This window comes from Blastococcus sp. SYSU D00868 (assembly GCF_054050575.1).
The window spans coordinates 224755-281393 of record NZ_JBJGZO010000002.1 but is presented as its reverse complement, the minus strand read 5'-3'; the positions used below and the strand labels follow the sequence as shown (position 1 = coordinate 281393).

Annotated in this window: 53 protein-coding genes (2 of these 53 only partly in view); 22 read left to right on the top strand and 31 right to left on the bottom strand. The window is 77.2% G+C overall.

What is annotated here, in order from left to right; all coding sequences use genetic code 11:
• On the bottom strand, nt 1-1505 hold the 5' portion of the coding sequence (locus ACI79F_RS03095; protein ID WP_456543350.1) for a helicase-related protein. It extends 292 nt beyond the left edge of the window; the window shows 1505 of its 1797 coding nt (coding positions 1-1505); it begins with the start codon at nt 1503-1505; its stop codon lies beyond the left edge, outside the window.
• A 218-nt stretch (nt 1506-1723) separates the two neighbouring features.
• Between ACI79F_RS03095 and ACI79F_RS03090 the strand changes: the two genes are divergently transcribed.
• The 5 genes from ACI79F_RS03090 (at nt 1724) to ACI79F_RS03070 (ending at nt 6764) form a co-directional block, all read left to right on the top strand.
• Entirely contained in the window at nt 1724-3169 is a 1446-nt protein-coding gene (locus ACI79F_RS03090; protein ID WP_456543351.1) for a lipase maturation factor family protein, read from the top strand.
• Between the two features lie 131 nt (nt 3170-3300).
• On the top strand, nt 3301-3645 hold the full coding sequence (locus ACI79F_RS03085; RefSeq protein WP_456543352.1) for a YciI family protein: 345 nt from the start codon (nt 3301-3303) through the stop codon (nt 3643-3645).
• A gap of 13 nt (nt 3646-3658) precedes the next feature.
• The gene (locus ACI79F_RS03080; RefSeq protein WP_456543353.1) at nt 3659-4921 is read left to right on the top strand and encodes an RNA polymerase sigma factor; all 1263 of its coding nucleotides are present in this window, start codon (nt 3659-3661) and stop codon (nt 4919-4921) included.
• Between the two features lie 169 nt (nt 4922-5090).
• Nucleotides 5091-5915 carry a sulfite exporter TauE/SafE family protein gene (locus ACI79F_RS03075; RefSeq protein WP_456543354.1) on the top strand — a complete coding sequence of 275 codons (825 nt, stop codon included), beginning with the start codon at nt 5091-5093 and terminating at the stop codon, nt 5913-5915.
• 66 nt (nt 5916-5981) lie between these two features.
• Nucleotides 5982-6764 carry a crotonase/enoyl-CoA hydratase family protein gene (locus tag ACI79F_RS03070; protein ID WP_456543355.1) on the top strand — a complete coding sequence of 261 codons (783 nt, stop codon included), beginning with the start codon at nt 5982-5984 and terminating at the stop codon, nt 6762-6764.
• Nucleotides 6765-6770: 6 nt separating this feature from the next.
• On the opposite strand, the gene ACI79F_RS03065 is transcribed toward ACI79F_RS03070, so the two are convergent.
• Nucleotides 6771-7568, bottom strand: coding sequence for an MBL fold metallo-hydrolase (locus tag ACI79F_RS03065; protein ID WP_456543356.1), 798 nt, complete (start codon nt 7566-7568; stop codon nt 6771-6773).
• A gap of 57 nt (nt 7569-7625) precedes the next feature.
• Between ACI79F_RS03065 and ACI79F_RS03060 the strand changes: the two genes are divergently transcribed.
• The gene (locus ACI79F_RS03060) at nt 7626-8567 is read left to right on the top strand and encodes an NAD(P)-dependent oxidoreductase (RefSeq protein WP_456543357.1); all 942 of its coding nucleotides are present in this window, start codon (nt 7626-7628) and stop codon (nt 8565-8567) included.
• A gap of 24 nt (nt 8568-8591) precedes the next feature.
• Here the strand turns inward: ACI79F_RS03060 and ACI79F_RS03055 are convergent, their stop codons facing one another.
• Complete coding sequence (locus tag ACI79F_RS03055) at nt 8592-8999, bottom strand: WhiB family transcriptional regulator (protein ID WP_456543358.1); 408 nt, start codon at nt 8997-8999, stop codon at nt 8592-8594.
• Nucleotides 9000-9158: 159 nt separating this feature from the next.
• Nucleotides 9159-10133, bottom strand: a complete 975-nt coding sequence (locus tag ACI79F_RS03050; protein WP_456543359.1) for a hypothetical protein — start codon at nt 10131-10133, stop codon at nt 9159-9161.
• Between the two features lie 217 nt (nt 10134-10350).
• Here ACI79F_RS03050 and ACI79F_RS03045 point away from each other — a divergent pair, with 217 nt between their 5' ends.
• Both ACI79F_RS03045 and ACI79F_RS03040 read left to right on the top strand, forming a co-directional pair.
• The gene (locus ACI79F_RS03045) at nt 10351-10593 is read left to right on the top strand and encodes a hypothetical protein (RefSeq protein WP_456543360.1); all 243 of its coding nucleotides are present in this window, start codon (nt 10351-10353) and stop codon (nt 10591-10593) included.
• Between the two features lie 59 nt (nt 10594-10652).
• On the top strand, nt 10653-13205 hold the full coding sequence (locus ACI79F_RS03040) for an ATP-binding protein (protein ID WP_456543361.1): 2553 nt from the start codon (nt 10653-10655) through the stop codon (nt 13203-13205).
• Between the two features lie 25 nt (nt 13206-13230).
• Here the strand turns inward: ACI79F_RS03040 and ACI79F_RS03035 are convergent, their stop codons facing one another.
• From ACI79F_RS03035 to ACI79F_RS03025, 3 genes are all read right to left on the bottom strand, one after another.
• On the bottom strand, nt 13231-14097 hold the full coding sequence (locus tag ACI79F_RS03035; protein ID WP_456543362.1) for a class I SAM-dependent methyltransferase: 867 nt from the start codon (nt 14095-14097) through the stop codon (nt 13231-13233).
• A gap of 123 nt (nt 14098-14220) precedes the next feature.
• Nucleotides 14221-15273, bottom strand: a complete 1053-nt coding sequence (locus ACI79F_RS03030; protein ID WP_456543363.1) for a porin PorA family protein — start codon at nt 15271-15273, stop codon at nt 14221-14223.
• Nucleotides 15274-15408: 135 nt separating this feature from the next.
• Nucleotides 15409-15765, bottom strand: a complete 357-nt coding sequence (locus tag ACI79F_RS03025) for a nuclear transport factor 2 family protein (protein WP_456543364.1) — start codon at nt 15763-15765, stop codon at nt 15409-15411.
• Nucleotides 15766-15906: 141 nt separating this feature from the next.
• Between ACI79F_RS03025 and serA the strand changes: the two genes are divergently transcribed.
• Complete coding sequence (gene serA, locus ACI79F_RS03020; RefSeq protein WP_456543365.1) at nt 15907-17115, top strand: phosphoglycerate dehydrogenase; 1209 nt, start codon at nt 15907-15909, stop codon at nt 17113-17115.
• Between the two features lie 22 nt (nt 17116-17137).
• Here serA and ACI79F_RS03015 read toward each other — a convergent pair whose 3' ends face one another.
• Entirely contained in the window at nt 17138-18136 is a 999-nt protein-coding gene (locus ACI79F_RS03015; protein WP_456543366.1) for an MsnO8 family LLM class oxidoreductase, read from the bottom strand.
• 187 nt (nt 18137-18323) lie between these two features.
• Between ACI79F_RS03015 and ACI79F_RS03010 the strand changes: the two genes are divergently transcribed.
• Together ACI79F_RS03010 and ACI79F_RS03005 are read left to right on the top strand one after the other, a co-directional pair.
• Nucleotides 18324-19322 (top strand): ATP-binding cassette domain-containing protein, encoded by a 999-nt coding sequence (locus ACI79F_RS03010; RefSeq protein ID WP_456543367.1) that lies wholly within the window; start codon nt 18324-18326, stop codon nt 19320-19322.
• Complete coding sequence (locus tag ACI79F_RS03005) at nt 19319-20155, top strand: ABC transporter permease (protein WP_456543368.1); 837 nt, start codon at nt 19319-19321, stop codon at nt 20153-20155. The genes ACI79F_RS03010 and ACI79F_RS03005 overlap by 4 nt, the downstream gene beginning before the upstream one ends.
• A gap of 26 nt (nt 20156-20181) precedes the next feature.
• Here ACI79F_RS03005 and ACI79F_RS03000 read toward each other — a convergent pair whose 3' ends face one another.
• On the bottom strand, nt 20182-20340 hold the full coding sequence (locus tag ACI79F_RS03000; RefSeq protein ID WP_456543369.1) for a hypothetical protein: 159 nt from the start codon (nt 20338-20340) through the stop codon (nt 20182-20184).
• Nucleotides 20341-20357: 17 nt separating this feature from the next.
• On the bottom strand, nt 20358-20870 hold the full coding sequence (locus ACI79F_RS02995; RefSeq protein WP_456543370.1) for an N-acetyltransferase family protein: 513 nt from the start codon (nt 20868-20870) through the stop codon (nt 20358-20360).
• Nucleotides 20871-20954: 84 nt separating this feature from the next.
• On the opposite strand from ACI79F_RS02995, the gene ACI79F_RS02990 reads away from it, so the two are divergent.
• From ACI79F_RS02990 to ACI79F_RS02980, 3 genes are all read left to right on the top strand, one after another.
• Nucleotides 20955-21401: a winged helix-turn-helix transcriptional regulator gene (locus tag ACI79F_RS02990; RefSeq protein WP_456543371.1), complete on the top strand. Its 447-nt coding sequence runs from the start codon at nt 20955-20957 to the stop codon at nt 21399-21401.
• 46 nt (nt 21402-21447) lie between these two features.
• Nucleotides 21448-22422, top strand: coding sequence for a patatin-like phospholipase family protein (locus tag ACI79F_RS02985; protein WP_456543372.1), 975 nt, complete (start codon nt 21448-21450; stop codon nt 22420-22422).
• A 130-nt stretch (nt 22423-22552) separates the two neighbouring features.
• Entirely contained in the window at nt 22553-22750 is a 198-nt protein-coding gene (locus tag ACI79F_RS02980) for a hypothetical protein (protein ID WP_456543373.1), read from the top strand.
• Here the strand turns inward: ACI79F_RS02980 and ACI79F_RS02975 are convergent.
• Together ACI79F_RS02975 and ACI79F_RS02970 are read right to left on the bottom strand one after the other, a co-directional pair.
• Entirely contained in the window at nt 22747-23022 is a 276-nt protein-coding gene (locus tag ACI79F_RS02975) for a hypothetical protein (protein ID WP_456543374.1), read from the bottom strand. The genes ACI79F_RS02980 and ACI79F_RS02975 overlap by 4 nt on opposite strands.
• Before the next feature lie 87 nt (nt 23023-23109).
• Complete coding sequence (locus ACI79F_RS02970) at nt 23110-24183, bottom strand: LacI family DNA-binding transcriptional regulator (protein WP_456543375.1); 1074 nt, start codon at nt 24181-24183, stop codon at nt 23110-23112.
• A 78-nt stretch (nt 24184-24261) separates the two neighbouring features.
• Between ACI79F_RS02970 and ACI79F_RS02965 the strand changes: the two genes are divergently transcribed.
• The gene (locus ACI79F_RS02965) at nt 24262-25527 is read left to right on the top strand and encodes an MFS transporter (RefSeq protein ID WP_456543376.1); all 1266 of its coding nucleotides are present in this window, start codon (nt 24262-24264) and stop codon (nt 25525-25527) included.
• Between the two features lie 63 nt (nt 25528-25590).
• On the opposite strand, the gene ACI79F_RS02960 is transcribed toward ACI79F_RS02965, so the two are convergent.
• Together ACI79F_RS02960 and ACI79F_RS02955 are read right to left on the bottom strand one after the other, a co-directional pair.
• Nucleotides 25591-26346 carry a hypothetical protein gene (locus ACI79F_RS02960; RefSeq protein WP_456543377.1) on the bottom strand — a complete coding sequence of 252 codons (756 nt, stop codon included), beginning with the start codon at nt 26344-26346 and terminating at the stop codon, nt 25591-25593.
• Nucleotides 26343-27560 carry a cation:proton antiporter gene (locus tag ACI79F_RS02955; RefSeq protein ID WP_456543378.1) on the bottom strand — a complete coding sequence of 406 codons (1218 nt, stop codon included), beginning with the start codon at nt 27558-27560 and terminating at the stop codon, nt 26343-26345. The genes ACI79F_RS02960 and ACI79F_RS02955 overlap by 4 nt, the downstream gene beginning before the upstream one ends.
• A 138-nt stretch (nt 27561-27698) precedes the next feature.
• Between ACI79F_RS02955 and ACI79F_RS02950 the strand changes: the two genes are divergently transcribed.
• Nucleotides 27699-29126, top strand: coding sequence for an NAD(P)/FAD-dependent oxidoreductase (locus tag ACI79F_RS02950; protein WP_456543379.1), 1428 nt, complete (start codon nt 27699-27701; stop codon nt 29124-29126).
• A 13-nt stretch (nt 29127-29139) separates the two neighbouring features.
• On the opposite strand, the gene ACI79F_RS02945 is transcribed toward ACI79F_RS02950, so the two are convergent.
• The 9 genes from ACI79F_RS02945 to ACI79F_RS02905 form a co-directional block, all read right to left on the bottom strand.
• The gene (locus ACI79F_RS02945; protein WP_456543615.1) at nt 29140-29772 is read right to left on the bottom strand and encodes a GTP cyclohydrolase II; all 633 of its coding nucleotides are present in this window, start codon (nt 29770-29772) and stop codon (nt 29140-29142) included.
• Nucleotides 29772-30488 (bottom strand): RibD family protein, encoded by a 717-nt coding sequence (locus tag ACI79F_RS02940; RefSeq protein WP_456543380.1) that lies wholly within the window; start codon nt 30486-30488, stop codon nt 29772-29774. The genes ACI79F_RS02945 and ACI79F_RS02940 overlap by 1 nt, the downstream gene beginning before the upstream one ends.
• Complete coding sequence (locus ACI79F_RS02935; protein ID WP_456543381.1) at nt 30481-31473, bottom strand: lysylphosphatidylglycerol synthase domain-containing protein; 993 nt, start codon at nt 31471-31473, stop codon at nt 30481-30483. The genes ACI79F_RS02940 and ACI79F_RS02935 overlap by 8 nt, the downstream gene beginning before the upstream one ends.
• Before the next feature lie 52 nt (nt 31474-31525).
• Complete coding sequence (locus ACI79F_RS02930) at nt 31526-32602, bottom strand: glycosyltransferase family 4 protein (RefSeq protein WP_456543382.1); 1077 nt, start codon at nt 32600-32602, stop codon at nt 31526-31528.
• A 19-nt stretch (nt 32603-32621) separates the two neighbouring features.
• Nucleotides 32622-33020 carry a 6-pyruvoyl trahydropterin synthase family protein gene (locus ACI79F_RS02925; RefSeq protein ID WP_456543383.1) on the bottom strand — a complete coding sequence of 133 codons (399 nt, stop codon included), beginning with the start codon at nt 33018-33020 and terminating at the stop codon, nt 32622-32624.
• Between the two features lie 3 nt (nt 33021-33023).
• Complete coding sequence (locus ACI79F_RS02920; RefSeq protein ID WP_456543384.1) at nt 33024-34016, bottom strand: zinc-dependent alcohol dehydrogenase; 993 nt, start codon at nt 34014-34016, stop codon at nt 33024-33026.
• A gap of 8 nt (nt 34017-34024) precedes the next feature.
• A complete protein-coding gene (locus tag ACI79F_RS02915) occupies nt 34025-36358 on the bottom strand; it encodes a CDP-alcohol phosphatidyltransferase family protein (protein WP_456543385.1) in 2334 nt (777 codons plus the stop codon).
• 130 nt (nt 36359-36488) lie between these two features.
• On the bottom strand, nt 36489-37385 hold the full coding sequence (locus tag ACI79F_RS02910) for a hypothetical protein (RefSeq protein ID WP_456543386.1): 897 nt from the start codon (nt 37383-37385) through the stop codon (nt 36489-36491).
• Nucleotides 37382-38176 (bottom strand): class I SAM-dependent methyltransferase, encoded by a 795-nt coding sequence (locus ACI79F_RS02905; RefSeq protein ID WP_456543387.1) that lies wholly within the window; start codon nt 38174-38176, stop codon nt 37382-37384. The genes ACI79F_RS02910 and ACI79F_RS02905 overlap by 4 nt, the downstream gene beginning before the upstream one ends.
• A gap of 137 nt (nt 38177-38313) precedes the next feature.
• Between ACI79F_RS02905 and ACI79F_RS02900 the strand changes: the two genes are divergently transcribed.
• From ACI79F_RS02900 to ACI79F_RS02890, 3 genes are all read left to right on the top strand, one after another.
• Nucleotides 38314-38955 carry a hypothetical protein gene (locus ACI79F_RS02900; RefSeq protein WP_456543388.1) on the top strand — a complete coding sequence of 214 codons (642 nt, stop codon included), beginning with the start codon at nt 38314-38316 and terminating at the stop codon, nt 38953-38955.
• A gap of 114 nt (nt 38956-39069) precedes the next feature.
• A complete protein-coding gene (locus tag ACI79F_RS02895; protein ID WP_456543389.1) occupies nt 39070-40260 on the top strand; it encodes a hypothetical protein in 1191 nt (396 codons plus the stop codon).
• 33 nt (nt 40261-40293) lie between these two features.
• On the top strand, nt 40294-43296 hold the full coding sequence (locus tag ACI79F_RS02890) for an FtsW/RodA/SpoVE family cell cycle protein (protein WP_456543390.1): 3003 nt from the start codon (nt 40294-40296) through the stop codon (nt 43294-43296).
• Nucleotides 43297-43299: 3 nt separating this feature from the next.
• On the opposite strand, the gene ACI79F_RS02885 is transcribed toward ACI79F_RS02890, so the two are convergent.
• Entirely contained in the window at nt 43300-44286 is a 987-nt protein-coding gene (locus ACI79F_RS02885) for a rod shape-determining protein (protein WP_456543391.1), read from the bottom strand.
• Between the two features lie 170 nt (nt 44287-44456).
• Between ACI79F_RS02885 and ACI79F_RS02880 the strand changes: the two genes are divergently transcribed.
• Both ACI79F_RS02880 and ACI79F_RS02875 read left to right on the top strand, forming a co-directional pair.
• Nucleotides 44457-46034 (top strand): LuxR C-terminal-related transcriptional regulator, encoded by a 1578-nt coding sequence (locus ACI79F_RS02880; RefSeq protein WP_456543392.1) that lies wholly within the window; start codon nt 44457-44459, stop codon nt 46032-46034.
• A 44-nt stretch (nt 46035-46078) separates the two neighbouring features.
• Nucleotides 46079-46819 carry an oxygen-binding di-iron domain-containing protein gene (locus ACI79F_RS02875; RefSeq protein ID WP_456543393.1) on the top strand — a complete coding sequence of 247 codons (741 nt, stop codon included), beginning with the start codon at nt 46079-46081 and terminating at the stop codon, nt 46817-46819.
• Nucleotides 46820-46847: 28 nt separating this feature from the next.
• Here the strand turns inward: ACI79F_RS02875 and ACI79F_RS02870 are convergent, their stop codons facing one another.
• Nucleotides 46848-47870, bottom strand: a complete 1023-nt coding sequence (locus ACI79F_RS02870) for a nucleotidyltransferase family protein (protein ID WP_456578873.1) — start codon at nt 47868-47870, stop codon at nt 46848-46850.
• Between the two features lie 225 nt (nt 47871-48095).
• On the bottom strand, nt 48096-49151 hold the full coding sequence (locus ACI79F_RS02865) for a glycosyltransferase family 4 protein (RefSeq protein WP_456543394.1): 1056 nt from the start codon (nt 49149-49151) through the stop codon (nt 48096-48098).
• A 543-nt stretch (nt 49152-49694) separates the two neighbouring features.
• On the opposite strand from ACI79F_RS02865, the gene ACI79F_RS02860 reads away from it, so the two are divergent.
• Nucleotides 49695-50798 carry a GNAT family N-acetyltransferase gene (locus tag ACI79F_RS02860; RefSeq protein ID WP_456543395.1) on the top strand — a complete coding sequence of 368 codons (1104 nt, stop codon included), beginning with the start codon at nt 49695-49697 and terminating at the stop codon, nt 50796-50798.
• Here the strand turns inward: ACI79F_RS02860 and ACI79F_RS02855 are convergent.
• From ACI79F_RS02855 to ACI79F_RS02835, 5 genes are all read right to left on the bottom strand, one after another.
• Nucleotides 50749-51561 (bottom strand): class I SAM-dependent methyltransferase, encoded by an 813-nt coding sequence (locus tag ACI79F_RS02855; protein WP_456543396.1) that lies wholly within the window; start codon nt 51559-51561, stop codon nt 50749-50751. The two genes, ACI79F_RS02860 and ACI79F_RS02855, sit on opposite strands and share 50 nt — an antisense overlap.
• A complete protein-coding gene (locus ACI79F_RS02850) occupies nt 51554-52441 on the bottom strand; it encodes a polysaccharide deacetylase family protein (protein ID WP_456578870.1) in 888 nt (295 codons plus the stop codon). The genes ACI79F_RS02855 and ACI79F_RS02850 overlap by 8 nt, the downstream gene beginning before the upstream one ends.
• 59 nt (nt 52442-52500) lie before the next feature.
• Complete coding sequence (locus ACI79F_RS02845) at nt 52501-53640, bottom strand: glycosyltransferase family 4 protein (protein WP_456543398.1); 1140 nt, start codon at nt 53638-53640, stop codon at nt 52501-52503.
• 695 nt (nt 53641-54335) lie between these two features.
• Nucleotides 54336-56024, bottom strand: coding sequence for an ABC transporter ATP-binding protein (locus tag ACI79F_RS02840; protein ID WP_456543399.1), 1689 nt, complete (start codon nt 56022-56024; stop codon nt 54336-54338).
• Nucleotides 56025-56125: 101 nt separating this feature from the next.
• A protein-coding gene (locus ACI79F_RS02835) for a sugar transferase (protein WP_456543400.1) crosses the window boundary here: on the bottom strand, nt 56126-56639 show its 3' portion. Its footprint extends 155 nt past the window's final position; 514 of the gene's 669 nt are visible here — the last part of the coding sequence; its start codon lies off the right edge, out of view; its stop codon occupies nt 56126-56128.

The following is a 56639-nucleotide window of genomic DNA, read 5'->3' as shown; positions in this document are numbered from 1 at the left end:
GCCACGCCGGGGAAGCGGCGGAGCAGCGTCTGGGCGTCGCGGGCGGCCGCGGCGGCCTGCTCGTACTCCTCGACGGTGCCGCCGCGCGGGACGTCCGGCAGCAGCGTCTCCGGCGGGACCGGGAGTCCGGCGGCGTGCCGGAGGGCGGCGCGGGCCAGCGCGAGCCACCGGGTGCGGCGGGGCGGGTCGTAGTCGATCGCGAGGTCGACCAGCCGCCACACCGTGTCCAGGTCCCCGGCCGCGCCGAGCGGGCCGCGCAGGAGCGGCAGCAGCGCCTCGACCCGCAGCACCAGGCTGCTGACGTCGTCGGGCGCGACCGCCTCGTCGCGGGTGGCCGTCCGCGCCCACGCCATCCAACGGGTCAGCGCCTCCGGCAGGTCGACGGCCTCGATGGCGCCGAGGTCGGCCAGCTCCGGCCGCAGCCGGGGGGCCCGCTTCGGCAGGTCGCTGACGGCGTCGCCACGGGCCACCGCGGCGCCGGCGGCCAGCAGGCCCTGGTCCGGCCGCAGCCCGGGCACGCCGGTGAGCACCCCGACCTGCCCGTGCCCGGTGAGCCCGTAGCGGCCGGCCCGGCCGGCGATCTGCGCGGTCTCCCAGGAGCGGAGCGGGCGGACCCGCTCGCCGTCGAACTTCGTGGTCTCGGCGAAGAGCACGGTGGTGGCCGGCACGTTGATCCCGTGGCCGATCACGTCGGTGGTCACCAGGACGTCGAACTCGCCACTGGTGAACTGCTCGATCACCTCGCGGCGGGTGGCCGGCGGCAGGGCGCCGTACAGGACGCCGACCCTGCCCGGCCGGTGCGCGTGCAGCGCCGCGGCGACGGCGTAGACGTTCTTGCGGGAGAAGGCGACGACGAGGGTCTGCGGGCGGACCGTCTCCGGGCGCACCGGCGCACGCAGCACGTCCAGGCGGGACAGCCGCTTGTGGTTGACGACCGTGACGTGCTCGGCGTCGGACACCAGCGGCCGCAGCACCAGGTAGGCCTCGGCGGCGGAGATGAGGTGCATCTCCCGGTACTCGCCGGTGAGGAGCAGGCGCGCCCAGTGGTGGCCGCGCTCGGGGTCGGCCACCCAGTGCGACTCGTCCAGCACGAGGAGGTCGCCGCGCAGCGGCGCCTTCTCCACCGTGCAGCAGACGATCGGGGCGCCCGGGTCGATCTCCTCCTCGCCGGTGGAGAGGCCGACGGTGCCGGGCGGCAGGGTCGCCGACAGCTTCGCGTACGCCTCGTGGGCCAGCTGGCGCAGCGGCGCGGCGTAGACGCCGGACCCGCCGGCGGCCAGCGCCTGCAGGGACTCGTACGTCTTGCCCGAGTTGGTGGGGCCGAGGTGGAAGACGACCTCGGCCGGCCGGACGGCGCGGACGGGCAGCGAGGGTGCCGCTCCCGCCACCCAGCTCTGCTGGGCCAGCCGCTCCTCGCGCGCGGCCGTCCGCGCGGCGTCGCGCTCGGGCGACGGGCGGGCGGAACGGTCGCGGCGGCGCGCGGTGTCGGAACGGGGAGCGGTCACGGGCAGGCAGGGTCCTTCGGGTCCGGATGCGGGGGTGCACGGGTGCGGGGTCGACGCCCGGGATCGGGCGGACATCTCCGGGACAACACCGGAGGCATCGGGTCCATGCCCGCGCCGGCCCACCCTACGGACGGCGATGTCGCCACCGCCGTCCCCCCGGGGTAGAGCCGGGGGCGCGGGGAGCAGCCCCCGCGGTCGGTGCGGGCGCGGGAGGGGCCGTGGACTGGCTCTCGGACCCCGGCTCGTGGGCGAGCCGGCTGGTGTTCACCCGCGGCCTGGCGCTGGTCTACCTGGTCGCGTTCGTCGCGGCGCTGCGGCAGTTCCGGCCGCTGATCGGCACCCGCGGGATGCTGCCGGTGCCGCGCTTCGTCGAGCGGACGCCGTTCCGCCGCTCGCCCAGCCTGTTCCACCTGTACTGGTCCGACCGGTTCTTCGCCGCGGTGTGCTGGGCGGGGATCGCCGTCTCCGCCGCGGGCCTCGCCGGCCTGCTGGACCGGGCGCCGCTGGCGGGGTGGATGGCGGCGTGGGCGCTGCTGTGGGCGCTCTACCTGTCGATCGTCAACGTGGGCCGGACCTGGTGGGGCTTCGGCTGGGAGACGCTGCTGCTCGAGGCCGGGTTCCTGGCGATCTGGCTGGGGCCGGCCGACGTCGCCCCGCCGCTGCTCGTGCTGTGGCTGCTGCGCTGGCTGCTCTTCCGGCTGGAGTTCGGCGCCGGGCTGATCAAGCTGCGCGGCGACCCGTGCTGGCGGGACCTGACCTGCCTGCGCTACCACCACGAGACGCAGCCGATGCCCAACCCGGCCAGCTGGTGGTTCCACCACCTGCCGCCGCGGGTGCACGCGGTCGAGGCCCTGGCCAACCACGCGACCCAGCTGGTGGTGGTGTGGGGGCTGCTGCTGCCCCAGCCGGTGGCCACGTGGGCCGCGGGCGTCGTCCTGGTGACCCAGGGCTACCTCGTGCTGAGCGGCAACTTCTCCTGGCTGAACTGGCTGACCCTCGTGCTGGCCACCTCCGTCGTCGACGGGCGGGTGTGGGAGGCGGTGCTGCCGGTCGAGCCGCCGGCCGAGCTCGCCGCCCCGGCCTGGCACGGCGTGGTGGTCGCCGTCGTCGCCGGAGGCCTGCTGGTGCTGAGCTGGCGGCCGGCGCGCAACCTCGTCTCGCCCCGGCAGCGGATGAACGCCAGCTTCGACCCGCTGCACCTGGTGAACACCTACGGCGCCTTCGGCTCGGTGACCCGCGTCCGGTACGAGGTGGTCGTCGAGGGCACCGCCGACCCGGTCGCCGGGCCCGACGCCGTCTGGCGGGAGTACGAGTTCCGCGGCAAGCCCGGGGACGTGCACCGCCGGCCGCCGCAGGTGGCGCCCTACCACCTGCGGCTGGACTGGCTGATGTGGTTCGTCGCGATCGACCCCGGCTACGGCCGCGCCTGGCTGCCGGGGTTCCTGCGCCGGCTGCTGGAGGGCGACCGGGACACGCTGCGGCTGCTGCGCTCCTCGCCGTTCCCGCCCGGCGCGCCGCCGGCGTACGTCCGGGCGCTGCTCTACCGGTACCGGTTCAGCACCCGCCGGGAGCGGCGCGAGACCGGCGCCTGGTGGGTCCGCACCCCGGCCGGCGTCCTCGTGGACCCCGTGTCCCTCGACCGGCTGGGGACGGCGCGCGACTGACCCCGGCCGCCCGGGCCCGCCGGTACGGTCCCGGGCGCGGAACTCCTCCCCGCGGGCTGTCGATCCCGGGCGTGCTCGCGTGTCGAGGAGGTGGAGGCCCGAACGGCGGGCCCCGTGTCCGGGAGGTCCCGATGGCCCAGTACCTGATCCTGCTGTACGAGGACGAGGCGGCGTACGCGACCGCGTCCCCCGAGGTCTGGGCGGAGGTGCTGCAGGCCCACGGCGACTTCGCGGTCCGGGTCCCCGGGCTGGGGGCGACCATCCTCGGTGGGGGGGCGCTGCAGCCGACGTCGACAGCGACCAGCGTGCGCGGCGGCGGGGAGGTGACCGACGGCCCCTTCGTGGAGACCAAGGAGGCGCTGGCCGGCTACTACCTGGTCGAGGCGCCCGACCTGGACGTCGCCCTCAAGGTCGCGCAGCTGACCCCGGCGCGGTTCGGCGGCGTCGAGGTGCGCCCGCTGCGGACGTTCGACTGACCGACCGCTGCCCGTGACCGCCGACCCGTCCACCGTCGAGTCCGCGGTCGCCGACGCGCACCGTCGCGAGTGGGCCCTCGTGCTCGCCGCGACGGTGCGCGTCACCCGCGACCTGGACACCGCCGAGGAGTGCGCGCAGGAGGCGTTCGCCGCCGCGCTCACCGACTGGCGGACGCGCGGTGTGCCGGCCCGCCCCGGGGCCTGGCTGACGACGGCGGCGCGCCGGCGCGCGCTCAACGTGCTCCGCTCCCGCGCGGTCGAGCGCCGGCGCCTGCCGCTCCTCGTCGACGACGCCGCCGCTCCCGGCCCGGAGGACCTCGTGGCCGACGGCGACGGCGCGCCGATCCCCGACGACCGCCTGCGGCTGATCACCACCTGCTGCCACCCGGCGCTGGACCGCCCCGCCCAGGTGGCGCTCACCCTGCGGCTGGTCTGCGGCCTGTCGACCGCCCAGGTCGCCCGGGCCTTCCTCGTCGCCGAGCCGACCATGGCCGCCCGCATCACCCGCGCCAAGAAGAAGATCGCGCTGGCCCGCATCCCCTACCGGGTGCCGCCGGCGGCGGAGCTGCCCGAGCGGGTCGAGGCCGTCCTGGCGGTGGTGCATCTGCTGTTCACCACCGGCCACACCGTGCCCGCCGGGGACGAGCTGGTCCGGCGCGACCTCGTGGAGCGCTCGGTCGAGCTGGCCCGGATGCTGCGCCGGCTGCTGCCCCGGGACCCGGCCGTCGCGGGACTGCTGGCCCTGCTGCTGCTCACCGATGCCCGCCGGGAGACCCGCACCGGGCCGGACGGGGCGCTGGTGCTGCTGCAGGACCAGGACCGCACGCGGTGGGACCGGGCCGCGATCGCGGACGGCATCGCCCTCGTCCGGGAGGCGCTGCGGGGACGGCCGCCGTCCCGGTACGCGCTGCAGGCCGCGATCGCCGCCGTCCACGCCGGCGCGCCGTCGTGGGCCGACACCGACTGGCCGGAGATCGTCGGCCTGTACGGCGTCCTCGGGGAGCTGTGGCCCTCGCCCGTGGTCGCGCTCAACCGCGCCGTCGCCGTCGGCTTCGCCGACGGGCCCGCGGCCGGTCTGGCCGCGCTCGACCGGCTCGCCGCCGAGCCGCAGCTCGCCGGGTACGGCTACCTCCCGGCGGCCCGCGCCGACATGCTGCGCCGGCTGGGCCGCACCGCCGAGGCGCGGCAGGCGTACGGCGAGGCGCTGCTGCTCACCGGGAACGCGGTCGAGCGGGAGTTCCTCGCCGGACGGCTGCGGGAGCTGGGGCCCGGCTGAGGGGCCGGTGCGGACGGATCGGGAACCCGGCGCAGGATGTTCACATCCGGCCGGCAGGGGTAACCCCGCGCCCACCGGCCCCGGCGTGGCCGTGGAACCCCCGCGCCGGGGCCGTGACGTGTCCCCGGGCCGGCGAGCGCGGAGGACCGGACGAGCGGAGAAGGCTGCGATGACGGACGCGCTGTCGGCCGCCCTCGTCCCCGACGGCCTCACCGCCACCACGCTGCTCCTGCTGCTGCTCGCCGCGCTGGCGGCCGGGTGGATCGACGCCGTCGTCGGTGGCGGCGGTCTGCTGCAGCTGCCCGCGCTGCTGCTCGTGCCCGGCATCAGCCCCGTGGAGGCGCTGGCCACCAACAAGCTGTCGTCGGTCTTCGGCACCACCACCAGCGCCGTGACCTACACCCGGCGGGTGCACCCCGACCTGCGCACCGCGCTGCCCATGGCCGCGGTCGCCCTGGTCGCCAGCGCGGTCGGCGCCTCGGTGGCGGCCCTGCTGCCGGCGTCGGTGTTCAAGCCGGTGATCGTCGTGGCCCTGGTCGGCATCGGCGCGTTCACCCTGCTGCGGCCGTCGCTGGGGGAGGTGACGGCGCTGCGGTACGCGGGCCGGCGGCACCACGGCACCGCGGTCGGCATCGGCGCGGTGATCGGCTTCTACGACGGCGTGCTCGGCCCCGGCACCGGCTCGTTCCTCGTCTTCGCCATGGTCTCGCTGCTCGGCTACGACTTCCTCAACGCCAGCGCCAAGGCCAAGATCGTCAACGTCGCCACCAACCTCGGCGCGCTGCTGGTGTTCATCCCGCACGGGTCGGTGTTCTGGGGTCTGGGCCTGCTCATGGGGCCGGCCAACCTGCTGGGCGGCTACCTCGGCTCCCGCACGGCCACCGCCCGCGGCAGCCGCTTCATCCGTGTCGCGTTCCTCGTCGTCGTCTCGGCCCTGATCGTCCGGATCGGCGCGGACGTGTGGACCGAGAACCTGCGCCCGCTCTGGGACTGAGCGGGCGGGCCCCCGCGCCCGGCTGCCAGGATCGGCCCGGCGGTCCCGGGTGACGAGGGGGTTCAGGTGGACGAGCACGGCGCGCTGGACGACGTGGTGCTGGTGGAGCGGCGGGACGGCGTCCTCGTCGTCACGCTGAACCGGCCGGAGGCGCGCAACGCGCTCGACGCCCGGGTGGCCCGCGCGGTGGCCGCGGCCGCCGACGAGCTCGACGCCTCCGACGACCTGCGGGTCGGCGTCCTCACCGGCGCCGGCGGCACCTTCTCCGCCGGCATGGACCTCAAGGCCTTCCTGCGCGGCGAGCGGCCCACCATCGAGGGCCGCGGCCTGTGCGGCATCACGATCACCCCGCCGCGCAAGCCGCTGATCGGCGCGGTCGAGGGCTGGGCGCTGGCCGGCGGCTTCGAGCTGCTGCTGGTCTGCGACCTCGTCGTCGCGGCGGAGACCGCGCGGCTCGGCGTCCCCGAGGTGACCCGCTCCCTGGTGGCGATCGGCGGCGCGGCGCTCGGCCTGCCGCGGCGCATCCCGCAGGCGCTGGCCATGGAGCTGCTGCTCACCGGGCAGCCGGTGACCGCCACCCGGGCCGCGGAGATGGGGCTGGTCAACCGGGTCACCCCCGAGGGCGGGGCGCTGGCGGCGGCGCTGGAGCTGGCCGCGACGGTCGCCGCCAACGGGCCGCTGGCCGTCGCCGCCACGAAGGCCGTCGCCCGCGGCACCGCCGACTGGAGCCGGGACGAGGGCTGGGCGCGGCAGGCCGAGCTGACCGACCCGGTCTTCGCCAGCGAGGATGCCCGCGAGGGCTCCGCGGCGTTCGCGGAGAAGCGCCCGCCGGTCTGGCGCGGCCGCTGACCGGGGTCAGTCCCGCCAGCGGGGCGGCGGGCCCCCGTCGACGTGCCCCGGGGCCAGCAGCGGGAAGTGCGCGCCCACACCGGTGGTGCGGCCGTCGGCGAGCTCGGCCCACAGCCGCTCGCGGGTCCCGGCGGCGCGGGCGGGGTCGACGTCGCCCAGGGAGTGCCAGCCGCGCTCCCGGTGCTGCACCGGGCAGGTGATGGCGTCGCCGAGCAGCAGCAGCCGCTCGTCGCCGGCGGCCACCGACACCACCAGGTGCCCGGGGGTGTGCCCCGGGGCGAGCAGCGCCTCGACGCCGGGCGCGACGACCGCGTCGTCCTGCAGCGGGCGCAGCGCCGGGTCGCCCGCCAGCCGGCGGAACCCGGCCCGCACGTGCGGGGCCATCTCGCCCGGCCCGTCGACGAAGTGGTCGCCGTCCGCGGCGCCGAACCACACGGTCGCGGCGCCGAAGACCGGCTCGCCCGCCGCGTCGAACAGCCAGCCGACGTGGTCGGCGTGCAGGTGCGTGCAGACGACGTCGGTCACCTCGTCCGCGGCCACGCCGAGGGCCCGCAGGCCGGTCGGCAGCTGGCCGCCGACCAGCAGCATCCCGTCGGGCAGGTCCTGGGCGTCGGGCCCCAGGCCCGCGTCGACCAGGACGACGCGGTCGCCCGCGCGCACGACGAAGCAGCCGATCGGCAGCCACGCCGCCCCGCCGCGGTCGAACAGCTCCGGGTGCGCGCCGGGCGGCGCCCCGAAGTAGGCCGGCCGCGCGACGAACGTCCCGTCGCTCACCGCGTCCACCCGGATGTCCCCGACCCGCACCGCGCCTCCTCCCGCCCGGAACCCGGCGTCCATCGTCGGGCACGGCACGATGGACCGGTGAAGCTGCTGCTGCCCGACTCGCTGCCGCTGGCCCCCGACCTGCCCGCGGGCGTCACCGCGGTGACCTACCCCGCCGCCGCGCCGGTGCCCGAGCAGCACCGCGACGCCGAGGCGCTGGTGGTGTGGGGCAGCGCGCCGGCCGACCTCGCCGCCGCGGCCGGCGACATGCCCCGGCTGCGCTGGGTGCAGTCGCTGGCGGCCGGGCCGGACGCCGTCCTGGCGGCGGGCTTCCCCGACGACGTGGTGATCACCTCCGGCGCCGGCCTGCACAGCCGCACGGTGACCGAGCACGCCCTCGCGCTGGTCCTCGCCCTGGTCCGCCGGCTGCCCGCGGCCGCCCGGGCGCAGGCCGAGCACCGCTGGGCCCGCGAGCTCGGCGGGCTCCAGCCGCTGCACCCGGAGGGTGCGGTGACCACCCTGCTGGACGCCCGCGTGCTGATCTGGGGCTTCGGCGCGATCGGGGAGACCCTCGCGCCGGTGCTGCGCGCGCTCGGCGCGCAGGTGCGGGGGGTGGCGCGCAGCGCGGGGCAGCGGGCCGGGTTCGACGTCGTGGCCGAGGCGGACCTGGCCGCCGAGCTGGGCCGCACCGACGTCCTCGTGATGGTGCTGCCGGCGACCGAGGGCACCCGGCACGCGCTCGACGCCGGCCGGCTGGCCGCGCTGCCGCGGCACGCGCACGTGGTCAACGTCGGCCGCGGCACCACTGTCGACGAGGCGGCGCTGGCGCAGGCGCTGGCCGCCGGCCGGCTCGCCGGCGCCGCGCTGGACGTCACCGAGACCGAGCCGCTGCCGCCGGCGTCCCCGCTGTGGGACGCGCCGAACCTGGTGCTCACCCCGCACGCCGCGGGCGGCCGGCCGGTCGGGGCCGACGCGCTGATCGCGGCGAACGCCGCGGCCCTGCTCGAGGGCCGCGAGCTGCGCAACGTGGTGGCGCGCTGAACGGGCGCGGGCGCGCCCGGCGGGTCAGGCGCTGAGGGCGCCGCGGCGCTGCAGCTTGAGCCGGCGCCGCTCGCGCTCGGACAGCCCGCCCCAGATGCCGAACCGCTCGTCGTTGGCCAGGGCGAACTCCAGGCACTCCGCGCGCACCGTGCAGCCGCCGCAGACCCGCTTGGCCTCGCGGGTCGAGCCGCCCTTCTCCGGGAAGAACGCCTCGGGGTCGGTCTCGGCGCACAGCGCGTCCATCCGCCACGGCTCCTCGCCGGCGTCGTCCCACGACGCGGCCGGCAGCTGGCCGGCGGCGGCGAAGGCGTCGTAGCCGGCGAACAGGTCGGCGCCGGCGGGGGGCTCCGCGGTGTCGAAGCCGGCGTAGCCGTACTCCGGCGCGGTGGACTCGCTGATCAGGCTCAGGTGGGAACGCGAGAAGGAAGGCACGGGAAGCTCCTCGGGACGGGTGCGTGGCGCGGTCCCCGCCCGATGTGACGGAGGGGTACGCCCTGACTGCTGTCCGTCACGTTACGGAACCGGGATCGGCCGGTGCACCCCGGAAACCGACGAAACGGAGCCGTCCGCTCGTCGGATGTTGCACCTGCCTCAGGACGCCGGCAGCGGGCGTCGGCGCGGCCGCAGCCGGACCAGCACCCGGCGCAGCCCGTCGGGGGCCCGCGGCGGGAGCGGCACGGCGGCGGACAGCCGCGCCACCTCGTCGGCCAGGGCGGCGCGGCGGCGCTCGAGCCCGGCGACCTCGGCCAGCAGGGCGGCCCGGCGGTCCGCGGCGGCGCGGTCGGCGCGGTCGCGCGCCGCGGCGGCCTGTTCGTCGGCCCGCCGCCGCTGCTCCCGGCCGGCGGCCAGCAGGCGGACCGCGTCGGCGCGCGCCCGGAGCAGGGCGTCGTCGGCGTCGCGCGCGGCGCGCTGCCGCACGGCCTCGGCCGCCTCCTCGGCTCGCCGCTCGAGCAGCCGCAGCTCCGCGCGCAGCGCCGCTGCCTCCTCGGCGGCCGCCCGGCGGGTCGCCTCGGCCGCGTCGAGGCGGCGGCCGGCGTCGGCGATGACCTCGGCGGCAGCGGTGGCGGCCTCGTCGGCCAGCCGCCGGGCGCGCTGGCCGGCCTCGGCGAGCACCGTCCCCGCCCGGGTGACGACGCGCCGCGCCTCGGCGCAGGCGGCGGACCGCTCGGCGCGGGCGTCGGCCCGGATGCCGTCGGCCTCGTCGGCGGCCGCGGCCAGCATGGACCCGATCCGGGCGGACAGCTGCAGCAGCTCGCCGCCGCCGGGGGAGTGGGCGAGCAGCCGCCGGGCGTCGTCGAGGTCGGCCTGCGTGCGCAGGAACCGGGCCAGCAGGTGCTCGCGCTCCCGCTCGGCCGTGGCGAGCTCGTCCTCGGCCCACTGCACGTAGGTGTCGACCTGGTAGCGGTCGTAGCCCGCCACCGCCCGGCCGAACATCGGGGCCGCGCGGAACAGCGTGGGCAGGTCGCCGGCGACGTTCGGGCGCCGCCCGTCGTCCCGGACGCCCGTGCCGGTCCCCGTGCCCCCGTCCGTGCCCGTGTCCGCGTACGGATCCAGCTGGGTGTCCATGCCGCCTCCTCCCGCCGTCGCCCTCGCGGACGTCCGACGCTAGGGCCGCGCCCCGCCGACGGCGGGCGCCGCGGGCCGCCGCTCACCCGGCCGACCGCAGCGGCCCGCCCGATCGGGTGGGTGCCGCCGGGGGGTTCGCTCTGCGTCACTCGCCCGGCCGGGTGAGCCGCCGCCGCGGGCGCCGCCGCGCCGCCCCGCGGTGGGGCACGCTCGCCGCATGGACGACGTCGCGACCCTGGCGGCCCCGGGCGACCTGACCGTCCCGCCGCTGTTCGGGTGGGAGGCCGTCGCCGTCCTGCTGCTGCTCCTGCTCGCCCTCGTCGTCGCCGCCGCGGTGCTCGCCGCCGCGCGCGGCAACCGGGGCGGGCGCGGCGAGTGGGAGGCGTGGCTGGCCGCGCGGTCGGCCGGACCGGCCGCACCGCCGGCGCCCGGCGACGGCCCGGACGACCCGCCGCGCTGACCCCGGCGGGCCGGCCGGGACGGTGGGCAGGCGCCCCCGGGATCCCTACGCTGTGCCGGGTGCGACTCCTGGAGCGGGAGCAGGCCCTCGACGCGCTCGCCGAGCGCGCGCGGGACGCCGCCTCCGGCCGGGGCTCGCTGGTCCTCGTCGCCGGCGAGGCGGGCATCGGCAAGACCGTGCTGCTGCGCCGCTTCGTCGACGGGCTGGGCGAGCGGACCCAGCCGCTGTGGGGCATGTGCGACTCGCTCAGCACGCCCCGGCCGCTCGGCCCGCTGCGGGACGTCGCCGGCGAGCTGGGGCCGCCGGTGCCCGCCCTGCTGGCCGGCGCCGCCAGCCGGTTCGAGGTCTTCGCCGGCGTCCTCGACGCGCTGCGCGGCCGGCCGCGGGTGCTGGTGGTCGAGGACCTGCACTGGGCCGACGAGGCGACCTTCGACCTCGTGCGGTTCCTCGCCCGCCGGATCGGGCAGCTGCCGCTCCTGCTGGTGGTCACCTACCGCGACGGGCTCGGCGTCGCACACCCGCTCAGCGCCGTCCTGGGCGACCTGGTCTCCGCCCCGGACGCGCGCCGCCTGCAGCTGGCCCCGCTGAGCCGCGGCGCGGTCGCCGCGCTCCTGGACGGCCACCGGCTCGACCCGGCCGACGTGCACCGCCGCACGGCGGGCAACCCGTTCTTCGTCAGCCAGATCCTCGCCCAGCCCGACTCGCCGCTGCCCGAGAGCGTCCGCGACGCCGTCCTGGCGCGGGTGGCCGGGCTCGCCCCGTCGGCGCGGCACAGCCTGGAGCTGCTGTCGTGCACCCCCGAGCCGGTCAGCGGGGAGCTGCTCGCCGCGCTGGGCATCAGCCCGACGACGGTCGGTGTGCTGGCCGCCACCGGCCTGCTCGACCGGCGCGGCCGCGGGGTGGCCTTCCGGCACGAGATCGCCCGGTCCGCGGTGCTGGAGGCGACCGCCCCCGGCGGCGAGCCGGCGCTGCACGCGGCCATGATCGCGGCGCTGGAGGCCGGCGGCGGCGACCCGAGCCTGCTCGCCCACCACGCCGCCGCGGCCGGCGACGTGGAGCGGGTCATGCGGTACGCGCCCGCGGCGGCGGCCGAGGCGTCGGCGTCCGGCGCGCACCGCGAGGCCGTCGCCTTCTACGAGACCGCGCTGCGGCACGTCGGCGACGACACCGCCCGGCGGGCCGCGCTGCTGGAGGCGCTGTCCGGGGAGCTGTACTTCACCGACCGGCTCGCCGACGCCATCGCCGCCGGCGAGCGCGCGGTCGAGCTGCGCGGGGCGCTCGCCGACGTCGTCGCCGTCGGCGCCGGGCACTCGGCGATCTCCCGCTTCGCCTGGTTCGCCGCCGACCGGGCCGGCGCCGAGCGGCACAACCGGGCCGCGGTCGAGATCCTGAGCGGGGCCGACGACCGGCGGGCACTCGGCTTCGCGCTGGCCAACACGTCGTTCCTGGCCTCCCAGCGCGGCGACGGCGAGGAGGCCCGGCGGACGGGGGAGCGGGCCGCCGCCATCGCCGCCGACCTCGGCGACGACGTGCTGCGCAGCACCGCCGGGGTCGGGCTGGCGATCACCCGGCTGCTCGGCGGCGACGTCGGCGCCCGGGCCGAGCTGCTCGCGATCAGCGAGGCCGGGCTGCGGCACCGGCTGGACAACCTGGCCACCACGCCCATGACCAACCTGTGCCACCTCGACGTCGAGCAGGGCCGGTTCGCCGACGCCGAGCGGTCGCTGGCGCGGGGCCTGCGGATCAGCGGGGAGCGCGACACCCCGATCTGCACCGCCTGGCAGCTGGGGGTGCGGGCGCGGCTGCGGCTGCGGCAGGGCCGCTGGGACGAGGCCGAGGCCGACGCCCGGGCGGTGCTCACCGGCGGGGACCTGCCGCTGAGCCACCTGTGGCCGCACCTGGTGCTCGGCCTGCTGGGCGTGCGGCGGACCGGCGCGCCCGGCGACCCGCACCTGGACGCGCTGTGGGGGCTGGCGCTGCGGCTGGACACCCCGGGCACCCTGGCCGCGGCGGCGGCCGCGCTGGCCGAGCAGGCGTGGATCACCCGCTGCCCCGACCCGCGGCTGACCCGGCCCCTGCTGGGGGAGCTGGCCGGGCGGTCGTTCGCGGGGCGCGAGGTCGCGCTGGCGCCGCTGCTCCGGTGGGCGCGGCGGCTGGCCGACGACGGCGTCCAGCAGCTCGGCCCGCTGCCGGCGCCGTCCGCCCCGGCCGCGGACCCGGCGGAGGCCGGGGAGCCCTACGAGGCGGCGCTGGCGCGGTGGGACGCCGGCACGCCCGGGGACCTGCTCGCCGCGCTGGCGGTCCTCGACGAGCTCGACGCGGCGGCGGTCGCCGCGCTGGTGCGGGCCCGACTGCGCGACACCGGCGTCAGCGGCGTCCCGCGGGGCCGGTCGCCGGCCACCCGCGCCAACCCGGCGGGTCTCACCGCCCGCCAGCTGGACGTGCTGGGCCTGCTGGCCGACGGGCTGAGCAACGCCGACATCGCCCAGCGGCTGGTCATCTCGCGCAAGACCGCCGACCACCACGTGTCGGCGGTGCTGGCCAAGCTCGACGTCCGCTCCCGCGGCCAGGCCGCCGCGCTGGCGCGGCGGCTGGGCGTCCGGGCCGGGTGACCCGGCCCGGACGCGGCCGCGCCGGTCAGGAGCGGGTGCGGGCGGTCAGGATCAGGTACTCCCAGTCCATGACCGTGGCGCCGTCGGCGCCCCGGTCGTACCGGGCGGCGAGCTCGGTGAGGTCCCGGTCGAGGGCCGCGGTGCGCTCCGGGTCGCCGGCGACGGACCGGTAGGCGGCGACGGTCGGCCCGTACACCGTCTTCCACCACCGGGCCCAGGCGGCGGGGGTGGCGAACCGGTCGCAGGTCAGCGTCTGCCGGCGGGCGGTCACGTCGGTGACCCGGTCGCCGAGCAGGGCGCGGACGTGGTCCTCGTCCCCCCACAGCACGGGCGGCTGGGCGCCGGGCGGCGGCGGGGGCGCGTACGGCTTCATCGTCCGGAACAGGTCGCCGACGAAGCCCTGCGGGGTCCAGGCGATCAGCCCGATGGTCCCGCCGGGCCGGGCGACCCGGACCAGCTCGTCGGCGGCCCGCTGGTGGTGCGGCGCGAACATCACGCCGACGCAGGAGAGCACGACGTCGAAGCTGCCGTCGGCGAAGGGCAGCGCCTCGGCGTCGGCCTCGCGCCACTCCACCTCGACGCCGTGCCGGGCGGCGAACTCGCGGCCGGCGACGAACAGCTCGGGGGTGAGGTCGGAGGCGACCACGGAGGCGCCGGTGAGCGCGGCCGGGACGGCGGCGTTCCCGCTGCCGGCGGCGACGTCGAGTACGCGGTCCCCGGCGCGGACGCCGGCGGCGGCGACCAGCTCGGGGCCGAGCTCGGCGATCACGTCGATCGCCACGGCGGGGTAGTCGCCGAGGGCCCACATGGCCCGGTGCCGGGCCTTGAGCTCGCGGTCGGCGGCCGGGTCGATCGCCGGGGCGGGAGGGGTCTGGGTTGCTGGGGTCGTCATGGCGACGACGCTAGGAACGGGCGGGCGTGCGCCTCGTCGGTGGAGTTCCCCATCTCGGCGGCGGACGTTCCCCATCTCGGGGGCCGGCGGTCCCGGGGTCCGCCCCCGGGACCGCCGGCGGCGTCAGGCCGCCGTCGTGGCGGCGGGGGTGCCGGCCGCGGGCGGGGTGCGGCGGGCGGCGCGCCGGGCCAGCAGCAGCGCGGCGACGAGCAACAGCACGCCGAGGACCGCGGCCACGATCGGCAGGACCGTGCCCAGCAGGTTCAGCAGGCTCGAGTCGCTGCCCACGTCGTCCCCGCGCTGCTCGATCGAGTCGTCGGTGGAGTAGACGTCGATCGTCGCGAAGGGGACGTCGACCACCGTCAGGCTCAGGTCGAGCGAGCCGGTGATCTCCTGCGTGCTGCCGCCGGCGATGGTGGCGCCGAGCTCCTGGTCGGCGTCGACGTACGTCGTGGTGCGCGAGGTCCACGCGATCGGGATCTCGTCGGGCAGCGAGGGCAGCACCGCCGGCAGGGCGTCGAGCAGCGACTGGTCCACCAGGCCGGTCAGGCCCCCGGCGAGGTCCTCCAGCTGGGCCTTGGGCAGCGAGGTCGGCAGGCCGAGCGCGGCGGGGTCGGCGAGCTCGCCGTCGGCGACCGACTCGTACCGGTAGACGTCCCGGCCGCCGAAGGACTCCTCGCCCTCGAACGTCACCGGAGCGGCCTGCTGCGTGTACTGGTCCCAGTACTCGTAGGCGCCCTCGGTGGTGGAGGGGTCGACCGGCAGGGTGAACACGAGCCCCTCGGCGGAGGTGACGTCCTCGGCGCCGTCGGGGGCCGGGCCGGCCTCGGCGGTCCCGCGGTCGACGGCGAACCGGACCTCGGTGACCGAGGGCTCGCCGTCGCCGACGGTGCGCTCGTCGGTGCGCAGCACGATCTCGGTGTCGCCGTCCACGGACTCGGCCTGCACGCGGCGGCTGGCCTCGATCGGGACGTCCTCCAGGAGGACGTCACCGCCCTCGCCGGAGAGCACGCCGGGGTTGATCCCGTTGTAGGTGCCGTCGAAGCGGAGGGTGACGTCGAGGTCCTCGGGGAGCTCGGTGACGTTCGGGACGACGACGAAGCGGACGACGGCGGCGGCGACGATCAGGAGCACGCCGACGACGGCCAGGACGATGGAACTGCGGGTCAGTCTCACTGCGGGGGGACTCCGGGGTCGTTCGGGTGGGTCGTTCGTTCAGGCAACGACTCCAGAGTGTGCGCGGCCGATCTGCGGGTCCGCCGCCCCGGGGTGGTCGTCGACGACGCACCGGTCACGGCCGGTGGCCGACCGTCACGACCGCTCGACGTCCATCCGCTGCACCAGGTCGCCGGTGAAGGCGTAGACGTGGCGCACGTCGTTCCGCTCGAGGACCGTGCCCGCCGGGTCCCGGAACACCTGCCGCACGGTCACCTCGACGGTGCCGTCGGACCGCTGCGCGAACCGCGTCGGCTGGACCCAGGGGCGGATCTCGGCCCACTGCCGCTCCCAGTACCGCCGGACCTCCTCGTGGCCGGCCAGCCGGCCGCCCTCCCAGCCGTTGGGCCAGTCGACGTCGGGCGCCATCGCGGCCAGCACGGCGTCGACGTCACGGGAGTTGAACGCCCGGTAGAGGGAGCGCAGCAGCGGCTCCCGGTCGGTCGCGGACACGGTCGCAGGACCTCCTCGGGGGACGGCGCCGGACCCGGACATCGTGCCGGACGGCGCCCCGGGACGGGGGCCGGGCGGGCGTCGGCGATACTCGTGCGCGACGGGGCCACCACCACGGCCGCGGTCGAGGAGGTTCGGGACGTGCCGAGAGCCCTGTTGCTGGAGAACATCGACCCCGTGGCGGCCGAGCTGCTCGGCGCGGCCGGTTACGAGGTGGAGTCGCGCCGGGGGGCGCTCGACGAGCTCGACCTGATCGACGCCCTGGACGGCGTCGACCTGCTGGGCATCCGCTCCAAGACCCAGGTGACCGCGGCGGTGCTGGAGCGCCGTCCCGAGCTGGTCGCGGTCGGCGCCTTCTGCATCGGGACCAACCAGATCGACCTGCGCGCGGCCGCCGGGGCCGGGGTCGCGGTGTTCAACGCGCCCTACTCGAACACCCGCAGCGTCGTCGAGCTGGCGCTGGCCGAGATCATCGCGCTGGCCCGGCGGCTGGTCGACCGGGACCGCGCGCTGCACGCCGGCACGTGGGACAAGTCGGCCGCCGGCAGCCACGAGGTGCGCGGCCGGACGCTGGGCATCGTCGGCTACGGCAACATCGGCAGCCAGTTGTCGGTGCTCGCCGAGGCGCTGGGCATGCGGGTGCTGTTCTACGACCTCGAGGACAAGCTCGCCCTGGGCAACGCCGAGCGCTGCGACTCCCTCGAGGAGCTGCTGGAGCGCGCGGAGACGGTGACCCTGCACGTCGACGGCCGCGGCGGCAACGCCGGCATGTTCGGCGCCGAGCAGTTCGCCCGGATGCGCCGGCGCAGCCTGTTCCTCAACCTCTCCCGCGGCTTCGTCGTCGACCACGAGGCGCTGCGCGAGCACATCCTCAGCGGGCACATCGCCGGCGCCGCCGTCGACGTCTTCCCCGAGGAGCCGCGTGAGCAGGGCGACGAGTTCGTCTCGGTGCTGCGCGGCCTGCCCAACGTCATCCTCACCCCGCACGTGGGCGGGTCGACGCAGGAGGCGCAGTACGACATCGGCCGGTTCGTGGCGGGCAAGCTCGCCGACTACACCGGCACCGGGACGACGACGCTGAGCGTCAACCTGCCCACGGTGGCCCTGCACGGGTCCTCGGCGTGCCGGTTCGCGCTGCTGCACCGCAACGTGCCCGGCGTGCTGGCCCGCATCGACGCGCTGCTCGGCGAGAACGGGCTCAACGTCGACGGCCAGGTCCTGGCCACGCGGGGCGAGCTGGGGTACGTCGTCACCGACGTCAGCGCGGTGCTGCCGCCGGACCTGGTGGCCGCGCTCGAGTCGTTCCCGGAGAGCATCCGCCTGACCACGTTCGGCTCCCGGGCCCGCTGAGCCCCGCGCCCGCCCGGCGGGCTCAGCGCGGCCGGGCGAACATCGCGGCCAGCGCCGCGTCGGACGCGGCGAGGGCGGCGCGGTCGTACGTGCTGCTGCTCGCGACCAGCTCGGCCGCGCCGGTGCGGTCGAACAGCTCGGCCAGCCGCCGCTCGACCGAGGCCGGGGTGCCGGCGATCGCCGCGGCGGTGGTCTGCTCCAGGTACTGCTGCTGCCGTGGGGTGCGCGCCGCGGCCCGGACGGCGGCGACGGGCTCCAGCGGCGGGAAGGTCCCCGTGGTGCGGGCCCGTGCCATGGCCGCGGCCTCGGGCAGCAGCAGGTCGGCGGCCTCCGCGGCGGTGTCGGCGACCAGGACGTCGAGGCTCACCGCCACCCGCGGCTCCGGCTGCTGCGCCGACGGCCGGAAGGCGCGGCGGTAGCCGGCCAGCGCCGCCCGGCCGGGCTCGGGGTCGCCGGCCACGCCCAGCAGCGGGCCGCCGACCACCACCGGCAGCCCCAGCCCGGCGGCGACCTGCAGGCCGCTGCCCGTGGCCAGCACGTACAGCGGCAGCGGGGCGGCCGGCTGCGGGTGCACGGTGACCTCCGCCGTGCCGGTCAGGTACCGGCGCAGCTCGTCGAGATCGGCGGCGAAGTCCCGCTCGGTCTCCCGCAGCGCCCGGCGCACCGGCGGGGTGAAGCCCGGCGAGCGGCCCAGCCCCAGGTCGACGCGGCCGGGGGCGAACGCCGACAGGGTGGCGAACTGCTCGGCGACCACCAGCGGCTGGTGGTGGGGGAGCATCACGCCGGCCGAGCCCAGCCGGATGGTCCCGGTCCGGCCGGCGACGGCGGCCAGCAGGACCGCCGGCGCGGCTCCGGCGATCCCCGGCACCCCGTGGTGCTCGGCGACCCAGAACCGGCCGAACCCCAGCCGCTCGGCCTGCGCGGCGCGCTCCACCGTGCCGGCCAGCGCGGCGCCGTCGGGCTCGCCCGCCCGGGTGCGCGAGCGGTCCAGCAGGGACAGCCGGGGGCCTGCGTCGGTCACGCCGGGGGCAGCGCGGGCCGGCCGGCCGCTGTTCCCGGGCTTGACCTCGAGTGCGCTGGAGGGACCAGCCTGGCCGGCGGGCGAGGCGGAAAGTCGCTGGCCTCCCGGTGACTTCCGGGCGCACATTCCGTCGTACCTGCGAGAGACCCTCGGCACCCCGACCCCCAGGACCAGGTGAGGACCGGCGATGACCACACAGACCCCGCTCGCGATCGAGGCGAGCGGCCTCCGGAAGTCCTTCGGTGCCAACCGGGCGGTCGACGGGGTCGACCTCGCGGTGCCGGCCGGCACCGTGTACGGCGTCCTGGGCCCGAACGGCGCCGGCAAGACCACCACCATCCGCATGCTCGCGACCCTGATCCCGCCCGACGGCGGTTCCGCTCGGGTGCTCGGGCACGACGTCGTGACCGAGGCCGACGCGGTGCGCGAGCTGGTCAGCCTGACCGGGCAGCTGGCGTCGGTGGACGAGGAGCTGACCGGGCGGGAGAACCTCGTGCTGCTCGGCCGCCTGCTGGGCTACTCCCGCGCCGCCGCGCGGGAGCGCGCCGACGAGCTGCTCGACGCGTTCGACATCAGCGAGGCCGCCGGCCGGCTGGTCAAGCACTACTCGGGCGGCATGCGCCGGCGGCTGGACATCGCGGCGAGCATCGTCGTGACCCCGCGGCTGATGTTCCTCGACGAGCCGACCACCGGCCTGGACCCGCGGTCGCGCAACCAGGTCTGGGAGATCGCCCGGGCCCTGGTCGCCGAGGGGACGACGATCCTGCTCTGCACGCAGTACCTGGAGGAGGCCGACCAGCTCGCCGACGGCATCGCCGTCATCGACCGCGGCCGGGTCATCGCCGAGGGCACCCCCGGGCACCTGAAGGCCTCGGTGGGCAGCGGCGCGCTGCGGGTGCGGCTGCTGGACGCCGCGCGCCGGGGCGAGGCCGCCGACGTCCTCGAGCGCGCGGTGGGGCCGGTCGTGCTGGAGGCCGAGCCGGCGGCGCTGTCGGCCACCGGCGCCGACGCCGAGCGGGCGGCGATCGGCGTGGCCGAGCTGGCCCGGGCCGGCATCCCGCTGGCCCACTTCTCGCTCGAGCAGCCCAGCCTCGACGAGGTCTTCCTCGCCCTCACCGGCCACGCGGCCGACGACGCCGACCCGGTGACCGTGCCCGCCGACACCCTGCAGGAGAACCTGTCATGACCGCGACGACCCGGCCCGTGGGCACCGCCGAGACCGCCGCCGTCCGGCGGGCCATCGCCTCCACCGCCCGGCCGCGCCGGCCCGGCCGGCTCGCGACGGCGCTCACCTTCGGCTGGCGGGGCATGCTCAAGGTCAAGCACGTCCCCGAGCAGCTGCTCGACGTCACCGTGACGCCGGTGATGTTCCTGCTGATGTTCACGTACCTGTTCGGCGGCGCCATCGCGGGCTCCACCAGCGCGTACCTGGACTACACGCTGCCGGGCATCCTGGTCATGTCCGTGCTGTTCACGACCGTCTACTCCGGGGTCTCGCTGAACACGGACATGACCAAGGGCGTGGTCGACCGGTTCCGGTCGCTGCCGATCTGGCGGCCGGCGCCGCTGCTGGGGTCCCTGCTCGGCGACAGCGTCCGCTACGTCGTCGCCGGCACGGTGATCATCGTCCTCGGCGTGGTCCTGGGGTACCGGCCCGACGGCGGGGTGGTCGGGGCGCTGGCCGCGCTGGCCCTCGTCGTCGTCTTCTCGTTCGGGCTGTCCTGGGTGTTCTCCGTGCTCGGCCTGCTGCTGCGCACGCCGAACGCGGTGATGAACGCCGGCTTCATGGGGATCTTCCCGCTGACGTTCCTGTCCAACGTCTTCGTCGACCCGGCCACGCTGCCCGGTCCGCTGGAGGCGTTCGTCGACGTCAACCCGATCTCGGTGCTGGCCACGGCGTCGCGGTCGCTGATGGACGGCGACCCCGACGGGACGGCGATCGTCGTGTCGCTGGCCGTGGCGGCCGCGCTGGCCGCGGTGTTCCTGCCGATCACGACCCGGCTGTACCGGAGCCGCTGACCGGCCCGCCCGGCCGCCGTCCGCCCTCAGCGGCGGGCGGCGGCCGCGGCGATCTCGTGCGCGGACTCCAGGGTGGGCGCGCCGGCGAACGCCTGCTGCACGGCGTGCTCCCGGCGCAGGCCGGCGCGGCGCGCGCGGGCGCGGGAGACCGCGGCGCGGAGGGAGACGGGGCGGAAGCGGGTCATGGCGGTTTCCTTCCGGATCAGCCGGCCAGGACGGCCGGCGCGCTGGGGACGGGGCTGCCGATGGGGCTGGTCACCTCGTAGGTGGCGACCTCGGCGGGGGAGAGGGTGGCGGCCGGCAGCAGGCGGCGGACCAGGCCGATCACCCGCTCGTTGTCCACCTGCACGGTCGCGGTGAAGCGGCGCACACCCCGGCCGGCGGCCAGGGCGGTGACCTCGCGGAGCAGCTGGCGGCCGAGACCCACGCCCTGCCAGCCGTCCTCGACCACGACGGCGAACTCGGCCGAGCCGGGGTCGGCGGGGGAGCGGTCGTAGCGGGCGACCCCCACCACCTCGCCGCCGACGACCGCGACCACGGCGTCCCGCAGGTCGTGGTCGACGTCCACGAGGCGGCGGACGGCGGGCATCGGCAGCCGGTGCACCGGCGAGTGGAAGCGCCGGTAGCGGGTCTCGGCCGACAGCCGCGGCCAGAGCCGGAGGAAGCGCGGCAGGTCGTCGGGCCGCACGGGCCGGGTCTCCACGGGCACGTCCATCGGGACCTCCTGAGTTCGTGGAATGAACTCTGCTCCTCCGACGATGGGTTCGTCAAGTGAACTCAGCAGTCTTATGCTGGGGGCGTGAGTGAGCTGCTGGACCGGTCGCGCTGCTCGGTCGCGGGGACGCTGGCCGTGGTGGGGGAGAAGTGGAGCCTGCTGGTGCTCCGCGAGGCGTTCCTCGGCGTCCGCCGCTTCGCCGACCTGCAGCGGATCCTGGGCGCGCCCCGGGCGGTGCTGACCGACCGGCTGGCCCGGCTGGTCGACGAGGGCATCCTGCGCCGGGTGCCCTACCAGGACGAGGGCGAGCGCCAGCGCCACGAGTACCGGCTGACCCGCAAGGGCGTGGACCTGTACCCGACGCTCGTGGCGCTCATGGAGTGGGGCGACCGCTACCTCGCCGAGGACGGCGACGCGCCGATGGAGCTGCGGCACCGCGACTGCGGGGCCCCGGTGCACCTGGCGCTGACGTGCGAGGAGGGGCACGTCCTGGACAGCGCCCGCGAGGTGCGCCCGGTGGGGCGGGGCTGACCCCCTCGGAGCTGCCCGCACCGGGCGTGCGTGACACGCTCGACACATGACACGCGTCGGCCTGGTGCTCGGCGGCGGCGGGGTCGTCGGGCAGGCCTACCACGCGGGGGTGCTGGCGGCCCTCGAGCACGACCTCGGCTTCGACGCGCGGGACGCCGAGGTCGTCGTCGGCACCTCCGCCGGGTCGATCACCGGCACGCTGCTGCGGCTCGGCGTCTCGGCCGAGGACCTCGCCGCCTGGACGGTCAAGGCCCCGCTGTCCGACGAGGCCGACGTGATGCGTTCGCTCGCCGAGACGCCCGTCCCGGAGCTGGCGCCCTTCCGGCCGCTCAGCGTGCTGCGCCGCCCGCTGCGGCTGCCCGGCCCGCACATGGTGCGGCGGGCGTTCGCGCGCCCGTGGCGGTTCCGGCCGCTGGCCGCCGGCATGGCGCTGATCGCCCCGGGGCGGCACGACATCGTCGAGCAGCTGGCCGCGCTGCGCGAGGTGGAGACGCCGGAGTGGCCCGATCCCGCGCTGTGGATCTGTGCGGTGCGCCGCCGCGACGGCGGCCGCGTGGTGTTCGGCCGCCCCGGGTCGCCGCCGGCGCCGCTGCACCTGGCCGTCGCGGCCTCCTGCGCGGTGCCCGGCTACTTCGCCCCGGTGGAGATCGACGGGATGGGCTACGTCGACGGCGGTGTGCACTCGCCGACCAACGCGGCGGTGCTCCGCGGCTCGGGCCTGGACCTGGTCGTCGTCGTCTCGCCGATGAGCGGCTCGGCCGGGTGGCGCCCCGACCTCTACGCGGCCGCCCGCCGGCACGCGACGCGGCTGCTGGCCCGCGAGGTCCGGGCGCTAGAGGCCGAGGGCATCGAGACCGTCGTCTTCGCGCCGGGCGCCGAGGAGCAGCGGGTCATGGGCGACGACATGATGGCGCGCGCCCGGCTGACCGAGGTCATCTCCGAGTCGTTCCTCGCCACCGGCCGCCGGGCGGCCGAGCCCCGCGTGCGGGCCGCGATCCTGCGCGCGGCCGGCGGGAGCTGAGCGGGCCGTCTCACCCGCGCGGGTCGTGTCCGGCGCCCCGGCCGCCCGGGCGGGTTACCGTGGCAGGCCTGGACCGCCACCGGTCCGCCGCCGGTCCGCGCGGCCGGACCGTGCTCAGCGAGGAGGCACCGTGGAGTACCTGCGTCAGTTGCAGTACGAGCGGCCGGTGCTCTTCTGGGTGCTGGTGGCCGTCGGGGTGTTCGTGGGCTTCCAGCTGCTCCTGTTCGTGGTGCAGCTGATCCTGCCGGTCGGGCTCCCGTCCTGGCTGCCGATCGCCCTCGTCCTGGGCGGCCTCGTGCTCGTCGCCCGGCGCCAGCAGCGACCCTAGGCGGGCCGCCGGTCGCCGTCCGCGCCGCCGCCCCGGGCGTCGTCCGCGCCCGGGAGGACCGAGCCCTCGAGCGCGGTCCCCACCCAGCGCAGCGACCCGCCGGCGCCGGGCGGGTCCCACGGGTCCCGGCGGAGGTACGCCTCCCAGAGGTCGACCTGGGTCCGCCAGGCCGACGCGGCGCCGCGCCGGGCGCGCCCCGCCCACGCGGTGACCAGGGCTCGCGGCAGCAGCGCCGCGGCGAGGAGTGCGGCGAGCGGCACCACGACGTCCATGCGGCCACGATCGGCCGTCCCGGCGGTCGGCGACAGTGCCGTCCCTGCCGCGTTCCGCACGGATCCTGACGGCTCGCCCGGCCCGGGTCAGGCGCGGCGGGTGGACGACCGCACGACGACCCGCCACGGGGCCGGCTCCGCGGTGCCGCCGGGCAGCCCCAGCGCGATCCGCGCGCAGCGGGCGCCCTGCTCGCGCAGCGACTGGGCCAGGGTGGTCAGCCCCGCGGGGGCGGCCGCGTCGCTGTCGTCCCACCCGGTGACGGCGACGTCGCCGGGCACGGCGAGGCCGGCGGCGGCCACCGCCCGCAGCGCGCCGAGGGCGAGCTCGTCGCTCATCGCGGCGACGGCGTCCGGCGGGTCGTCGGAGGCGAGCAGCTCGGCGGTGAGGGCCTCGCCCTGCGCCGCGTCGTTGACCGGGCAGACGGCCAGCCGCAGGGCGCCGGCCGGGCCGCCGCCGTCCGTCCAGGCCGCGCGCAGCCCCTCCCAGCGCCGGCGGGTCACGGGGAAGCGCACCGGGCCGACGGCGTCGCCGGCCAGCAGCAGGCGGCGCCGGTCCCGGTCGAGCGGGAAGCCCAGCACGACCGGCCGCCGCGCGCCGGCGAAGGCCGGCCGCCCGATGGCGGCCGCCGCGGCCCGGTCGTCGATCCCGACGACCGGCAGGCCGCGCCGGCCCGGCCCGGCGGAGACCGCGGCGGGCAGGCCGGTGTCGGCCACCGCGTCGAGCACGGGGTCGTCGTCGCTGGTGGTCCAGACGACGAAGCCGTCCACCGCGGCCCGGGCCACCCGCTCGGCGTCGGAGGCGGCGCCGGTGATCGGCACCAGGGTCAGCCCGACGCCCTCGGCGGCGCAGACGTCGGCCAGGCCGGCGAGGAACCGGGCGGCCTGCGGGTCGTCGAACGCGTAGCTCAGGCGCTCGCCGAGGACCACCCCGAGCGTGCCGGTGCGCCCGCGGCGCAGCGACCGGGCGGCCGGGTGCGGCCCGGGATAGCCCAGCTCGCGGGCGGCGGCCCGGACCCGCGCGGCGGTCTCCGCCGACACCCGGTCGGGCCGCGAGTAGGCGTAGGACACCGTCATCGTCGACACCCCGGCGGCGCGCGCGACCTCGCGCATCGTCGGGCGCGCGGCGGGGCGGCCGCTCGGCTGGTCGGTCGGGGAGCCCACCCGTACAGTTTAGGTGTGTATCGATACACAGGACGCCGGACCGACCCGTCGGGGGGAGCCGTCCACGACGAGGAGCCGGTGCCCTCCCCGCCCGGCGCGGCCCCCTTCGAGCGGGACGCGCCGACGGTGCTCTCCTACGCGGCGCTGGTGTGCTTCACGTTCTGGCTCTACGGCTTCGGGCCGGCGCTGGCCCTGCTGCGCGCGGAGCTGGGCTTCTCGTACACGGTGCTCGGCGCGTACTCGGTGCTGTGGGCCGGCGGCGCGGCGCTGGCCGGCGCGGGCTTCGCGGCCGCGGCCCGCCGCCTGACGCGGGCGCGGTTGCTGTGGGGCTCGGCGCTGGGCACCGTCGCCGGCGCGGCCCTGTTCACCCTCGGCACCGGGGTGCCGGCCACCCTGCTGGGCGCCGGGCTGCTCGGGCTGGCCGGCACGACGCTGCTGGCGGTGACACAGGCGGTCCTGTCCGACCGGCACGGCCCCCGGCGGGAGCGGGCGCTGACCGAGGCCAACGTCGGCGCCGCGGCGTGCGCGGTGCTGGCGCCGCTGGTGCTCGGCGCGCTCGCCACCGGCCCGGCCGGCTGGCGGGCGGCGTTCGCGGTGCCGGCGCTCGGCCTGGCCCTCCTCTTCCTGAGGTACCGGCGGGAGCCGCTGCCCGCGCCGGCCCGCCCACGGGCGAGTGCGTCGGCCGGCCGGCTCCCGCTGGTCTGCTGGGTGTTCGCCGCGCTCACCGGGCTGAGCACGGCCGTGGAGTTCTGCCTGGTCTACTTCGGCACCGAGGTGCTGGTGGGAACCGGGCTGTCCACGGCGGCCGCGGCGACGGCGCTCAGCGGCAACTACCTGGGCATCCTGGCCGGGCGGCTCGCCGGCGCCGCGCTCACCCGCCGGCCGGGGCGGACCGTCCCGCTGCTGCACGCCTCGCTGGCGGTCACCGCCGGCGGCTTCGCGCTGTTCTGGCTGACCGGCAGTTCCGTCCTCGCCGTCGCCGGGCTGTTCGTCTGCGGGGTGGGGATCGCCAACCTGTACCCGCTGGCCCTGGCGCTGACGATGGGCGCCGCCGGCGGGCAGGAGGACCGGGCCAACGCCCGCACCCAGCTGCTCGGCGGGCTGGTCACCGCCGCCGCGCCCCTCCTGCTCGGCCGGCTGGCCGACGAGCACGGGCTCGGGACGGCGTTCGTGCTCGAGCCCGTGCTGCTCGGCGTCTGCCTCGTGCTGCTGCTGGGCGGCCTGCGGCTGCTCGGGCCGGGACCTGCTGGTCGAGCCGGTCGACGACCCGGTCGACGAGCCGTTCGCCGCGCAGCCCCGCCGCCGCCGGCTCGCAGCGCGGGTCCACCCCCGTGGCCGCGGTGACGGGCAGCAGCGTTCCCGGGCCGGTGAGCGCCGCGGCCGTCCGCGCGGACCGGCCGGGAGCGCTCAGGCCGGGCCGGTCCCCGGGGCCGGCGCGTCGCGGGGCACCGCGGCGAAGAGGTCGACGAGTGCGTCCCACCTCGTGCGCCGGCCGGGCGGGAACCGCTGCAGCGAGCGAGCCGCGCGGCGGCCGCCCGGCCGGTACCGGCGGCGCGCCCAGGGCGAGGACGGCCGCGCCAGGCGCACGCACGCGACGGCGGCGAGGAGCGGCACGAAGACCCCGACGACGCCGAGCACCACCCGGCCCTTGAGGATCGCGACGAGGGCGAGGCACAGGTTTCCCAGGATGGTGAGGGCGACGACGGCCTCGCCCCGCGCCCGATCGGCGTCGAACGGGTCGAAGCCGATCAGCAGCAGCACACCGACCACGCCCGCGATCAGCACGGCGTCCACCGAGCTGCGGCCCTCCCGCGACCAGTACACGTCCGCCAGGTGCAGCCACAGCGCGAACTCGTCGAGCGTGAGCGCCGCCCCGACGCCGAAGAGCACCGCGAGCACGCCACCCCACGGCCCGTCCGGGCGGTAGGCGAACTCGGCCGTCCCGGCGCCCAGCAGCAGGAAGATCCCGTAGACCTCGTGGTGCAGGTGCACCCCGCCGACGCTCGCGTCCCGGAACGGGCCGCGGCCGCTGCGGATGGCGTGCGTGACGAACCGGGTGACGAGGAAGGTCGTCAGGAAGGCCGCGACCATCCAGGCGACGAGCTCTCGGCGGCCGCTGAGCACCGGGACCAGCTCCGGCCCCCAGTCCACGGCGGACGTCACGACCCGGATGCCGGGCCGGGCCCCGCCGGGCTGCCCGCCGACGGTGCGGGCGCGGGCGCCGGCGGACGGCGGTCCAGCGCCACGGCGAGGGCCGGCAGCACCAGCACGGTGACGACACCGGCGCCGACCAGGGCGGCCGCGTCCTCGGTGCTCATGGTCCCGCTGCGCACCGCGACCTCGGTCAGCGCGACCAGGACCGGTAGCGCGGTGGCGCTCACCAGCGCCGTCTGGCAGCGCTGCCGCCAGGCGAGCACCCGGCGGTACACCAGCAGCACCGGGCCGCCGCGCACCGCGACCATGAGGACGAGGAACAGCACCAGCAGCAGCGGCGCCGCGGCGATCGCGTCCAGGTCCAGGCCCATGCCCGAGTAGACGAAGAACAGCGGCACGAAGAACCCGTAGCCGACGGCGTCGAGCTTGGACTCCAGCAGCGGTGCCGCCGCCCCGACCCAGTGCCGCAGCACGATGCCGGCGAGGAAGGCGCCGAGGACCGCGTCGAGGTGGAACCGCTCGGTGACCGCCAGCAGGGTGAGCAGCAGCAGGATCGTGGCCCGCAGCGTGATCTGCGCGGTCTCGTTCTGGCCCGCCCGGACGACGTCGGCGAGCCGGCCGTCCTCCCGGACCGCGTGCCGCAGCAGCGCCAGGACGACCGCGAGCACGCCCACCGCGGCGAGCGAGACCAGCGCGGCGAACCGGCCCTGGCTGCCCAGGAACACGGCGATGACCAGCACCGGCAGCAGCTCCCCGACCCCGCCGGCGGCGAGCAGGTACCGGCCCAGCCGGCCGCCGAGCAGCCCCGCCTCCCGCAGGACGGGCAGCAGCGTCCCCAGCGCGGTGGTGGTCAGGCCCAGCGCGATGGGCAGCACCGACTCCACCGTCCCCGCCGCCCGCAGCACCCCGGCGACGCCGACGGCCAGGCACAGGGAGACCGCCCACGACAGCAGCGCCCGCCGCCCGGCGTCCTCGCGGAACAGGCGCAGGTCGAACTCGTAGCCGGCCAGCAGGAAGACGAACCCGAGGCCGACGTCGGCCAGCACCCGGATGTCCGCGGTGGCCCCCACGCCGAGGACGTCGGGGCCGATGAGGACGCCGCCGGCCAGCAGGAGGACGACCTGCGGGACCGGGAGCCGGGGGAGGAGCCCGCTCAGCACCGCGGCGACCAGCGCGACGGCGGCCGCGGCGGCGAGGGTGTCGATCGAGACGACGTCGTCCAACGCACCTCCTCTCGGTGCCGCGGCCCGGGCCGTCGGGGCCGCTGGTCGGGGAGGCGGCCCATCCAACCGGGCCGGGGCCTCGCGCGTCGACCGTCCGGAGGGGTGCCCGGCGCGGGCGGTGGGTGGCAGCATCCCGCCATGACCGGCTCCGAGACCGCCGTCGTCCCGCCCCGCCGCCGTCCCCTCCCACCGTTCCGTCGCGCACCGGTCGAGCCGCCCGGCGGCCGCCCGGCCCGGGTGGTGGTGGTCGGCGGGGGCTTCGCGGGGTTCTCCGCGCTGCGGTACCTGCAGCGCGCCCTCCCGCCCGGCGCCGCCGACCTGGTGCTGGTCAACCCCGACGACTACCTGCTCTACAGCCCGCTGCTGCCCGAGGTGGCCACCGGGGTGGTCGAGGCGCGGCACATCGCGGTGTCGCTGCGCCGCAAGCTGCGCCGGGTGCGGCTGCTGCTGGGGCGGGTGCGCGACGTCGACCTGGCGGCCCGGACGGTCACCGTGCAGCGCGGCGAGGTGGCCCACCAGCTGCCCTGGGACCACCTGGTGCTGACCCCGGGGTCGATCACCCGCCAGTTCGAGATCCCCGGGGTGCCGCAGCACGCCCGCGGCCTCAAGACGCTGGTCGAGGCCGTCTACCTGCGCGACCACCTGCTCGAGCAGCTGGACCTGGCCGACGCCCAGCCCGACACCCCGGCCGGCCGGGCGGCGCGGGCGGAGATGCTGACCGTGGTCGCCGTGGGCGCCGGCTACACCGGGACCGAGTTCGTCGCCCAGGCCCAGCGGTGGCTGACCCGCATCGAGCGCCGGTGGGACCGCACCCGCGCCCGCGACGTGCGCTGGGTGCTGGTGGACGTCGCGCCGGCGGTGCTGCCGGAGCTGGGCCCGCAGCTGGGTGCGCACGCGCTCGGCGTGCTGCGCGAGCGCGGCGTGGAGGTGCGGCTGGAGACCAGCGTCGCCTCGGCCGACGACGTCCGCGTCGTGCTGACCGACGGGACGACGATCCGCACCCGCACCCTGCTGTGGGGCGCCGGCGTCGTGGCCAGCCCGCTGGTCGGGAGCCTGGGGCTGCCCACCCGCCGGGGCCGGCTGGAGGTCGCGCCCGACCTGTCGGTGCCCGGCGTCCCGGGGCTGTGGGCGGCCGGGGACGCCGCCGCCGTGCCCGACCTGGCGGTCGCCCCGGGCGCCGACGGTGTCCTGCCGGACACGGCGCCGACCGCCCAGCACGCGCAGCGCCAGGGCACCGTCGTCGGCCGCAACGTCGCCGCCGCGCTCGGGTACGGCCGGCCGCGGGACTACCGGCACCGTGACCTCGGGCTGGTCGCCGACCTCGGCGGGACCGACGCCGTCGCCCGGCCGCTGGGCGTGCGGCTGACCGGGCCGGTGGCCAAGGTGGTCACCCGCGGCTACCACCTGCTGGTGCTGCCGGCGACGTCCAACCGGTTCCGCGTGGCCGCGGACTGGGCGTTCCAGACGCTGCTCCCGCCGGAGGAGACGCAGCTGTCCGTGGTCCGCGAGGAGGACGCCCGGCTGGCGACCGCGCAGGCCACCGCGATCTACGGCTCCACGGCCTGAACGCCCGCCCGCCTCAGACGACCCCGGAGAGGTGGATCGAGCCCAGCGCGGCGTGCCCGTTGCGCGCCTTGGTGGACAGGTAGCCGGCGTTGGCCTCCGACAGGTGGACCCCGGTGGGGACGCGCGCGGCCACGGTCACGCCCAGCCGCTCGAGCTGGGCCGCCTTGTCCGGGTTGTTGCTGAGCAGCGCGAGCGTGGGCACGCCGAGCGCGCGCAGCATCTGCGCGGCCACCGTGTAGTCGCGCTCGTCGGGGGCGTGGCCGAGGGCGAGGTTGGCCTCGTAGGTGTCCAGGCCGGTGTCCTGCAGCGCGTAGGCGTCGAGCTTGTCGTACAGCCCGATGCCGCGGCCCTCCTGGCGCAGGTAGAGCACGTACCCGCCGGCCTCGGTGATCCGCTCGACCGCCTCGCGCAGCTGCGGGCCGCAGTCGCAGCGCTGGCTGCCGAAGACGTCCCCGGTGAGGCACTCGCTGTGCGGGCGGACCAGCGGGACCGCCCCGGGCTGGCCGCAGGCGAGCGCCAGGTGCTCCCGCCCGTCGACGAGGCCCGTGAAGCTGGTGACCAGCGCGGTGGTGGCGTAGCCGTCGGGGAAGCGCAGCGGCACGCGGACCTGGGTGCGGACCGCCGCCTCGGGCAGGGCGGGCACCATCACGCCCCACCGGCGGCGTGCTCGGCGCAGAACCGCTCGGACAGGGCGTAGCGCAGCAGGACGACGTCGCCGATCTCCCGCACCCCCGCCAGCCGCGCGCGGTGGCCGGCGTTCCAGGGGAAGCAGCCGTCGCCGACCAGCCGGGGTGCCCGCGAGTCGCCCACGAACAGCGGCGCCACGACCAGGTGCAGCTCGTCGACCAGGTCGGCGGTGAGGAACTGGGTGAGCACCGTCCCGCCGCCCTCGACCATCACCCGGTCGACCCCGCGGGCCGACAGGTGCTCCAGCACCGCGGCCACGTCGACGTCCGGCGCCGGGCCGGTGTCGACGACGGTGGCGACCCCGCCCAGCCGCGCCCGGACGGCGTCGGCGACGGCGCCGGGGCAGTAGACGAGCTTGTCGCAGTCGCCGAGGGTGAAGAAGGCGGCGGTCGGCGGCAGGTCCCCGCGCCGGGTGAGCGTGACCTTGGCCGGCGAGGGGGGCAGTCCGCGGGCGACCCGCTCCGCCCGGCGGTCGGCCGAGCGGACCAGCAGCCGCGGGTCGTCGGCCCGGACGGTGCCGGCGCCGACGAGGATCGCGTCGCAGCGGGCGCGCTCGGCGTCCACCCGGTCGAAGTCGGCGGCGTTGGACAGGTGCAGCCGGGCGGCGTCCGCACTGTCCAGGTAGCCGTCGATCGACATGCCGCAGCTGAGCAGGGTGTAGGGCCGATCAGCCATGCGCCGCACCGTCCTCTCCGGTTCCGCTGTGCACCAGGGGTGCCGGCGCCGGTACCGGCGCCGGCGGGGGGACCGGTGGGGCGGGCCGGCGGCCGGCGAGCAGGACGACGACGCCGGGCAGGACCGCCACCAGGGTCAGCACCCCGAACGCGGCGGCGACGGCCGCACCGGCGGCGGCGCCCCCCGCCGTCCCGGCGAACACCCACGCCGCCGCGCCCTCCCGGGGACCCCAGCCGGCCACGTTGAACGGGATCGCCGCGGCGAGCAGGACGACCAGTGCCAGCGGCAGCAGCCGCTGCGGGGCGGCGTCCACGCCGGCGGCCCGGGCGGCCAGCCAGAACATGGCCAGGTGCCCGGCGACCACGAGCAGCGACGCGAGCAGCACCGGCCCCACGGCGGCCGGGCGCAGCAGCACCTCCCGGCCCTCGGCGACCGCGGCGCGCAGGGCACGCACCAGCCGGGCCGGCCCGTGCCGCGTCACGCCCCGGCCGGTCAGCGCGAGCAGGGCCGCGGCGCCGGCGGCGGCGGCGACCACCCCGGGCACCGCGCCGCGCACCGGCGAGGGGAGCAGGAGCAGCACCGCGACCGCGACGGCCACCTGCACCAGCTGGCCGGCCGCCCGCTCCCAGACGACCGCGCGCAGGCCGCGGCCGAGGTCGCCGGCGTCCAGGCCGGAGCGCAGGCCGCGGTGGACGTCGCCGACCACCCCGCCGGGCAGCGTGCTGTTGAGGAACTGCGAGCGGTAGTAGGCGGCGGTCGCGCCGGGCAGCGGCAGGACGACGCCGAGCCCGGCGGCGACCACCCGCCAGCGCCAGGCCGAGCAGACGGTGACCGCGGCGCCGATGGCCAGCGCGGCCAGCAGCGTGCCGGGGCCGAGCCCGCGGACGCCGTCGAGGAAGGCGTCCGGGCCGACCCGCCACACCACGACGGCGAGGACGAGGACACCCCCGAGGAGGCGTGCCGCTGCCCACGCGCGTCGTCTCACGCCCGGCCTCCGTCCGTCTCACCAGGGAGCACGGATCCCCGGCCGTCCCGGTTCACCGCGCCGCCTCGGCCAGGGCGCGCCGGACGGCCGCGCCCGTCTCCCGCCAGCCCGGCAGCGCCGCCCGCCGCTCCATCGCGGCGGCGCGCAGCCGGGCACGCAGGTCCGCGTCGCCCAGCCAGCGGGCGAGCGCGCCGGCCAGGGCGGCCGGGTCGCCCGGCGGGACGAGCAGACCCGGGACCCCGGCGGCGGTGCGCCCCACCGCCTCCGGCAGGCCGCCGACCGCCGCGGCCAGCACCGGCACGCCGGCGGCCAGCGCCTCGGCGGCGACCATGCCGTAGGCCTCCGCCCGCGAGGGGACGACGAGCAGGTCAGCGGCGGCGTACGCGCGGGCCAGCGCCGCCGGGGGAGCCGGGCCGGTCAGCCGGACGCGGCCGGCCAGGCCGGCGGCCGCGACCCGGCGCTCCAGCGCGGCGGCGAAGGCGGGGTCCCGGTCGGCACGGCCGACCAGCGTGCAGCGCCACGGCGGGCCGGCCAGGCCCGCGAGGGCGGCGAGCAGCAGGTCCTGGCCCTTGAGCGGGGAGAGCGTGCCGACGCACAGCAGCCGCCCGCCCGCCGGCGTCCCGGGGGCGGCGGGCGCCGGCTCGGTGCCGGGGCGGGCGACGTGCACCCGGCCGGCGGCCGGCCCGTGCAGCTCCAGCAGCCGGGCGCGGGTCCACCCGCTCGTGGTGACCACGGCCCGCGCGGCGGCGAGCACCGCCGCCTCCTCGGCCGCCGGGACCCGCTCGGCGCCGGCGGCCTCCTCGCCGAAGAGCATGTGCACCAGGACGACCAGCCGCAGCCGCGCCGCCCGCGGCACGAGCACCGCGGCGGCGCCCGAGGCGACCAGCCCGTCGACGAGGACCAGTGCGCCGTCGGGCAGCGCGTCCAGCGCCCGCGCCAGCGCCGTCCGGGCCGCCCCGTCCGGTCGCGGCCGGCCGCCCTCGACCGGGATCTCGGCGACCGGCCACCCGGCGGCGCGCAGGTCGTCGCGGACCGCCCGGTCGTAGCGGTTGCCGCCGCTGACCCGGGCCGGGTCGTCGATCCCGGCGGGGACGACGAACGCGACGGCGGGGCCGGCCGGCGGGTCCACGACGGTCAGGGGCGGCGGGTCACAGCGGCCGCTCGTAGCTGGCCCAGGCCACGTGCGACTCGTGCAGGGTGACGGTCAGGGACTGCAGACCGGTGCCGCCGGGGCCGAGCGCGCCGTCGGCGACCCGGGCGGCCAGCCGGTCGGCGACCACGCGGGCGAGGACCTCGGTGGTGGTGTTCGTGCCGGCCAGGTCGGGCTCCTCGTCGAGGTTGCGGTAGGTCAGGGCGCCGAGCACGTCGTGCAGCAGGCCGGCGGCGGCGCCGATGTCGACCACCAGCCCGTCGCCGTCGAGCTCGGCGCGGCGGAAGGTGGCGTCGACGACGTAGGTCGCGCCGTGCAGCCGCTGCGCCGGGCCGAACACCGCCCCGGTGAAGCTGTGCGCGATCATCATCGAGTCGCGGACCGTCACGCCGTACACCGATCACTCCCCGCCGTAGTCGACCGTGTGGCACAGGGCGGGCAGCCGGCCGTCGGCCAGCCGCGCCATCACCTCGGGCAGCTCGCCGAACGGCGAGGACCCGGTCAGCAGCGCGTCGAAGGCGTCGTCGCGCAGCAGGTCGAGGGCGAGCGCCAGCCGGTCCCGCGGGCTGCGCGTGCCGCGGCGGGCCGGCGCCACCGCACCCACCTGGCTGGCCCGCACGGCCAGCCGGCCCGAGTGGAAGGCCCCGCCGAGCGCCACCGTCACCTGCCGGTCGCCGTACCAGCTGAGCTCCAGCACGGTGCCCTCGGCGCGCAGCAGGCCCAGCGCCGACTGCAGCCCCGCCCCGGTGGCGCTGGCGTGCACGACCAGGTCCCGGCCGCCCGCGGCGTCCTCCGGCGCGACCAGGCGGACGCCGAGCCGGGCCGCGACCGCGGCCCGGCCGGGGTCGACGTCGACCAGCTCGACGTCGGCGCCCGGGAACCGGGCCAGCAGCCGCGCGACGCAGCAGCCCACCATCCCGGCGCCGACGACGGTGACCCGGTCGCCGAGCAGCGGCGGGGCGTCCCACAGCGCGTTGACCGCCGTCTCCACCGTGCCGGCGAGCACCGCGCGGCGGGGCGGGACACCCTCGGGGACCGGCACCACGGCCGCCGCGGGCACCACGTACGCCGTCTGGTGCGGGTACAGGCAGAAGACCGTGCGGCCCAGCAGCCCGGCCGGCCCGTGCTCCACCACCCCGACGTTGAGGTAGCCGTAGGCGACCGGGCCCGGCAGGTCGCCGTCCTGGAACGGGGCGCGCATGGCCGCGCGCTGGCCCTCGGGCACCTCGCCGCGGAAGACGAGGGTCTCGGTGCCGCGGCTGATCCCCGAGTGCAGCGTCCGCACCACGACGTCGTCCGGGCCGGGCTCGGGCAGCCGCACCGTGCGGATCTCCCCGGCGCCGGGCTCGCGCAGCCAGAACGCGCGCACCCGGTCGGGGACCGTGCCGCTCACCCCGCCGGTCACCGGGGCGGCCGCAGCGCCTGCGCCCCGGACGGCGGGGTGAAGGCGTCGAGGAACCGGTCGCGGAAGGCGTCCATCGGCCAGGCCGGCGCCGACGGGCCGGGCAGCAGCCCCTCCTGCCACTCCCAGGCGGCGATGCCGTCGAGGACGGCGGGGTCCGCGGCGAGGACGGAGACGGGCACCAGGCGGGAGGCGTCGGGTCCGGTGACCGCCGTGTGCGGCTGGTGGTCCCCGAGCAGGACCACGACGAGGTCCTCGTCCCGCTCGGCGAGCCAGGTGAGCAGCGCCTCCAGCGAGTACTCGACGGACTGCCCGTAGAGCTCCCGGACGGTGTCGTGGTCGGCCCAGGCCTCCTCCATGGTGAGGCCCTGCGCGGGCATCGGGTCGTAGACCGAGCCGTCGCCGAGCCGGTCGGGGGGCACCATCCGGGGCAGCGGCGTCCACGGCCAGTGCGAGGAGATCAGGTCGACCTCGGCCATCAGCGGCTCGTGGCCCGGCGTGAGCTCCTGCTGCGCGAAGGCCGCCAGGGTGAACTGGTCGGGGACCGGGGCCCAGCCGAACTCCGGCCCCTCGTAGCCGAGGGTGTGCCGGTCGTAGAGCCGGTCGTAGCCGTAGAAGACCGACCCCTCGGGCCAGGCCTCGTCGTTGGCCGGGTTGACCGCGACGGTGCGCCAGCCGGCGTCGCCGAACGCGCCGGCGAGGGTGAGCCGGTCGCTGGTCATGAGCTGGTCGTAGCGCGGCTGGCTGTCGATCCACAACCCCGACTGCAGCGTCGCGTGCGCCAGCCAGCTCATCCCGCCGAAGGTGGGGGAGTCCAGCCACGCGCTGCGCGCCTCGAACCCGGCCCGCTCCAGCCGGGCCGCGCCGCCGCGCAGCACGCCGGTGACGCCCGGGGCGATGTCGGGGTCGGTCAGCGCCACCTGCCCGTAGGCCTCGACGAAGACGACGAGCACGTCCTTGCCGCGCAGGCCGGCCAGCAGCTGCGAGCCCGACAGCCCGCCCAGGGAGTCCGGCGAGGAGGTGGCCTCCTCGAAGCGCTGCTGGTCCTCCAGCGCCGCGCGGGCCTCCCGGCCGTGCTCCACGGCCAGCCCCGCGGCGCTCGTCGACGCGACCGGGCCGGCCGGGACCAGCTGCAGCGACAGCGCGGCGCACACCGCCCACGCCACGCCCAGCGCGGCGACCCCGCGGGCCGACCGGCTCCGGTGGCCCGCGGTGACGCGGGTCAGCCGCAGCGTCGAGGCCAGGACGACGGCGACCAGCACCGCGACGCCGAGCGCACCCAGCACGAGGGCGGTGTCGGTGGCCGCGTCGCCCATCGTGGTGCGCACCGCGCCGATCGCCACGCCGAAGGAGGCGACGTCGGACACGGGGTTGAACGGGCGGTCCAGCGCCGTGGTGTAGCCGGCGTCCAGGAGCTTGACGACGGTGAGCAGCGCCAGCGCGGCCCCGGCGACGACGGCCAGCACCCGCCGCGGCCGCGGCGGGAGCACCAGCCCCGCCGCGACCAGGACCAGCCCCTCCAGCGGGATGCGGGCGAAGGCGGCCGGGGTGAGCTGGTCGAACCGGGGCGGGACGACGAGCACGGCCCACACGACCGCCCCGGCGCCCAGCGCCGTGGCGGTCCGCACGACCCGGCGGGCGCGCGGCCCGGCGCCGGTCCGGTACAGCCAGCCGACGCTGCGGCCGAACGACTCGGCGAGCAGCACCAGCGCGACGGCCACCGCCACCAGGGCGGCGGGGCGGGGGAGCACCCCGGAGACCGCGACGGTGAGCACGATCCCCTGGACGGCGGCCACGACCTTGCCCCAGTACCGGTACGGCAGCGGCGCGGCCAGCCACCGGACCGCCCAGCCCGCGACCAGGAGCAGGTACCGGGCCAGGCCGATGGCCAGCACCCAGTCGCCGAGGTCGCGCGCCGCCGCGACGCTCAGCACGAGGATCAGGTAGGCGTCCACCTCGGCGTCGAAGCGGGCCCCGAAGGGCGTCGCCGTCCCGGTGCGGCGGGCCACCTGCCCGTCGACGGTGTCCAGCGCCAGCGCGACGGCGGACAGGACGACGACGGCGGCGACCGGCAGCGGCCCGCCGGCCGACCCGGCGACCAGCCCGGCCACGCCGGCGGTCAGCACGGCGCGGGTCAGGGTGACCCGGTCGGCCGGCTGCACCGGCTGGCCGGCGCGGGCCCGGCCGACGGCCAGGAACGCGGTCGCCGCCCACCCGGAGGCCAGCCCCACGACCCAGCCGGCGGGGCCCAGGCCCGGGCCGAGCGCCAGGCCGGTGAGCAGGGCGGGGGTGGCGAGCGAGCCGAGGACCGTCTCGAGCCGAGTCGCGCGCACGGCACCCCCCGGGACGATCGGCCGCCTCTGCCCGGGAGCACGGACGCGGGGCGGCCGCGGTTCAACGGCCGCGGTTCGACGGCCGGGTCCACCCGGCGGCGGTTCGACGGCCGGGGTTCGACGGCCGGGTTCAACCGGCGGCGGGCCCGGCCCCGGAACGGCCGGCGACGTCCAGCTGGTGGGCCAGGTAGACCAGCTCCCCGGTGGCCAGCTGGCGGCGGCGGTCGGCGAGCCAGCCGGCCAGGCCCGGCGGCGCGCCGGGGCCGTCCAGCGCGTCCTGCACGGTCTGCAGGATCGCCTCGAGGAAGTACGCCTCGTCGTCGGGGTAGCTGCCGTCCGGCCCGGCCCAGACGACCCAGTCCGACGACCCCGCCGCCAGCGGCGGCACGCCGGCGGCGCGCAGGTGGCCGAACAGGTGGCGGCCCGTGCGGCTCTCCCCGGCGGACCGGCCGTAGCGCACCCGGTCGTCCATGCTGCGGTGGTAGGCGCCCAGGACGGCGTCGTCGGCGGGGTGGTCGGGCTGGAAGACGCTCTCGCCGTCGAAGGTGACGGTGAACCAGTACGCGCCGCCGGGCACCAGCAGCCGCAGCAGCCCGGGCAGGACGGCGGGCACGTCGACCAGGTCGAGGAAGGCGTGCGCGATCAGCAGGTCGGCGGGCTCGCCGTACCCGGCCTCCAGGTAGCTGCCGAGCTCGGCCTCGACCAGCCGGACCCGTAGATCGCCCAGGCGCAGGCCGTCGGGGCGCGGCTCGGCCGGCAGGTGGCGGGTGCCCGCCCACTCGCACAGCCAGGCGCGGGAGTCCCGCAGCAGGCGGCGGTCGACGTCCAGCAGGGTGTACTCGCCGGCGGTCACCAGCCCCCACTCGTGCAGCCGGGCGACCATCGTGCCCAGGCCCGCGCCGAGCTCGAGGACCCGGCAGCCGCCCGGCGGCACGAGCCGGCGCAGGTCGTCGAGCACCGCGCGGTTCAGCGCCCGGTCGTCGACGGTCCGCTTCGCGGCCAGGTAGCGGGTGTAGGAGTAGGTCATCGCCGTCCCGCCCCGGGCCGTCCCGCCGGCAGGCGCCGCGCGACCAGCGCGTACTTGCGCACCCGGCCGCGGCCCAGCCAGTCGCTCCACAGCTCGTGGGCGGCGACCAGGTCGGTGAGCGCGCGGACGCCGGTGCTGCGGGCGATGTCCTCGGCGTCGGCGCGGTAGCAGCGCAGCAGCGCCGTCGCCGTGGCCGCGTGCGCCGCCGTCCACTCCTCCCGCCAGGTCACCTCCAGCCCGGCCTCGCGCAGCAGCCGGGTGAGCTCGCCGAGCCCGACCGGCCACACGGTGTCGGCGTCGGGCATGGCCTCGCGCTCCGCGGCGGTGAGCGGCGGGCCCTCCTCGACGGTGCAGGCGAAGCGGCCGCCGGGCGCCAGCACGCCGGCGACCTCGGCCAGCAGCTCCCGCTTGTCGGGGAAGGCGAGCATCGTCTCCAGCAGCAGGACGACGTCGAAGCGGCCGCCGGGCAGCGGGGGGACCACCGCCCGCTCGAAGCGGCACGGCAGGCCGCCGGCCAGCTCCGCGGCGATCTCCAGCGCGCTCGCCGAGCTGTCCACGCCGAGGTACCGGCAGCCGCGCTCCGCGGTGACCAGCCGGCCCGGGCCCGCCGTCCCGCAGCAGACGTCCAGGACGGAGGTGCCCGGCCCGATGCCCGCGCGGGCGGCCAGCCGCCGGATCTCGCCGGCGCGGAGGAAGCTCTCCTGGCCGACGTACTCGCCGGCCGGGTACGCCGCCTCCCGCGCCCGGCGCAGCCCCGCGTCGAAGGGGGCGCGCTGGTCCTGACCCGCCATCCGGCCCCCTCCTCACCGCGCCCGTCACCGTCAACACGGATGCGGCACCGCGGTGGTTCACAGCCGGGGGAGCCGGTGGCACCCTCGGCCCACGGGGATCCACCGCCGGAGCGCGTCACGGGGCGAGGTGGTCGCCGATGTCCAGGTCGGGGAACGGCGCCGGGCCGGGGATCGGGGAGCGGGCGGACCGCCTCGCGGCCGCTGTCGTGGCCGCGCTGCTGGCCGGCGGAGTGGTGGCGGGGTGCAGCGCCTCCGAGCCGGCGGGGTCGCGGTCGACGCCGGCGGGCGCGGCGACCGACTGGCGCAACACCCGCTACGCCGTGACCTGCGACGGGATCGTCCCCGACGGCCTGCCGGCGACCGTCGTCGACGGCTACGCGCGGGTGCCCGCCGACGGCAGCCGCCCCCCGCACTACGAGTTCTACGAGGTCCGGGTCACCGGCACGGCCAGCGGGGACCTCGACGACGACGGCGCCGCCGACACCGTCGTCCTGCTCGAGTGCTCGCCGCAGCCCTCCAACGGCGTCGTCCAGGAGGTGCAGGTCTTCGCGTCCGGGGGGAACCGGCTGGGCGGGCTGCCCAGCCCGCGGACGCTGCGCGGGGAGGGCGTGCTGCCGCCGCTGTACGACCCGGCCGGGCTGTCGGTCGAGGACGGCGAGATCGTGGCCCGGATGCGGGCCTACGCGCCGGAGGACTCCCGCGCCGACGGGCCCTCCGTCCCGCTCACGGTGCGCTGGCGCTACGACGGCTCCGGCTTCGAGCAGGTCATCCGCTCCTGATGAGTCGGGGGCGGTTGCGCAGACAACCCGTGACATCGCGCGCTGTGAGGGCCAGCATCGGCGGCGACGGACGCGGGGGCCCAGTCAGCAGCGGTTGGGCGGGGGTGGCGGTCGGTGACGGACCTGACGACGCGGCGGGTGCGCGAGCACCCGGTCCCCGCCCCGCCCGCCGAGCAGGCCCCCGACGCCGCGGCGCCGATCCCGGGCCGGGCGCCGTCCCCGCCCGGCGGGGTGCCGCTGGACCGGCTGCTGGCCCTGGCCCGGCCGAGCCCCGCACAGGCCCTCGAGCTCGGCGCCGCGGTGCTCGCGGCCGCCGCGACCCGGGCGGCGGCGGCCGGCGGCACCGCCGACGACGGCGCCGCCGGCGACCCGACCGTCGTCGCCCCGCTCGTCGCGGCCGACGGCCGGGTGCGTCTGGCGACCGGGCCGGCCGGCCGTCCCGCGGACGCCGTCCTCACCGACGTCGCGGCGGCCGCCCGGCTGCCCGGCCCGCCGCCCGACCCGGCCGCCGGGCGGCACCTGGACGCGCTCGACCGGGCCGCTCGCGACCTGCCGGCCGCCGGGCTGCCCGCCGTCTCCGGCCGGCTGCAGGAGGCGGCCACCGGGCTCGACCGCGCGGCGGTCCGCGCCGAGCTCGCCGCGCTCGTCCGCGCGGTCGGCGGCCCCGCGGTCGGGGGCCCCGCGGTCGGGGGCCCCGCGGCCGGCGGGGCTCGTCCCGGGGGGCGGCCCGCGGCGGCCCGCGCGGAGCCGGCGCGGCCGGCCGACGGCGCGCCCCGCCGGCGGTCCGGCCGGCGGGTGGGGGCGTGGGTGCTGTCGCTGCTGGTCCTCGCGGCTGTCGTCACCACCGAGGTCGTCCTGCTGCGCGACGACATCACCGCCGACATCGGCCTGCTGCTCGACGCCGGCCGCGACGAGGACGACCCGGCCGCCGCGCCGGAGCCCCCCGCTCCCTCCGTGCCGGCGCCGGCACCGGCCGCGGCCGGGACCGTCGCGGCCGTCGACCTGCGCCCGCTCGAGCGGTGCGTGCCCGGCGCCCCGTGCACCGTGCGCCTGCTGGTCCGGCTCCTGCCCACCGCCGAGCCGCAGGTCGTGACCTGGACCTACCAGGTGCTCGACCCGTGCACCGGCGGCACCGGGAGCTGGCCGGGCGGCACCGTGACCGTGCCGCCGCAGGCCGACCGGGCCGCCGCCGTCGGCACGATCCCGCTCCCGGCGCTGGCGGCCGTCGCGGTGGTCGCCGTCACCGACGTCCCCGCGGTGGCGGCCTCCGGGCCGGTGCTGGCGGGCTCCTGCGCGTCCGACTGACGACCCGGCCGACAGCCGCCGGAGGAGGACCACATGCCGATCGCCCGCCGCCGGAGGACCCGGACGCCGCGGACCCGCGGGGCGCGGGGGTCGCAGGGGCTGCCGGGGGCGCCGGCGGCGGCCGTCGGGGTCCCGCGGCGGACCCGCCAGCAGCGCCGGGACCGCCGCGACGCCGCGTTCGACCTGCTCGCCGTGGTCGCCGCTGTCGCGCTCGTCGGCCTCGGCCTGGCGAACCTGTACCTCATCGGGGACGAGGAGCTGGCCGCCCGGCAGGGGCTCATCGCCGTCGCCGGGGTGCTCGCCCTCGCCGTGTTCTGGCGGGTCCGGGTCCGCTTCCTCGGCGTCCTGGCCTGGCTGGCCTACGGGGCGGCGGTGGTGTTCCTCGTCGGCGTCCTCGTCGTCGGCCTGTCCGCGAACGGGGCCACCCGCTGGCTGGCGATCGGCTCACTGACCTTCCAGCCCTCCGAGCTCGCCAAGCTCGGGCTGATCCTCGTCCTCGCCGCCGTCCTCGGCTCCGACCGGCCGCCGTGGCAGCGCTTCGCGCTGGCCGTGTCGCTCGCGATCGTGCCGATCGGGCTCACCCTGCTGCAGCCGGACCTCAGCACCACGATGCTGCTGGTCCTGGTCACGGCGGCCATGCTCGTCATCGGCCGGATCCCCGCCCGGTTCCTGCTCCCGCTGGGCGCGGCGGCGCTGGTCGCGGCGCCGCTGCTGATCGGCCTGCTGCGGCCCTACCAGGTCTCCCGCCTCGGCAGCTTCCTGGTCGGCGCGCACGAGTCCCCGACCGGCTCGGGCTGGGCGGTGCGCCAGGCGAACATCGCGGTCGGCTCCGGCGGGTGGTTCGGCCGGACCGACGACCCGCTGCGCCAGCTGCGGGCCCAGTACCTGCCCGAGCGCGACACCGACCTCGCGCTGGCCAGCCTGGTCGGCCAGTGGGGGCTGGTCGCCGGCGCCGCGGTGGTGCTCGCCGCGATCCTCCTCGTCTGGCGGCTGGCGCTGGCCAGCCGGGCGTCGCGCACGCCGCACGGTGCGCTGGTCGGCGGCGGTCTGGCGATCCTGCTCGGGGTCGAGACCGTCGTGTCGGTGGGGGCCAACCTCGGCCTGCTGCCGCTGGCCGGCGTCCCGTTCCCGCTGCTCAGCTACGGCGGCACGGCGCTGGTCGTGCACCTGGCCGCGATCGGCGTGGTCCTCGCCGTCCGCCGGGACGGCGCCCGGCGGCGGCTGTGGGCGCAGCCGGGCCGGCGCAACCCGCGACCGCGGCTGATCCGGCTGGTCGCGGTCGCCCTCTCGGCCCTGCTGATCTCGTTCGGCGTCTACGGGTGGCGGATGCAGACCACCCGCGGCGAGGAGCTGCAGGTGGTCGGGGACGACCAGATGACCCGCTGCTTCCGGCTGCCGGCCTCCCGCGGCGCGATCGGCGACCGGCACGACGCGCTGCTCGCCGCCGACGCCGCCGACGTCGGCACCGGGGTGTACCGGGTCGTCGTCGTGCCGGCGCTGCTGCGCGCCCGCCCCGCCGACGTCGACCGGCTGGCCGCGCTGACCGGCCGGCCGGCGCCGGACCTGCACACCCAGCTCGCCGCGACGGAGGACACCACGCTGTCGCTGCCGGTGGCCGACGTGCCACGCGGCGTCGGCGACGCGGTCACCGCCGCGGGGATCGGCGGGGTCCTCGTCGTCCCCGAGCCGCGCCGGGCCTATCCGCAGGGGGCGCTGCTCGGGCCGGTGCTGGGGTTCGTCGGGGTGGCCACCCCCGAGGACGAGGAGCGGTGGGACGGGCTTCCCAGCGGCGTGGTCGTCGGCCGCGCCGGGCTCGAGCAGCAGTACGACGCGGTGCTGCGCGGGGTCGACGGGCGGCAGTGCGTGTACGTCGACCCGCGCGGCGTGCCGGTGGCGCTGGGCGAGTACCGGGCGCCGGTGCGGGGTGCGGACCTGCGGCTGTCGCTCGACCTGGGCCTGCAGCGCCGGCTGGACGCCGACCTCGCCGCGGCCGTGCGCGCCGGACCCCGGCCGGCGGGCCGGATCGGGGCGGCCGTCGCGATGGACCCGGCGACGGGCCAGGTGCTCGCCATGGCCAGCTACCCCTCCTACGACAACAACGTGTACGGGCCGCCGCTGGACGCCCCGGCCCTGCAGGCGCTGGCCGACGCGCCGGGGTCGCCGATGCTCGAGCACGTCAGCCAGGCGGTCGTGCCCCCCGGGTCGACGTTCAAGCTCGTCGTCGCCGCCGCCAACCAGGTGCACGGCGCCTGGGACGCCGACGACGTGGTGCCGACCGGCGCCTCCTTCACCTACGGCGGGCACACCTTCGGCAACTGGCGGCCGATGGGGCCCATGGACATGCGCCAGTCGATCGCGATGTCCAACGACGTGTACTTCTACAAGCTCGCCCTGGCGCTGGGCCCCGAGGCGATCGCCGAGACGGCCCGGGCGCTGGGGGTGGGCGCGCCGACCGGCCTCGACCTGCCCGGCGAGTCCGCCGGCTACCTCGGCACCCCGGAGTCGGTCGAGGCGGACGGCGGCACGTGGTTCGGCGGCTCCACGGTCATCCTCGGCATCGGCCAGGGCGAGATCCAGGTCTCGCCGCTGCAGAACGCCCTGTGGACCGCCGCCATCGCCACCGGCGGCCTGGTCACGCCGCGGCTGGGCATGGCCGTCGGGACCGGGGGGACCACCTACGCGGCGCTGCCCGCGCCGCCGGTGCGGCCGCTGCCGTTCGCCGCCGACCTGGGCCCGGTCCGCGCGGGCATGCTCGACGTCGTCCAGGCCGGCACCGGCGGCCGGGCCCTCGTGCCGGGGGTGGCGGTCGGCGCGAAGACCGGCACGGCGCAGGACGGCGGCCTGCCCGACGACGAGTACGACAACTGGATGTCCGCGGTCGCGCCGATGGACGCCCCCGAGATCGCGATCACCGCGCTCACGCAGGGGCCCGGGCAGGGCGCCAACAGCGCCTCGGGCGTGGTGGCCGCCGGGCTGCGTCACTACCTCGCGAACCGGGACGCGATCCTCGCCACCGGCCCGGCGCCGGCGCCCTGACGGTCAGCTGCGGCCGTACGCGGCCAGCAGGGCGCGGTTGCGCAGGGCGCGCGCCGCGCCCTCGGCCACGCACGTCAGCGGCTCCTCGGCGAGCTTCACCGGCAGCCCCAGCTCCCGCTCCAGCTCCTGGGCGAAGCCGGCCACCAGCGACGCGCCGCCGAACACCAGCACCCCCTCGGACAGGACGTCGGCCAGCGCCTGCGGGGGCAGGTCGTCGAGGCAGGCGGTGAGCGTCCGGAGCACCTCGCCGACGATCGGCCGGACCGCATCGGCCACCTCCGCCGACCGCAGCGTCACCAGCCGCGGCCGCCCCGTCGTGGCGTCGCGGCCCTGCACCACCAGCGGCCCGTCCTCCTCCGCGGCGGAGGAGACCTTGACCCGCTCGGCCTCCAGCTCGCCGACGTGCAGCTGGTGCTGCTCGCGCAGGTAGCGGATGACCGCCACGGTCATCTCGTCGCCGCCGAGCTTGCTGGTCCGCTGCGCGAGGACGCCGCCGAAGCAGAAGGCCACCGCCTCGGCCGTGCCGCCGCCGACGTCGACGACCATGTGCACCCGCCGCTCCAGCGGGTCGACGCCGCAGCCGATCGCCCCGGCCACCGAGTCGTCGAGCGCCGTGACCGGCCGGATGCCCGCCTCCTCCGCCGCCTCCAGCAGGGCGCGGGTCTCCAGCGCCGTGGAGTCGGCCGGCACCCCGACGACCGCGCGGACCGGCGTCCAGCTCCGCCGTCCCGCCCGGGCCAGGACGGTCCGCAGGTACAGCCGGGCGGTCTCCAGGTCGGTGACGACGCCGTCGTGCAGCGGCCGCACGGCGGCGAAGCGCGCGGGGGCGCGGCCGACCAGGTCGGCGGCCTCCCGGCCGACGGCCATGGCGCGGGGTCTGCGCGCACCGGCCTGGCGCAGGAGCATCACGCTCGGTTCGTCGAAGACGATGCCGCGGCGGGCGTCGCTCACCACCGTGTTGGCGGTGCCCAGGTCGATGCCGAGATCCATGCGCGGCCTCCTCCTGACCGGCGGGCGACCCAGTGTGGTGGCTGCCCCGCACCCCGGTCCAGGCTCCCGGCCGCCCCGCCGTCCCGGCCCCGGCGCGGCGAGCCGGACGCACCGGGAGAGCGCGGTGGAACCGGCCCCGCGGGCCCGACCGCGGCCCTACTGTCGCAGGGGTGGAGGCCCCCGCGGCCGTCGAGCAGCACCGGCTCGCGCAGCTGAGGTTCCTCGAGGACGACTACGCCGGAACGCGGCAGCACCTCGAGCTGGCCTTCCGCGCCTGGCGCGCGGCCGGCGAGCCCAGGGCCGCCGCGCGGGCGGCGGCGCAGCTGGCCGACCTGCACGGCAGCTGCCTGGGGAACCCGGCGGCGTGCCAGGGCTGGGTGGCCCGTGCCCGGAGGGTGCTGGCCCCCGTCGGGCGCTGCGTGGAGCTCGGCTACCTGGAGCTGCCGGTCGTGGCCTGCCTGGCGCCGGACGTCGCCGAGCTCCTGGCGGCCGCCGACCGGGCCCTGGAGCTGGCGGCGGAGTTCGCCGACCCGGACCTGGAGGTCCGGGCGCTGGCCGACGGCGGCTACGCGCTCGTCGTCCAGGGCCGGCTGCGCGAGGGGTACGACCGCCTGGACGAGGCGATGGCCGCGCTCTCCGCCGGCGAGGTGTCGGACGTGGGGATGGCCGGGACCGCCTTCTGCGCCCTGCTGTCGGCCTACGACCGGGCGGGCGACGTCCGGCGCGCCGAGGAGTGCAGCCGGGTGGTCCGCGACGCGGTGCTCGACGCGGACGGGCGGCCGCACGTGCTGCACGCCCACTGCCGGCTGGCCTACGGCTCGGTCCTGTGCACCGTCGGCCGGTGGCCGGAGGGCGAGTCGGCGCTGCTGGAGGTGCTCACCGCCGCCGGGGCGGGGGTCGGCCACCGGCGGGACGCGGCCACCTGCGTCGCCCGGCTGCGCCTCCTGCAGGGACGGTTCGAGGAGGCGGGCGCGCTGCTGCGCTCGGCCCTCACCGCGCCGTCGGCCGCCGAGCCCCTGGCCCGCCTGCACCTGCTGACCGGCGACCCGGACCTGGCCGCGGGCGTGGCCCGCCGGGAGCTCGACGCCGTGGCCGGCGACCGGCTGCGCACCGGGGAGCTGCTCGGCCTGCTCGTCGAGGCCGACGTCGCCCGGGACGACGTGGCCGGCGCGGGCTCCTGGGCCGGCCGGCTGGCGGAGCTGGCCGGGTCGGGCGAGGACCCGACCCTGCGGGCACAGGCCCTCGTCGCGAGCGCCCGGGTCGCGGCCGCCCGCGCCGACGCCGGGGCGGCGCTGGCGGCGTTCCGGGCGGCGTCGGCGCTGCTGGGGGACGGGCGGCCGCTGCTGGGCGCCACCGTCGCGCTGGAGACCGCGCAGGTGCTGGCGCTCGACGGGGACCGCGCCGCCGCCGTCGTCGAGGCGCGGCGGGCCCTGGCCACGTTCGACGCGCTCGGCGCCAAGCTGCTCGCGGACCGGACCGACGCGCTGCTGCGCTCGCTGGGCAGCCGGTCGCGGGGGCTGGGCCGGGCGCCCGGTGCCGCGGCGACCGCGCTGAGCGGGCGGGAGCGCGAGGTGCTGGACCTGCTGCGCCAGGGCCTGACCAACGCCGAGATCGCCGCCCGCCTCTACATCTCCGCGCGGACCGCCGAGCACCACGTCGGCCGGGTCCTCGGCAAGCTCGGCATGCGCTCCCGGGCGGAGGCCGCCGCCTTCGCGGCCGCGCACCCGGATGGGGGTACGGATACGTAGTCCACCCGATGTGGCGCCCCCGTGGGCGGCGGGAGGGTCCCGGCATGACCACAGCCATGGACACCACAACCACCACCGAGATCGCCGACGGCATCTACCGCATCTCCACCTGGGTGCCCGACGTGGCCCCGCCGGCGGGCTTCACCTTCAACCAGTTCCTCGTCGACGCCGACGAGCCGCTGCTCTTCCACACCGGGCACCGCCGGATGTTCCCGCTGGTCGCCGCCGCCGTGGCGCGCGTCCGGCCGGTCGAGGAGCTGCGCTGGATCACCTTCGGCCACGTCGAGGCCGACGAGTGCGGGGCGATGAACGAGTGGCTCGCCGCCGCGCCGCGGGCCACGGTCGCGCACGGCGTCCTGGGGTGCCAGGTCTCGCTGGACGACCTGTGCGACCGGCCGCCGCGGCCCCTGGCCGACGGCGAGGTGGTCGACCTCGGCGGCAAGCGGGTGCGGCACCTCGACACGCCCCACGTGCCGCACGGCTGGGAGGCCCGGGTCCTCTACGAGGAGACCACCGGGACCCTGCTCTGCGGCGACCTGTTCACCCACCTGGGCAACGGCCCGGCGCTGGTGACCTCCGACGTCGTCGGCCCCGCGGTCGAGGCCGAACTGGTGTTCCGCGCCATGACGCTGGCCCCCGGGACGACGGCGACGCTCAGCCGCCTGGCCGACCTGGAGCCCACGACCCTCGCGCTGATGCACGGGTCGTCGTTCACCGGCGACGGGGGAGGCGCACTGCGCGAGCTCGCCGCGCAGCTCGACGCCCGCTTCCTGGCCTCGGTCTGACCGGACACCGCGGGCCGGCACATGCCCGTCAGCCCGGGGCCCGGGGACGCCGGCCCGGGGCGACGACGGCGCGGACCGCCCGCCACAGCCGCTGCCCGGGGCTGCGGTACCGGCCCTCCACGTAGGAGCGCTCGGGGAAGGCGAGCGCGTAGCCGAAGGCCACCTTGCCCCGGACACCGGGCACGGCGCGCAGGGCACCGAGGGACGTGCGCGCGTAGCTGCCGTCCGGGTCGGGGTGCGCGTAGAGCGCGAGCTCCCGCCGCGACCTCGCCGACGGGCGGTAGGCCAGGGCCCACTCGACCAGGGGCGGGCGGTCGGCCAGCGGCAGGGTGCGCCAGGTGTGCACGAGGGCGGCGGCGACGACCGGCTCGGCCCGCCAGCGGTGCATCAGCTCCCCGACCCGCCGGAGGTCGAGGGACCCGTTGAGCAGCATCTGGGCGGTGTCCCGCTGCGGGACCAGGCGCGGCGGCACGTCGCCCAGCGCCGTGTGGAAGCACGCGTGCAGGAACCGGGCCTCGGGGTCGAGCGCCGGGACCCGGGTCGTGCCGATCGTGAAGGCGTCCCCCGGTCCCCACAGGTCGTCGAGGTCCACGCGCAGGCCGAACGGTCCCATGACGAACGTCCGGTGCAGGTCGACCGGGAGCCCCTCCGGGGACACGAAGCTGGTGCCTTTGCTGAACCGCCGGTCGAACCCGGGCCGGGGCTGCAGGTGGCGGCGGGTGTGACCGGCCGCGGTGAGCGTGGCGACGGCCCGGTCGAACTCCGCCGAGGGGACGAGGAGGTCCACGTCGACGAAGTGGCGCAGCGCCGGGTCGGGGTAGTCCAGGTGGGCGACCGCCGCCCCCTTGAGGAGGCGGACGCGGACGCCGGCGGCCGACAGCCGGCCGAGGACCTCGAGCGCGCCCTGCTCGATCGCCATCGCCCGGCACGCCCACTCGACGTGCTCCCGCCGGGCCTGGGCGGCCTGCTGCCCGGTGGCGGGCAGGCTGCCGGTCTCGACGGCGGCGGCGAGGAGACCGGCCAGCCGCTCGTGCCGGGACAGGTCGACCAGCTCGGCCCAGGCGGGGTCCGGGAGCGGACCCGCCGGCCAGGGGCCCCGGGCGCCGTCGAGCCCGGTCGCGGCGATGCTCCGAACCAGCTGCCGGACGTCCGTCGGCGCCCACCTCCTCCCGGACCAGGTCCTGGCCCGGGGCGCGGAACCGGAGGCCGGCTCACCGGGCTGGACCCGGCAGCGTAGGCGCCGCGGCGCCGTCGTGGTCCGGGGCGGAGCGCCGCGTCATCGGCAGACGTCGGACAGGAGCGACTCCCAGGCGTCGACGACCTTCTCCATCTCGAAGCGGTCGAGGCAGTACCGGCGGCCGGCCGCACCCAGGGCCTCCCGCCGGGCGCGGGCGCACTCGACGGCCGCCGCCGTCGCCGCCGGGTCGCCGGGGGGCACGAGGAAGCCGCTCACCCCGTCGAGGACGACCTCCCGGACGAACCCGACGTCCGACGCGACGACCGGCAGCCCCGCCATGCCCGCCTCGATGAGCACCCCGGGCAGGCCCTCGCTGTCGCTCGGCACCACCAGCACGTCTGCCGCCGCCAGCACCCGGGACACGTCGCTGCGCGTGCCGAGGAACGCGGCCCGGTCACCGAGCGCCGTGGCCGCCTGCCGCTCCGCCTCCTCCCGCAGCGGCCCGTCGCCGCAGACCAGCAGCCCGGTCCCGCCGTCGAGGCGGGCGACGGCGTCGATCGCGACGTCCGGCCGCTTCTCGGGCGAGAGCGCACCCAGGAACAGGACGACGTCCCTGTCGGGGTGCAGTCCCAGCTCGGCTCGTGCCGCCCTCCGCCGGGCGTCGTCGGCAGGGGGGAAGTCCGCGGCGCGCCGGCCGTTGGGGATGACGCGGACCGCCTCCGGGGCCAGGCCGAAGCGCTCCACGAGCACGGTGCGGGACGCCTCCGACAGCGCGGCCACGGCCCGGACCCGGGCCAGCATCAGCCGGACGCGCGCCCGGCGGGACGGGGTGTTCGCCCAGAACAGCGGGTCGCCGATGTTGACGTACACGACCGGGACCCGCGTCCCCGCGAGGGCGAGCACGCTCGCGGGCAGGGTCCGGGAGCCGTGCGCGACGACGACGTCCACGCCGCGGGCTGCGCGGCGGACGCGGGCGAGCGGAGCCACGCCGAGCGGCCGCCGGCCCAGGGCCGGCACGTCGAGCTCGGGCGGGTGGTCGCCGCGCACCAGGGCCGCGACGTGGCCGCGGTGGCCGCGGGCCACCAGGCGCTCGTGCAGGGTGACGGCGAAGGCCTCCGCGCCCCTGCGCTGGGTCGAGGTGACGAGGTGCAGCACGCGCAACGTCCGTCGGTCCGGCACCGCGTCCAGGGCCATGACCGACCCGCTCTCCCGCCCACCCCGGGGCGATCGTCGACGAGGCGCGGATGCGGGTCGCCGACTCGGCCGACCCATGTCGGACGGACGCTATGCACCCCGGGGTCGACGATCAATGGGATGGGTCCTCCGCCGCCGGACAGGACCGCCCCGGTTGCTCGGCCCGCGCAGAGGGCTCTTGACCGGTCGGGGTCGTGGCGCCAGCGTGGGCGACCGCCTCTGCCGCTCACCTCGCACGACGGTGACCCGCATGCCGGCGGAGGCGGAGGCCGCTCCCTTCGGCGAGCCTCCGAGCTCGGTCGAGCGAGAGGGTGCCACCACCGATGCAGGCATTCACCGGCGCCGCCGGCCTTTTCGGGAGCAGGCGTTGCGAGGTCCCGGTCGACGACGGCTGGTCCGTCCACGACGCGCTCGTGCTGTCCGGCCACGCGACGGAGTCGGCGCCGTGAACACCGAGCACCCACCGCTCTGCGCCGTCCGCAGCTCGTGACGCTCGACCGTCGCGTGTGGCGCGCTCGGGTCGTCACCGAGCTGGACGAGCTCGAGGCGTTGGAGCCGGAGTGGCGAACGGTCTTCGATGCGAGCTCGGACCGGAGCCCGTTCCTGTCCTACGACTGGGTTCGGACCTGGTGGGCGCACTTCGGAGGCGGCGACGAGCTCCGGGTGATCACGGTCCGCCGGTCCGGCGAGCTCGTCGCGATCGCGCCGATGTTGTCGCACCGCTTCGGGTTCGGGCCGGTGGGTGGGCAGCTGCTCGTCGGCATCGGCCAGGAGACCGCCGACTACGGCGGGTTCCTGCTCGGGGAGGACCCCGGGGAGAGTGGCCAGACGGTGCTGGACACCGTCACCGATCTGGCTGACGGCATCGGCATGATCAAGCTGACGCGACTCCGCCCCGACGGCGCCACGCTCGCGGCAGTGCAGCGCTGGGTGCGCTCGCCGGACAACCGCTCCCGCCGGTTCGAGCTCCGCTGCGCCCACGAGGAGAGCTACCCGTACCGCAGGCTCGGGGACCCGGCCCACCCCCTGGCCCGGGCCATGAAGCGCAACGACGTCCGGCGCCGGCTCCGGCGATTGGCCGAAGGACATGACGTCGTGTTCGACCCGAACACCACCGGGCGCGCCTCCGAACGCCTCGGCTCGTTCCTGCGGCTCCACGACCTCCGATGGGAGGCCCGGGCGGACCGACCCTCCGGGCTGTTCACCTCGGCCCGCGGACGCGCCTTCATCGCGGACGTGGCCGAGCGGTTCGACGCCCTCGGGTGGCTGCGCATCTCCTTCGTCCGGGTCGACGGCACACCCATCGCAGCTCGGTTCGGGATCCAGCTGGGAGACACGTACCTGGGGTTGAAGTCGGGGTGGGATCCGGCGTACGCGACGTTCGCGCCTGGTCACCTGATCGTCGGCCTCCTCCTCGAGCACCTCGAGGCCTCCGGTGTCCGCGAGTTCGACTTCATGCGCGGGGCCGGCTCGCACAAGGACCGTTGGGCCACGGGAGATCGGTCCGTCGGGTACTGGCACCTCCGGCGCGGTGGCCTGCGCGGCCGCGCCGCGGACGTCAGCGCACGCCTGGTCTCCCGACGGCGGTACCGCTCGTTCGGTGCGTGAGCACGTAGTGATGCCATGGATGGCACACGGACGGGAACCTGCGCGGCGCTCGTGATCCGATCCGCCTGACGACCTCCAGGCCGTGCTCCTCGGCCTCAGCGCAGAACCGGCCGGGTGTCGTCATGTGGGTCCAGAGCCCGCCGCGCGCGGCGTCGAACACGTATCCCGAGCCTCGCCAGAAGGCGCGTGTCCGCACGAGCCGAACGGTTCGCCGGGCGGACATGTACGCCGCGGCAGCGACCCTGCGAAGCCGCGCAGATCCTCCGCTCGGCCAGTCGACGAGGCACCTCGGGTTGTGCCGGGACAGGAGGAGGACACCGTCGTCGGCGAGGACGCGGCGGCACTCTCGTAGGCAGGCCCGTCGTTGCGGATCCGGGTGGAGGTAGTCGAGCCCGTTGTAGGAGAACACGATCACGTCAGCGGACCGATCGGCGAACGCGGAGAGGTCAGCGGCATCCCCCACCCGCAGGTCCACACCCGGATAGCGCTGTCTGGCCACGGTGACCATGGCCTCGGAGTAGTCGATGCCGACATAGGTGGACGCGCTCGGTGCCAGGTGGCCGGTCGTCCGGCCGGTGCCCACACCGAGATCGAGGACGCGACTGCCCGGCGGCACGTGCGCGGCGTAGAGGATCGCCTCGGACGTCGTCAGCAGGTGCGCGCCTGCGTAGTCACTCACCACCGCCTCGTCCTCGAAGACCTGGCGGTTGCGACCGTCCTCCGACGATGGTGCCGGCCTCGGCACGGCGAAGTCGTCAGCCATGGGCGCGCCCGCGACGGGATGTGCGGCGCAGCGCTCGAACCCGCTCGACCCATCGGAAGGCGACGGGATGGGCGCCGGAGACGACGGCGCGTGCCCTGGCCAGCTCGTCGCCGGCATCCAATCGCAGCCGCGAGAGCGCCGTCGGGCGCTGGGTCAGGCGGTGCAGGCGATGGTCGAAGAGCGCTGCGACCGGGTACCCCAGAGCCCTGAGGACCCCCTCTGCGACCGTCGTCCGGTTGCCGTTCGGGTAGGCGAACAGGCTCGGCTGGGCCGGGAAGTGCTCTCGCAACCACGCCGACGCCCGGGTGACCTGCTCCTCCTGCTCCTCCGGCGCGCTCCGGTCGAGGCAGGGATGGTCCCAGGTGTGGTTGCCGATGCCGTGCCCGGCCGCCTCCCACCTGAGCAGGTGGTCGTAGGTGGCATGGGCCGGCGCCGGGAGGCGGCCTGCGTCACCCAGCCGTTCCGACAGATCCGCGATCATCGAACGGCGCACGCGGTCGGGCACGGTCTTGAGGTGCGCGACCAGTCGGCCCTCACGGTCCCCCTGCCGGGGATCCAGGCCGGCGCTCTCGGCTCGGTCCGCCACGTCCCACCAGTACGGCGACGGCTCGTCGACGAGGCCGGGACAGATGAACACCGTGCCGGCCACCCCATGCCGGTCCAGGACGCGCTGTCCGACATCGATCACGTCGGCATGCCCGTCGTCGAAGGTGAGCCACACCGCGCGCTCGGGCAACGTCGCGTCGCCGACGGCCCACGCGTGGATGGCTCGGTGGTCGACCGGCTCGAACGACTTGGCGATCCAGGCCACCTGACGACTGAACGCGTCCTCGTCCCCGATCCCGTGGTACGCGACGACTCGCAGGATCCCCTTCGTCAACGCCTCGGCAGTGTGGGTCGCGACAGCCGAGCCGAGGACGGCGACGCCGGCTTCCGGTCTCACGAGGCCGCGACCCGGCAGTAGAGCTCGAGCATGGCGGCAGCGTTGGCGTCCGACGTGTAGCGCTCGGCGAACCGGACCCGGCCGCTCGCCCCGAGCTGCTCGCGGCGGACCGGGTCGCCGAGCACGCTCACCAGGGCATCGGCCAGAGCTCCGGGGTCGTCAGGCGGGACGAGAACGGCTGCGTCCGCCCCGACGACCTCTCGGATCACCGGGATGTCGGACGCCACGATCGCGCGGCCCAGGGCCATCGCCTCGACGGGTGCCGCGCCGAACCCCTCGTACCTCGACGGGAAGGCGAAGACGTCAGCGGCGGCGACGAGCACGGGTGCGTCGGGTCGATAACCCACCAGGCTGACCCGCCCCGACACGTCGAGGGACTCGATCAGGCTGACCAAACCGGCGGTGGCGGGGCCCTCCTCGCCCGCGATGACGAGTCGCGCCTCGGGGTGCTGCTCCAACACCCGGACGAACGCGCGCACCAGGACGTCGTGGCCCTTCTGGTGCACCTGGCGACCCACGTTGACGATCAGCGGCGCGTCGAGGGGTACACCGAGCTCCGCTCGCGTGTCGGCCACCTCGATCGCCTCGGCCGCGGTGAAGCGGTCTCCGCTCCGGCCGCGCCACACCACGGTCACGCTCTCCGGCCGCAGACGCAGGTGGCGCACAGCGGAGTCCTTCGCCGCCGCGGAGATGGCGTGGAAGTGGTCGACGAACGCATGAGCGGTCACCGCGTCGACGACCTGCACGAGCCGGACCCGCCAGGGCCTGAGCGCGGGGTCCGACAGCCGTGACCGCTCGTAGGGGGTGTTGACCAGGCTGTTCACGAGGGGGATGCCGGTACCCCACGACGCGATCCGCCCCGCGAGGTCCGCGTCGATGAGCGCAGTGTGGACGAGGTCCGGCTGCAGCTCGCGGATGAGCTTCCGAAGGGAGCGCGCTCGGCGGAGCAGCGATGGCTCCGGGATGTGCCGGACGTCGACCCCGAGGGACGCGAGCTGCGGGGCTGCGCCGGCCGCCCGTTCGACGAAGAACGCAACCGTGACGCGGACGCCGCGTTCGACGAGGTGCGGAACGAGCTCGACGGTGGACCGCTCAGCGCCTCCGCCCACGCCGAGGCCCGTCAGGACCAGCAGCACGTGGAGGTCAGGCCCGCTGTCGATCGGCGGAGGCTCGATGAGGCCTTCGCCGTGGTCGCGGGTTGGTTCCGTCCTCGTGCTCCTCATGGCCGCGGCTCTTCCCTCATGCAGCCGACGACGGTCGTGCCGCGGCGCCGGCAGGCGACGCAGTTGTGGACTCCGGCGCAGGAGAGTCCGGAGAGGTCAGGCACGGAGACCACCGGCCTGGGCCGTCGCCACGATGCCGGCGTGGGCCGTTCGGGCCCGAGGGAACCGCGGAGCTCGGCCCGGAGGAGCCGATCGGGTCGGTGCGGCGCACCGGCACCCATCGCAGCCGGACGAGGACCGCCCCCGGGCGTTGCAGCCGAGCCGGCCGGTGCTCGACGGGCGGCAGCGACGACGGAGCTCGGGCTCGAGGCCCCGACCCGGTGGTGGATCCGCAGGGTGCATTCCCGGGTGGGCCGCACGGGTCGCGCACCCGGCACGTGCTCGAGGCGTCTCCGCACGCGGGCACGGTAGGACTGCCGCGGTGCCGACGGCACCCCTCACCGTGGGGGTGCAACGGGAGACCGGCCGATGGCTCGTCCCGTTGGGGGGAGGTGAGCCATGCCCATCAGGAACTGACAGCGCTGTGCAGGTGCTCCCTGGGGCCACGTCGCCCGCCGGCTGTGCGGGCTCTGACCTCGGGGAGGTGCCTCGTCGCCGAGCCGGGCGTCTCACCGCAAGAGACCGGACAGGCGCTGCGCGTCGCGGAAGAACTTGCTGTCCGTCGCGACCTGGTGATGGGTCCCGACGGCCGCGACGCGGCCCTGCTCGAGCACCACGATGCGGTCACAGAGGTTCAGGGTGCTCAGCCGGTGAGCGACGATCACGAGCGTGACCGACCCCCTGAGGTCCTCCAGGGTGCGCTGGACCAGTTCCTCCGACCGCATGTCCAGAGCGCTGGTCGGCTCGTCCAGGACGAGCAGCCCGGGGCGGGTCACGAGCGCCCTGGCCAGCCCCAACCGCTGCCGCTGCCCACCGGACAGGTCCTGCGCCCCGGGGCCGATGACCGTGTCGTAGCCGAGGTCCCAGCGGCTGACGTCCTCGTGCAGGTGGGACCGCCGGGCGGCCGCCTCGACGTCCTCGTCGGTCAGGCCCGGGCGGAAGAAGCGGATGTTCTCCCGGACGGTCCCGTGCACCAGGCGGTTGTCCTGGGGGACGTAGCTGCAGTGACGCGCCCAGTGCCCGGGGGCGTACTCGTCGACGTCGACGCCGTTGACGAGGTAGGCCCCCGAGTCCGCGCGGCGCAGCGCGAGCAGCACCTGCACCAGCGTCGACTTGCCCCCGCCGGAGGGCCCGACGACCCCGATCGCCTCGCCCCCGTGGACGGTCAGGTCGAGGTGGCGGAGGACCGGCAGGTGCGGGTCGTAGCCGTAGGAGAGATCGCGCAGTTCGACGCGCTCCACCCGGGTCAGGGCGCGGTCACCGCGCGGACGCCGTGCCGCCTCGTAGGTCTCCCGCAGGGCGGCCACCTGCTCCAGGTAGGGAGCGGTCTCGTGTGCCTGCTGGGTGACGCCGGCCAGCTGCTGCCCGAACGACAGGGCCCGTACGAGGATGATGACGATGGCGCCCAGGTCGGCCACGCTGTCGGGCGCCGTCTCGTGCACCACGAGCATGGCGCCGATGACGAGCGCCAGCGCCAGGCTCTTGTACGCCACGGGGGTCACGCCCTGCAGGAAGCGCGCCCTGGCCTGGGCCTTCTGCACCTCCTGGTTCGCCCGCGCGACCTGGTGGGCGACGGGCTCCTCCACCCCGAAGGCGTGGACGTCCCTGGCGATCGAGACGGCCTGGCTGATCTCACCGGCGAACTCGTGCGTGGCCCGCACCCCCTGACGGGCGATCGAGCGCGTGCGCGCCGACAGCGGCACGAGGACGCCACCGACGACGGTGACCCCGACGACCACCGTGGCGGCCACCAGCGGGCTGATCACGAAGGCCGCCACCATGAACGTCGCGAGGTTGAAGCCCGCCGAGATCGCCGTCATGAGCTGCGTCAGGCCGTGCGAGAGCCGCAGGACGTTGCCCGTGAGGGCCTGCTGGAGCTGGCCCTCGCCCTCCCGGGACTGCAACCACCAGTCCGCCCGGAGGAAGGCGTCGAACGCCGCGGTCGAGGCACGGAGGACCGACCTGGTCACCGTCCGTGCCGCCAGCGCGTTCGCGGCGACGTTGACGAGCATCAGCGCGCAGACCGCCACCGCCCCGACGGCGAGGGCGCCGCCGATGGAGAGCTCGGCGTTGCCGAGGGGGCCGGCTCCGAGAGGCAGGTGGTCCTCCCCGCCCGCCAGCGCGGTCGCCACGTTGACCACCACGTACAGGACGAAGGCCTCCAGCAGCCCCGACGCGATCGCGGCCGTACCGAGCACGACGAGCCACCGTCGTTGGCCCCTCAGGTACGGACCGAGCGAGATCCAGAGCCGGCCGAAGGGGAGCCGCCGGGTGAGGCGCCCGGACCGGCGCGGTGCCCTCATGCTGCGGACGCCGCCGGATCCGCCGCGCCGTCCGCGGGCGCATCCGTGCACTCCGGCCCGGGGAAGCCCGGGTTGATCCCGCCCTCGGCGGTCACCCCGCTCGGCCGCAACAACCGGTACGCGGTGCGCACCAGGACGCGTCCGTCCAGCCGCCAGCCGCGGTGCTCGATGTACCAGAGGTCGAGTTCGATCCGTTCCGGCCAGCTGATGCTGTTCCGGCCCACCACCTGGGCCCAGCCGGTGATCCCGGGCCGGACGGCGAGCCGCCCCCGCTGCCGTGCCGTGTAGTGGACGACCTGCTCGGGCAGCGTCGGGCGCGGCCCGATCAGCGCCATCTCACCGCGCAGCACGTTCCACAGCTGCGGCAGTTCGTCGAGGCTGGTCGTGCGCAGCGCCCGGCCGACCGGGGTGAGGCGCGCCGGGTCGGGCTCTCCGGGGTATCGCTCGGCGCGCATCGTCCGGAACTTGCAGATGGAGAACTCGACGCCGTCCTTGCCGGTGCGCTGCTGG

Bases quoted from the DNA above. Each gene is read 5' to 3' on its own strand.
- ACI79F_RS03085 (WP_456543352.1), top strand. From the start codon at position 3,301: ATGGCCCAGTACCTGATCCTGCTGTACGAGGACGAGGCGGCGTACGCG.
- ACI79F_RS03075 (WP_456543354.1), top strand. From the start codon at position 5,091: ATGACGGACGCGCTGTCGGCCGCCCTCGTCCCCGACGGCCTCACCGCC.
- ACI79F_RS03050 (WP_456543359.1), bottom strand. From the start codon at position 10,133: ATGGACACCCAGCTGGATCCGTACGCGGACACGGGCACGGACGGGGGC.
- ACI79F_RS03045 (WP_456543360.1), top strand. From the start codon at position 10,351: ATGGACGACGTCGCGACCCTGGCGGCCCCGGGCGACCTGACCGTCCCG.
- ACI79F_RS03035 (WP_456543362.1), bottom strand. From the start codon at position 14,097: ATGACGACCCCAGCAACCCAGACCCCTCCCGCCCCGGCGATCGACCCG.
- ACI79F_RS03010 (WP_456543367.1), top strand. From the start codon at position 18,324: ATGACCACACAGACCCCGCTCGCGATCGAGGCGAGCGGCCTCCGGAAG.
- ACI79F_RS03005 (WP_456543368.1), top strand. From the start codon at position 19,319: ATGACCGCGACGACCCGGCCCGTGGGCACCGCCGAGACCGCCGCCGTC.
- ACI79F_RS03000 (WP_456543369.1), bottom strand. From the start codon at position 20,340: ATGACCCGCTTCCGCCCCGTCTCCCTCCGCGCCGCGGTCTCCCGCGCC.
- ACI79F_RS02995 (WP_456543370.1), bottom strand. From the start codon at position 20,870: ATGGACGTGCCCGTGGAGACCCGGCCCGTGCGGCCCGACGACCTGCCG.
- ACI79F_RS02985 (WP_456543372.1), top strand. From the start codon at position 21,448: ATGACACGCGTCGGCCTGGTGCTCGGCGGCGGCGGGGTCGTCGGGCAG.
- ACI79F_RS02975 (WP_456543374.1), bottom strand. From the start codon at position 23,022: ATGGACGTCGTGGTGCCGCTCGCCGCACTCCTCGCCGCGGCGCTGCTG.
- ACI79F_RS02950 (WP_456543379.1), top strand. From the start codon at position 27,699: ATGACCGGCTCCGAGACCGCCGTCGTCCCGCCCCGCCGCCGTCCCCTC.
- ACI79F_RS02945 (WP_456543615.1), bottom strand. From the start codon at position 29,772: ATGGTGCCCGCCCTGCCCGAGGCGGCGGTCCGCACCCAGGTCCGCGTG.
- ACI79F_RS02940 (WP_456543380.1), bottom strand. From the start codon at position 30,488: ATGGCTGATCGGCCCTACACCCTGCTCAGCTGCGGCATGTCGATCGAC.
- ACI79F_RS02910 (WP_456543386.1), bottom strand. From the start codon at position 37,385: ATGACCTACTCCTACACCCGCTACCTGGCCGCGAAGCGGACCGTCGAC.
- ACI79F_RS02905 (WP_456543387.1), bottom strand. From the start codon at position 38,176: ATGGCGGGTCAGGACCAGCGCGCCCCCTTCGACGCGGGGCTGCGCCGG.
- ACI79F_RS02900 (WP_456543388.1), top strand. From the start codon at position 38,314: ATGTCCAGGTCGGGGAACGGCGCCGGGCCGGGGATCGGGGAGCGGGCG.
- ACI79F_RS02890 (WP_456543390.1), top strand. From the start codon at position 40,294: ATGCCGATCGCCCGCCGCCGGAGGACCCGGACGCCGCGGACCCGCGGG.
- ACI79F_RS02885 (WP_456543391.1), bottom strand. From the start codon at position 44,286: ATGGATCTCGGCATCGACCTGGGCACCGCCAACACGGTGGTGAGCGAC.
- ACI79F_RS02875 (WP_456543393.1), top strand. From the start codon at position 46,079: ATGACCACAGCCATGGACACCACAACCACCACCGAGATCGCCGACGGC.
- ACI79F_RS02855 (WP_456543396.1), bottom strand. From the start codon at position 51,561: ATGGCTGACGACTTCGCCGTGCCGAGGCCGGCACCATCGTCGGAGGAC.